Source organism: Streptomyces sp. NPDC086777 (genome assembly GCF_040702065.1).
In the GTDB taxonomy this organism is placed as follows: Bacteria; Actinomycetota; Actinomycetes; order Streptomycetales; family Streptomycetaceae; genus Streptomyces.
Genome location: NZ_JBFBJI010000050.1, coordinates 1 through 56,409, shown reverse-complemented (window position 1 = coordinate 56,409; position 56,409 = coordinate 1). Strand labels below are relative to the sequence as shown.

The following is a 56,409-nucleotide window of genomic DNA, read 5'->3' as shown; positions in this document are numbered from 1 at the left end:
TTGACCTGGCCGTTCACGATGCTCGGCTGGGCCAGGTTGTACACCAGGCGCATGGTCAGCTGCGGGATCGCCTTGAAGCCGTTCGGGCAGACACCGCTCGCGGGGTCGGCGAAGGCCACGTGCGTACGGTGGTTGGCGCTGTCGATGTTCACGCCGTCCCAGCAGCTCTGGAAGGCGAACGTCCGCACCACCTGGCTGCCCCGCGGGCAGATCGGGTACTGCTGGGTCAGCTGGACCTTGTTCTCGAAGCCGGTGCAGCTCCAGTGCGCGTTGGCGTTGGCCAGACCGTTGGTCGTGGTCTTGGCGTCACCGGTGATGATGCGCAGGAACTGGGGCATCGCGACGACCTTGCTGGCCGGGCTGCCGACGTACTTGATCTGCGCCTGGGCAGGCGTGATGATCTTGCCGACGTTGCCTTCCTTGCCACCGCCGAGCGCGTTCGCGTCGAACTCCTGCGAGCCGTCCTGCTCACGCACGACCGGCCAGTAGTACGCCGAGAGGTCACTCTGGTTCTGGCAGCTGGAGGGGGCGGCCAGCAGCGAGTCGTTCGTCGAGAGCGCGTTGACCTTCTGGTTGCCGACGTAGTCGTGCTCGTGGTGCGCGCCGTTGGTCACGCCGGGCGCCACGATGACGTTGTCGGTGTTGTGGTTCTTGTTCTGGTTGGTACCGCAGCGGGTGGTGAAGGAACCCGTCGAGGCCTGGCCGGTGTTCTGCGGCTTGGCCAGGACGTTCGGCGCGACCTTCGTGATGTCCACGAAGTCGGCCGCGGACGGGCCGTTGCCGGCCTGCCCGCCGGCGCCGACGTCGACCGGAGTGCTGGCGCTGGCACTCGGGGCGGCGCTGGCCTGGCCGTTGTTCCCGTTGTTGTTCTGGCCACCGTTGTTGTTCTGGCCGCCGTTGTTGTTCTGACCGCCGTTGTTGTTGCCCTGCCCGGCGGTGGTCTGGTTGGCGGCCTGCGTGGTGCAGGCGGCGAGCTGCGACAGCGCGCTGTTGAACTGACCGCCGACCCGCGTGATGTCGATCCGGATCCGGTCGATCGTGGCCGCCCGCTTCTCCTTCAGGGGGCCGATGATCGCGTTCTGCACGAAGTTGGCGTCGTTCGCCTGTGCCTGCCGGGTGGAGGCGAGCCGGGAGTAGGCCTCGGTGATCTGCTTGTCGAGGTTCGCCAGCTCCCTCGCCACCCCCATCTTCGCGTTCGCGGGCACGTTCGTCAGCTTCTGGCCGACGTCCGGGCAGGAGATGGTGGCCACCGTCGCGGAGGCGGCCTTGGTGTAGTTCTGCGCCGAGTTGTTCGACTCGTGAGCCGAAGCGTTCATCTGCGCATAGAGCAGCCCGCCCCCGCCGAGTGCGACAGCCGCCGATGCGGCTACGACCTTGACGGTCAGCGGCGAACGGCGTTTGCGTATGTTGCGTCCCATGGAACTCCTCAGACCTTCCTTGCGGGGCGGCATCGAGGCGCCCGACAGGAGTGAAGCGGCGTCCTTTCATACGCAGCCCGTCCCAGGCGTGTTCAGGCGTCTCACAAATTCATCAGAGATTTGTTACGCACTTGGGGCACAACTGCCGTTTGAGCAGGGCGGTTTCTGGAAAATCAGCGATCGCGGTCCAGGTACGCCAGCACCGCGAGGACGCGCCGATTGTCATCGTCCGACACCTCAAGTCCCAGTTTGGTGAAGATGTTGGAGGTGTGCTTCGCGATGGCCCGTTCCGTGACGACGAGCTGCCCGGCGATCGCCGCGTTCGACCTGCCCTGCGCCATCAGCTCCAGCACCTCCAGCTCCCGCGGTGTCAAGCCCCCCAGCGGCCGGTCGTCGGCCCGCCGGGACAGCAGCTGCTGGATCACCTGCGGGTCCATGGCCGTACCGCCCGCCGCGACCCGCCGTACGGCGTCCACGAACTGCTCCGCGTCGAAGACCCGGTCCTTCAGCAGGTACCCCACCGCGCCGCTGCCGTCGGCCAGCAGCTCGCGGGCGTACAACTGCTCCACGTGCTGGGAGAGCACCAGTACCGGCAGCCCCGGCCGGTCCCGCCGCGCCCGGAGCGCGCACTGCAGCCCCTCGTCGGTGTGGGTGGGCGGCAGCCGGACATCGACCACGGCCACGTCCGGCCTCAACTCGGCGAGCGCACGGTCCAGTTCGGGACCGGACTCGACGGCGGCCGCGATCTCGAAGCCGTAGGCCTCCAGCAGCCGGACCAGCCCGTCGCGGAGCAGGAACAGGTCCTCGGCTAGGACAACGCGCACGGAATCTCCATCGTGACCATGGTGGGACCGCCCGCGGGGCTGCTGACGGCCAGGACGCCGTCGAATGTACCCAGCCGCCGCTCCACCCCGGCCAGCCCCGACCCGGCCCCGACCACCGCGCCGCCCCGGCCGTGGTCCGTGACCGAGATCCGCAGCATGCCGCCGCCGTCCGGCACGTGGTGCACGTCGACCCAGATCCGGTCGGCCCCGGAGTGCTTGACCGCGTTGGTCAGCACCTCGCTCACCGCGAAGTACGCGGCCGACTCCACCGGCGCGTCCGCCCGGCCCGGCAGTTCCACCGCCACCTCGGTCGGCACCGGCAGCCGCAGCGCGAGCGCCCGTACGGCGTCCCCGAGCCCGCGCTCGGCCAGCACCGGCGGATGGATGCCCCGGACCAGGTCCCGCAGCTCGCCCAGCGCCTCCACGGACGCCTGCCGGGTCTGCGCGAGCAACTCCTTCGCCTTCGCCGGGTCCTTGTCCAGGAGCAGTTCGATCGTCCCGAGGTCCATGCCCATGGCGACCAGCCGGGCCTGCGCCCCGTCGTGCAGGTCCCGCTCGATCCGGCGCAGCTCGGCCGCCGAGGCGTCCACCGCGTCCTTCCGGGTCTCGGTCAGCACCCGTACCCGCTCGACGAGTTCGCCCTCCCCGGGGTCGAGGACGGCGCGGGTGAGGCGGAAGTGGGCGGTCAGCAGCCGCGGGCACAGGTACCAGGCGCCGACCAGCAGCACGGCGGCGGTGGCCGCGGCGCCGAACGCGGTGGCCTGGTCGGTGACCGGTACGAAGCCGTACCAGTAGGTGCCGTCGAGGGTGAGCACCCGCCACAGCCCGGCGGCCACCGCGAACCCCTCGAACGGATAGAGCAGCAGCACCGCCGGCAGCAGCGCGGTCACGAACCCGGCCGTCATGTCGACCAACAGCCACAGCACGTCCCGCCCGACCTGCGGGTCCCGCAGCATCCCGAAGGTCCTCGCCCACGGGTTGGCGTCCGCCGGGAGCGTCCGGTAGGCCGACCGGATCCGCACCCCGCACCACTCGTAGGCGAGCCGCCGCCGCACGTCGGCCACGTCCCGCACCCCGCCCAGGATCCACGGTGTCGTGACGATCCCGACCCCGATCGGGATCAGTGCGACCGAGACCGCGGTCAGCGCGAAGCAGAGCACCGAGACCGGCAGGATCACCAACGCCAGCACGAGTCCGCGCACGGCGGCGAGCAGCACCTCCCGAGCCCTCGCACGGAAGCCCCCGCTGTCTGTGTTCGTCGTCATGCGACCAGTCTCCCGAACCTCCCGCACCCGGGTCACTGGCCCGAAGCCCCATGTCAGGGGGTGGTGCTGGATACACCCCGCGAGCGCCGCGACACGTCGCGCCCCAACCGCGGCGCCGTCGTGGCCGCCCGCGCAGTTCCCCGCGCCCCTGGGGGGACACTGCCCGTAGCCCCGTGTCGGGGGGTGGTCTTCCGGGAGTGCTGTGACGTGTCGTTCGCCGTCTGTGGCGTCGTCGTGGCTGGTCGCGCAGTTCCTCGCGCCCCTGGGGGGGTGCTGCGCGTAGCCCCGTGTCGGGGGGGTGGTCTTCCGGGAGTGTCGTGACGTGTCGTTCGTCGTCTGTGGCGTTGTTGTGGCTGGTCGCGCAGTTCCTCGCGCCCCTGGGGAGGCGTCAACCGGTAGCGCCCCGTCAGGGGCGCGGGGAACTGCGCGGTCAACCCCCGCCGGTCCGCGGATCAGTCGCGACCGGTCGGCGGGGTCCCGAGTACCCGCGCCTCGACAGCGGGGTCGAGCCCGATGCCCGGCCGTACCGGCGCCGCACCGTCAAGGCCCCGCAGCCACCTCCACGTGTCGGCCACCGTCTGCGCCACCGGCCGGCACCGCAGCCCGGTCGCCACGGCCCGCGACACGTCCAGCCCGTGCACGGCGCCGTGCGACTCGCTGTCCGCCGGCACCCACACCGGCAGCTGCGTCCACGGTTCGATCCCGGCCGCCAGGACCGTCTCCGCGTCGGTCCACCGCAGCTCCGCCTCCGAGCCGGTGCTGCGGCGGCACGCCTCCAGCAGGTCGCCCATCGTGGCGTGCCCCGGCGGGCTCACCAGGTTGTACGGCCCGGACAGGCCCTGCTCCACCGCCCCGAGGGCCCACTCGGCGAGGTCGCGGGCGTCCACGAACTGCACGGGCAGATCGCGCGGGCCGGGTGCCAGCACCGGCCCGCCCCGGGCCATCCGGCTCAGCCACCAGGGCAGCCGGCCGACGTTCTCGTGCGGACCGAGGATCAGCCCGGCCCGCACCAACACCGAGCCGTCCGCGCCGAAGGACTCCACGGCGGCCAGCTCACCGCCCCGTTTGTCCCGCGCGTACCCGGTCGCCTCCGCGTCCGCCGCGGCCCCCGTCACCAGGGGCGTGTCCTCGGTGTACCCGGCCGGGGGCGGCCAGTCGTACACCGAGCAGCTCGACACGTACGTATACCGTCCGGCCCGGCCCCGCAGCAGCCGTGCCGTCGCGCGCACCGCCCGGGGCGCGGCCGACCAGGTGTCCACGACCGCGTCCCACTCGGTGCCGTCCGCGAGCGCGGCGAGGCCGTCGGGTGCGGTGCGGTCGCCGTGCAGCGACCGCACCCCGGCCGGGGGCCGGCGGCTGCCCCGGTGGAAGACGGTCACCTCCCAGCCGCGCCCGAGCGCCGCCTCGACGACCGCCCGCCCAACGAACTCCGTACCGCCCAGCACCAGAAGCCTCATGCCGTCGATCGTGCCCCGGTGGGGACGCCGGACGTAAGAGGGTTCAGCCGAGGGCGGAGCGGTCGACCGGCGCCCCGCTGCCGTCCGTCAGCGGCCCGTCGGCGGGGTGTACTTGTATCCCACCCGGCGGACCGTCTGGATCGCCCGGCGGTGCTCCGCGCCGAGCTTGCGGCGCAGCCGGGCGACATGGACGTCGACCGTGCGGCCGTCGCCGACGTGGCCGTAGCCCCAGACCGTGGTGACCAGCTGGTCGCGGGTGTGCACTCGGTTGGGGTGCGCCACCAGATGGGCGAGCAGCTCGAACTCCAGGTAGGTGAGGTCGAGTTCACGACCCTCGACCTGGGCGGTGCGCTCCACGGTGTCCACGGTGACGAGCGGCCGGGTACCGGCGGCGGGTTCCGCGGCGGGCTCCTGCGGGTCGGGTACGGCGACCGGCAGGAAGGGCGGCTGCTGGTCCGCCGGGACCAGCACCAGGTAGCCGATCATCGGCGGCTGGCCCGGCAGGGTGGGCAGGGCGTGCTGCGGGGCGGGCAGCCAGGTCGCGCCCGGCGGCAGCAGCTCGGCCATGTCCACGACCTCGTCGCGGTCGACGGCACGCAGCCGGTGGCGGCCGGGCGAGGAGGCGCCGAGGGCCGAGGCGGGGGAGAGGGAACGAGTGGTCGCCATGAGACGTCAGCTCTTTCGCGCGAGGAGTCAGTCGGTCGAGGGCGACGGCCGCGATTCGTGGTCGGGCGCGCCGCGGGGACGTACTGCGTTCCGCGCTGGCCGAAGGCCGGGGTGTACGGCTTTAGAGGGCCCGCGCGTTCGTCGCGCGGCAACACACCCGGTCGAAGTCGTGGTGCTGACGGGAAGGCCAGAACGGCTCGAGGTCCTGGCGACCCGTCGCGCTGCACTTCTGGAAGCTGGCCATGGGCCCATTGAAGCAGACACAGCCGGGAAACAGGACCCTCCTCTCACTGCTTGGACGCATCTTTGGCATGACGCCATGCGGAAGGGGCGCCCACCGTCACGGTGGGCGCCCCTTCGGCGGAGTCGTCCGCGGATCAGACCTGGCCGGCCTTGTCCAGGGCGGTGCAGCAGGTGTCGACGATCAGCCGGGTCACGACGTACGGGTCGACGTTGGCGTTCGGGCGGCGGTCCTCGATGTAGCCCTTGCCGTCCTTCTCGACCTGCCACGGGATACGCACCGAGGCGCCGCGGTCGGAGACGCCGTAGGAGTACTTGTCCCACGGGGCGGTCTCGTGCAGACCGGTCAGGCGGTCGTCGATGCCCGCGCCGTAGTTCTTGACGTGGTCGAGCGGCTTGGAGCCCTCGCCGAGCGACTCGCACGCGGTGATGATCGCGTCGTAGCCCTCGCGCATCGCCTTGGTCGAGAAGTTGGTGTGCGCGCCGGCGCCGTTCCAGTCGCCCTTGACGGGCTTGGGGTCGAGGGTGGCGGAGACGCCGAAGTCCTCGGCGGTGCGGTAGAGCAGCCAGCGGGCCACCCACAGGTGGTCGGAGACCTCCAGCGGGGAGACCGGGCCGACCTGGAACTCCCACTGGCCGGGCATGACCTCGGCGTTGATGCCGGAGATCGCGAGACCCGCCTTCAGGCAGTTGTCCAGGTGCGCCTCGACGATCTCGCGGCCGAAGATCTCGTCGGCGCCGACACCGCAGTAGTAGCCGCCCTGGGGGGCCGGGAAGCCGCCCTCGGGGAAGCCCAGCGGGCGGGAGCCGTCGAAGAAGGTGTACTCCTGCTCGATGCCGAAGATCGGCTCCTGCGCGGCGAACTTCTCGGCGACCTCGACCAGCGCGGCACGCGTGTTGGAGGAGTGCGGGGTGAAGTCGATGTCCAGGACCTCGCACAGGACGAGGACGTCGTCGCCGCCGCGGATGGGGTCCGGACAGGTGAAGACCGGCTTCAGCACACGGTCCGAGGAGTGCCCCTCGGCCTGGTTCGTGGAGGACCCGTCGAAGCCCCAGATCGGCAGCGCGTCGAGACCGGCGGGGGCGCCCGTGATGATCTTCGTCTTCGAACGCAGCTTGGCCGTCGGCTCGGTGCCGTCGATCCAGATGTACTCAGCCTTGAAGGTCACGGGCCACATCCTTCGGGGTGGGTCGGGCGCACTTGCGGGTGCAGTGGCGCTACGGCACTGGGGCGCCTCGGTGTTGCCCGGAAGCCTGTCAACAGGCGATTTCCCGATCATTGCTCGAATGTGAACCCGGTGTTACCTGGTGGTTCTGTGGTGCGACTCACGTTGTGCCGGCGGGGCGGGCGGGGTACGGAGCCCAATTCGGGCACCGTGCCCGCCCCTTCGCGGCGGCCGCCGGCCTTCCCTCCGTAAAGGCCGGCGGCCGGACCCCGGTTCGTGTTCCCGGTCAGCCGACCTTCTCGATCAGCGCGCGGCGGATCAGGAACTTGCCGGGCTCCCGGACCTGTTCGAAGGCCGCGTTGTTGAGCAGCACGCAGCTGCCGGAGACCGACGTGACCTTCACCGTGGTGGACTTGTTGTTGTCCAGGTTGGTGACCTTCAGCGTGGTCCCCGCCGGGAACTGGTTGCTGGAGGCGGCCGGCGCGCCGGCCTCGCCGGACAGGGTGACCGTGGAGCCCTTGCAGACCTGCTGCCCGGAGGCGGCGGCGCCCCCGGTGCTGCCGGTGTTGCCGGTGTTGCCGGTCCCGGTGTTGCCGGTGGCCGCGCTCTGCGACGGCGCCGCCGTGGCGGTCTGCCCGGTCTGGCCGGTCTGCGTCCCGTTCGCCGCCTGGGAGCCCTGAGCCGACTCCCCGACGACGCAACCGGACGCCTTCTGCTGGACCTTGATCTGGTCGATGACCGCCTCGCGGTTGGCGATCCGGGCCGACGACTGGGCGTCCGGGTTCGCCTTCTGGTCCGCGATGAACTTCTGGTTGTTGCCGAGGGCGGTGGCCAGCCCCGAGCAGACGGTCGAGTCGGCGGCCGACGACAGTGTCTTCGCGCCCTGCGCGGGCTGGGCGGCGTTCGAGGTGGACGCCAGGACGAAGGCCCCGCCGCCGGCCACGGCTGCGGCGCCGACCAGCAGTGCGATCGTCTTCTTGGCGCCGAGAGTTCTCCTACGCGACATGCGCGCCTCCTCAGAGGGGGTGGGGGAGCGTACGCCGGTAGGTACGAGATATCGAACGCCGTTACTCAGCGGTTACAGGAGTCGCTGAAGTAACCTGCGTCACATGGGAGTTGAGAGCTGTTCAGCTCTTGCCCCTCGCCAGCGCCTCCTGTACGGCCTCGTCGGTGCGGGCCACCACCGCCGTGCCGTCGTCGGCGGTGATGATCGGGCGCTGGATGAGCCTCGGGTGCGCGGCGAGGGCCGCGATCCACCGCTCGCGCGCACCCGCGTCCCGCGCCCACTCCTTCAGCCCCAGCTCCTCGGCGGCCGCCTCCCGGGTGCGGGTGATGTCCCACGGTTCGAGCCCGAGCCGTTCCAGGACGGCCCTGATCTCGTCCTCGGTCGGTACGTCCTCCAGGTAGCGGCGGACGGTGTACTCGGCCCCCTCGGCGTCCAGCAGGCCGATCGCGCTGCGGCACTTCGAGCAGGCGGGGTTGATCCAGATCTCCATGCCGGGAACGGTACGCGAGCCCTCGTCCCGGGCGGCTCTGTTCGAATTCTTGGAGGTGTCGTGGGGACCCCGCACGTCCATCGCGCCCCACCTGAAAAACCCGCATCCACCTGGGTGTTCGGCACCCTTGCGGGCTGTCTGGATGTCAGTGCCGGCCGGTACACTGGACCCAGTGTTCGAGAGGGTCGCCGGGAGGTCCGGAGGCGCTCCGACCGCGACAGGAGGATGCCCGTGCCCGCTGCCGCACTGAAGCCGAAGTCCCTGCCGACCCAGTCCACCGCGAAGCGCGCGGTGCTGCTCGACTCGCCGTACGCGCCGGCGGAGAAGTGTCCGCTGCCGGCCGGGCGGCCACGCGAGTGGTACGTCACCCACAACCGCCGCCTGAAGGCCATGCGCCTCGCCATCGCCCTGCTCGACTCCGGCGTCTACATGCCCAACCAGGCGCGCAACGAGACGATACGGAGCACGGCGGAGAGCATCGGGATCCACCCGCCGTCGGACACGACGTGCCACATGGTGCGGGCCCTGATGCGCTATTCGCGGTGAGCCGCTGAGCTCCGGGTGCCGTGTGTTCCGCACGGCGCCCGGAGCTTGTCCGACCGGGGGCTGCCGCCCCCGGGCCGCCGCCTTCCGGGGTGCGTCCGTCGTGGTCCGGCTGCGGGCCGGTCGGGGCTGGTCGCGCAGTTCCCCGCGCCCCTGGACCCGCGCCCCTGGAAAGCAGCGGCGCACTCACCCGCTCAGCTCCCGCTCCAGCGGTGTCCGGAACCGGGGGGTCACCTTTGCGGTGCCCACCCACCCGCGCAGCCGCTCCGCCTCCACCCCGATCGCCTGCTCGGCCTCTCGCCGGATGCCCGCATCGGGGATCCGCCAGACGATCCCGCCGTCCCGGCGCTGTGCCCAGCCGCCCACCACCAGCCCGTTCCACCACACCGTCGGCCCCACGTTGCCGCTTCTGTCGAAGAGCAGCGGCCGCAGCTCCGGCGGCAGGTACCAGTCCCGCCCCTGCCACGCCATGGCCGTCGGGTCGAGGGCGGGCAGGAGGGCCGCCCAGGGACGGGACGGCCCGGTGACCGCGGGCAGGTCGCCGGCGGTCACGTACCCCGTGCCGCCCTCGTCCAGGGTCACCGGCTCCGCCCCGATCGCGGTCAGCGCCCGGCGGACCTCGGTCACCCGCCACCCCGTCCACCACTTGAGGTCCGCTTCCGTGGCCGGGCCGCAGGCGTGCAGCCAGCGGTTCAGCAGGACCGCCTGGGCCTCGGCCGGATCCAGCTCCGGATGGTCCGGCGCCGCCGCCCAGCGGAACTGGCTCGACGTCCAGGAGCCCAGCGGGCGGCCCCGCACCACCTTGCCCTCCACGCCCAGGACCCTCAGCAGGCGCGTCGAGACGGTGTGGATGCCCTCGTAACTCTTCCCGGCGGCGTACGGGAACTGCTCGCGCAGGCGCGGTTCGGCGGCCGCCAGCTCCGTCGCCGTGGCCTGGCCGAGCCGGGCCAGCTCGGTCAGCGCCGAGGACTCGACCTCCGCGAGCCATGCCGCGTCCGGGGCACCGGCCCGCGCCATGTCCTTCAGCAGGGCGGCGCGTTCGCGGGCGGCCACCGTCAGGCCCGTGGAGGCGTGGACCACCGCCGTGAGGCCCGCGGGAAAGACGAACACCGTGTGCCGCATGCCGTGCATCCGCACCAGGGAGCGGTCCTCGTACAGGGCCCGCTCCGTCTCCGGTACGGTCTTCGCCGCATCGGCCAGCCGGGCCCCCACCGCCAGGTGCACCGTCGCCGGATCCGAGCCGTGCAGAGCCACCAGCGCCTCGGCGACCTCCTCCGGCGTCGCCGCCCGTGCCGGGCCCGCCAGCCGGTGGCGCAGCGCCAGCCGGGCCCGTCGCTCCGCCACCCCGATGTGCCGCCGCCCGCTCATGCCGACCTCCCCGTCAACTCCTGCTGCCCGCATCCTGCCCGACGCCACTGACAATCACCTGTTCGCCGTACTCGGCATGCGGCCGCCCCCGCTCCTCCCTTTCACTGCGATCAGCAGGTCAAGGAGGGAGCAGCGACCGAGGGGAGCGCCGTATGACCACACCCGCCGACCGTGCCGCCCGCGGCAAGGCCGCCCGCAAGCGCGTCCCCCGCTCGGCCCACGCCGGCTGGCTGCCCGCCGTCGACCGCCCCGACCCCATAGCCGTACTGGAACGGCAGGGCCGCGACCGGCTGCCCGAACTGCTGCCCATCCGGTACGGGAGGATGGCCGCCTCGCCCTTCGCCTTCCTGCGCGGCGCGGCCGCCGTGATGGCCGCCGACCTCGCCGCCCGGCCGCACACCGGGCTCACCGTGCAGCTCTGCGGCGACGCGCACCTGCTGAACTTCGGGCTCTACGCGTCCCCGGAGCGGTCCCTGGTCTTCGACCTGAACGACTTCGACGAGACGTTTCCCGGGCCCTTCGAATGGGACGTCGAACGGCTCGCCGTCTCCGTCGCCGTCGCCGCCCGCGAGAACGGGCACGGCGACCCGGAGGCCCGCGCCGCCACGAGGGCGGCCGTGGCGGCCTACCGGGCCACGATGCGGCGGCTGGCGGGGCTCGGGGAACTCGCCGTCTGGTACGAGCGGGTCGACGCCGACGGCCTGGCGGCCCTGGTCCGCTCCGCGCGCCGCCGGCGCCGGATCGAGGACACCCTCAGCCGGGCCCGGCGCCGCACCAGCCTGCACGCGCTCGGCCGGCTCACCGAGACGGCCGACGGGCAGCGCCGCATCATCAGGGACCCGCCGCTCCTCGAACCGGCCGGCGCCTCCGACATGGCCTCCCTGCGCAAGATCTTCAGCGACTACCGCTCCACCCTCGCCGGGGAGCGCCGGCTCCTCCTGGACCGCTACCGCTTCGTCGACGCGGCCCGCAAGGTCGTCGGCGTCGGCAGCGTCGGCACCCGCTGCTTCCTCGTGCTGCTGGCCGGCCGGGACGCCGACGACCCGCTGTTCCTGCAGATCAAGGAGGCCCGGACGTCCGTTCTGGAGCAGTATCTGCCGAGCGGTCCGTACACCCACCACGGCCACCGGGTGGTCGCCGGGCAGCGGCTGCTGCAGGCCGCCGGGGACATCTTCCTGGGGTGGCTGACCGGGCCCCAGGGGCGGGCCTTCTACCTGCGGCACCTGCGCGACACGAAGGGCTCCGCCGAGGTCGGGGCCATGGACCCGAAGGACCTGCGCGGCTACGCCACCCTGTGCGGTACGGCCCTGGCCCGCGCCCACGCCCGCTCCGGAGACCGCATCGCCGTCGCCGCCTACCTGGGCGGCACCGACACCTTCGACCACGCGGTCACCGACTTCGCCCTCGCCTACGCCGACCAGACCGCCGCCGACCACGCCGCCCTCGGCGCGGCCGTCACCGCGGGCGTCCTGACGGCGGCGCCGGGGATCTGAGCCGGCGCCCCTCAGCGGCTGCCGCGGCGCTCCAGCACACGGGTGACGAACTCCCGCCGGTCGTCCGGGTGGTCACGGAACCAGAGGCCCAGCCGGTGCTCCGCGTCCGGGAGTTCGTGGCGGGTGTACCGGGACCGGCTGCGCAAGGCGTCCTGGACGGCCTCGGTGACCTGCGGCGGGATCACTGCGTCCGTGCCGGGCACCGCCAGTACCGCACGGCCCGGGTAGGTGCGCAGCGCCTCCAGGGCGGATGCGGTGCGCCAGGAGTCCGGGGTGCGGATGAGTTCGGTGAAGCGGCCCGTGCCGTCGCCGAAGGGAACGTCCCAGGCCTCGGGGGTGTAGACCGCGGGGGAGCAGAGGCCGATCGCCGAGGCCCGGTCGCCGTAGTGCCGTACGAGATCCGCGACCGTCTGGCCGCTCATGCTGAAGCCCACCAGGACCAGCGGGCGGTCCGGCCCCACCTGGGCGTCGATCACCGCCGCCGCCTGCCCGAAGCGGCGGCGCAGGCTCAACTCCGCGAGCGTGCCCGAGCTTTCGCCGTGGCCCGAGAAGTCGAAGGCCAGGGCGGGGCAACCCTGCGCCGCGAACTCCGCGAGCAGCGGGCGCAGTCGCCGCTCGCTGCCGTTGCCCGCGCCGTGCAGGAGGACGGCGACCGGTGCGCCCGTGCCGTCCGGACCGTCCGTGCCGTGCGCGGCCGGGGCGCGGACCCCGCTGAGCCGTTCGCCGTCGTACTCCTCGGTGAAGCCGATGAATTGAGCCATGCCGCACATTCACCCACGGCCGCGCCCCACGGCCGCGCCCCACGTGTGCACGCACGAAAACGGGATGCACGGGGAGTGACCGGCTCCCTACGCTGGAGACGCGTTGCGGAGTGGTCGACCACCGCTTTCCGAAGGGCAGGCCGCGCCCCCGGGACTCGGGACTACACTGCCGCGCACCGATGGACGGCCGCCCGTCCCCCGCGTGCCGTCGGATCCGTCGACCGCTCATACGAAACCACGCCACGGAGGCCCGTCATGGGCACCATCGTCCTATCCGGAACCGTCGTTCTGGTCATCCTCGGATTCGGCAACCACAACTGGTGGCTCGCCGCCGTCGCCCTGCTCTTCCTGTACGTGCAGTACGGGCGGGGCTCGTCGTCGGCCTCCTCGTCGGGCGGATCGTCCGGCGGGGGAGGGGGCATGGCCGGCGACTACAAGACCTACCGCGACCGCCGCGACCAGCAGGCCAAGTGGGAGCGCCGCTACCGCCGCGAGCGCCCCCTGGAGTCCCGGCGCCAGCAGAACGAGAAGGGCAAGTAGGCGGGGCGCGGGTGCCCTTGGCCGGTCACAGGCCGGGGGCACCCCAGACCGGGAACCAGCGGCTGAGATCCTGCTCGATGCGCAGGTCGTTCCCGAGCGCCGCCTTCACCTGCAACTCCAGTGCGCTGTCGCGTCGCTGACCGGAACCGGGCAGCGGCGCGAAGGGGTAGAAAGTGCCCCGCTTGTAGAGGTAGACGAGCGCGAGCCGGCGCCCGCGCTCGTCCTCGAAGGCTGCCAGGGAACAGAGCAGCTGCGGCCCGAAGCCGTTGACCTCCATCGAGCTGTTCACCGCGTGCAGGTCGTTGACCAGCTGCGGAAGCTGCTCGGGGGAGCGCTGTGAGACCAGCCAGGAGTACCCGTAGTCGTCCTGGTGCAGCTCCACCGGAACCCCGGCGCGGTCCGTGTCCGCGTCGAGGAGCGCCTGGACCTCCCGGTGGGTCTGCTCGAAGGCCGCGCCCTCCACGGTGGCGAAGCACACCGCACCCCCGCCGGTGGGCCGGAACCCGGCCGCCGCCTCCAGCGTCACCGCCGCCGACGGCAGCGCGAACAACTGGTCGAGATCGGGCGCGACCGGCTTCGTACGGCCCAGCAGGATGTCCAGGAACCCCATGCTCACCCGGCCTTCCCGGGCGTCGCCGCCTCACCCAGCTCCGCCGAGATCCGCCCCAGCTGCTCCAGCCGCTGCTCCAGGGGCGGGTGGGTGGAGAAGATGCGCTCGATGCCGGGCTCCTTGCCGGTCGCCGGGGTGAAGTAGAACGCGTTGAAGGCCTGGGCCGTGCGCAGGTCCTTGGTCGGGATCCGGGCGATGTCACCGGAGACCTTGGTGAGCGCCGACGCCAGCGCGGAGGGCCGGCCGGTGAGCTGGGCCGCGGCCCGGTCGGCGGCCAGCTCCCGGTACCGGGACAGTGCCCTGATCAGCAGGAAACTGATCGCGTACACGGCCGCGGAGACCCCGATGATCGCGGCGAACACCGCGGCGGTGTTCTGGTCCCGCCGGCCGCCGCCGAAGAGCTGCGAGTAGAACGCGAACCGGACGATCAGCCCCGCGATGACCCCCAGGAAGGACGCGACCGTGATCACGGCGACGTCCTTGTGCGCCACGTGCGACAGCTCGTGCGCGAGGACGCCCTCCAGCTCCGCGGGCTCCAGCCGCCGCAGCAGGCCGGTGGTCACGCACACCACGGCGTGATCGGGGTTGCGCCCGGTCGCGAACGCGTTCGGCATGTCCATCTCGGAGACGGCGACGACCGGCTTCGGCATGTCCGCGATGGCACACAGCCGGTCCACCACGGCATGCAGCTCGGGATACTCCTCCCGCTCCACGACCCGCCCGCGCATGGCGAACATCGCGATCCGGTCGGAGAACCAGAACTGCGCCACGAACATCGCGCCCACCAGCACGACGACGAGCAGCCACGACTTCAGCAACACGATCAGCGCGGCAACGAAACCGACGTACAACAACCCGAGCAGGAACAGCGTGACCGTCATCCGTACGGTCAGCCGCCGGTCGCTCCGGAAGCGGCTCTGCATCTTGCACCACCCCGCAGTCAGGCACTCGTCCCGCTGTCCAGTGTGCACCTGCCGCGTCCCATGGGGAGGTTCCGAACGGCCCTAGTAGCGGCAAAGGCTCAGCCCGGTACGCCGGCCGCGCGCTTGCGCCTGGTCAGCACCCACTCGCTGAACAGGTGCCGGGCGCGGTCCAGCAGCGCCGCCACCTCCGCGGAGCCGAGCGGCACGTCCGGCGTCGGGTGCCACTGCTGGACGGACCGCTCGGCCCAGCTCCGCAGTTTCCCGTCCGGGTCGTCGAGCAGGGCGACCGCGGCCCGCAGCCGCACGAGTCCGCCCCGCGCGTCCAGCAGCCGGAAGGCGGCGACCCGGGCATGCCGCGCCCGGCCGGCCGCCGGCCGGTCCATGAGCCACCCGGCGTCCAGCGCCCCGGCGGACGGCAGCAGGTTCACGGTCGCCTCCCGGACGACGCCCGGAGCCGGGTCGTCGAGCAGCTCCCGGAACCGTGTGACATCCGTCACGTCGAGGATGCGCGCCCCGGCCACCGCGGCCGCCCGCACGCCGGGGGAGGGGTGGCCGAGCAGCGGCGCCGGCAGCCCGGCGTCCGCCCGCTCCCCGCACTCGGCCGGCCCCCTGACCGCGCTGGGCGGCAACGCCGGGTCGTCGGCGCGGGCGACCCGGTCCCGGTACCAGGGCAGCGGGTCGGTGCCGTACTGCCGGACCACGTACCGCGCGCAGGCGCGTACGGGGCCGGACCGGTCCGCGAGAAAGCCCGCCGCCCGCTCCGGCCGCCCGGCCCCCCGCAGCGCCGTCACCCCGATCGACCGCACTCGTGGCCCACGCGCGGCCAGCAGCGGCCCGAGTACGTCGTCGGCCGCCACGCCCTGGCGTACGAGGGCCACCGCCGCCTCGGCGCAGAGGGTCTGGACGGCGGGGTCCGGGTCCCGGGCGGCGGCCCGTGCCGGCTCGGCGGCGGACAGCCTCCCCCCGGCCACGGCCAGGCGGTGGGCGAAGCGCCGGACGGTACGGTCGCCGTCGGCGCACAGCCGCCCGAGCTGCTCGCCGGACGCTCCCCGCAGGACGTCGCCGACCACCTCGGCGCCGAAAGCGCCGCGCCCGCGCCGGCCGACGAGCAGGGTCAGGGGCGCGAGCGGGACGGCGGCCGCCGGGTCGAGGGTCTCGCGCAGCAGCCGCCGGGCCCGCTCCCGCACCGGCGCGACCCAGTCCGCACAGCGGATGACGACCAGCGGCAGCAGCGTGGGAAAACGCGCCACCGTCCCCAGCGCCGCCTCCCTGATCCGGCCGTTCCGGTGACAGAGGGCCGGCGCGGCCCGCGACTCGGTGAGCGCGGTGCGGTGCTCGCCGTCGGCCTCGGCACGGCCCGGCAGCGCGTCACGCGGCAGCCAGGACCGCGCACCGGCGTCCAGGGCGAGCCGGCCGGCCGGGATCGGCACCGTCGATCACGTCACCGGGCAGCGCCCCCTCGGCGAGCCGCACCGCCACGGCCTCGCCGTCCCCGAACTCCGCACGCGTCCCCGGGCTCCGTTCCGCCTGTCGTCCGGGCGATGGTGGGTGAACGGGGCGAACGGGCGGCCGGATTTTCAGTACGGAGACCGCGTCTGCAGGTACCCCAGCAGCAGGATCACCGCCGCCACACACCCCAGCACCACCGCCGTCGACACCCAGGAGGACCGCCGCGGCCCCACCGGTCCCGGATCCGGCCGGAACGGCACCGGGCCCGGCGGATTCTCCTTCCAGCGGGCGGCGAGCATCCGCGCCCGTGCGGACGGCTCCTTGTGCTCGGCCTGCCCGGCCCACCGCAGGTCGAACTCCCGCTCCTCGTCGTCCTGTTCGGCCATCCCGATTCCCCCGTCATTCCCCCGTCTCGAACATCAGTACCGACGCACGATACGACGGCGCCCCCGTCCCGAGAAACGGGAACGGGGGCGCCGAGGAGCCGAAGAGGCGTCCGTCACACGTCGAAGTACAGCTCGAACTCGTGCGGGTGCGGGCGCAGCTGGAGCGGGGCGATCTCGTTGGTGCGCTTGAAGTCGATCCACGTCTCGATCAGGTCGGGCGTGAAGACGTCACCGGCGAGCAGGAACTCGTGGTCGCGCTCCAGGGAGTCGAGGACGGCCGGGAGGGAGGTCGGGACCTGGGCGACGTTCGCGTGCTCCTCGGGAGCCAGCTCGTAGAGGTCCTTGTCGATCGGCTCGGCCGGCTCGATCTTGTTCTTGATGCCGTCGAGGCCCGCGAGGAGCAGCGCCGAGAAGGCCAGGTACGGGTTGCCGGAGGAGTCGGGCGCGCGGAACTCGACGCGCTTGGCCTTCGGGTTCGAACCCGTGATCGGGATACGCATCGCGGCGGAGCGGTTGCGCTGCGAGTACACCAGGTTGATCGGCGCCTCGAAGCCCGGGACCAGGCGGTGGTACGAGTTCACCGTCGGGTTGGTGAAGGCGAGCAGCGACGGGGCGTGCTTGAGGATGCCGCCGATGTAGTAGCGGGCGGTGTCCGACAGGCCCGCGTAGCCGGCCTCGTCGTAGAAGAGCGGGGAGCCGCCGGCCCACAGGGACTGGTGGACGTGCATGCCCGAGCCGTTGTCGCCGAAGATCGGCTTCGGCATGAAGGTCGCGGTCTTGCCGTTGCGCCAGGCCACGTTCTTCACGATGTACTTGAAGAGCTGCAGGTCGTCCGCGGCGGCGAGCAGCGTGTTGAACTTGTAGTTGATCTCCGCCTGGCCGGCCGTGCCCACCTCGTGGTGCTGGCGCTCGACCTGGAGGCCGGACTTGGCCAGCTCCAGGGAGATCTCGGCGCGCAGGTCGGCGAAGTGGTCGACCGGCGGGACCGGGAAGTAGCCGCCCTTGTAGCGGACCTTGTAACCACGGTTGTCCTCGAGGGCACCGGTGTTCCAGGCGCCGGCCTCGGAGTCGATGTGGTAGAAGCTCTCGTTCGCCGAGGTGGCGAAGCGGACGCTGTCGAAGACGTAGAACTCGGCCTCGGGACCGAAGTACGCGGTGTCCGCGATACCGGTCGACGCGAGGTACGCCTCGGCCTTCTTCGCCACGTTGCGCGGGTCACGGCTGTACTGCTCGCCGGTGATCGGGTCGTGGATGAAGAAGTTGATGTTGAGCGTCTTGTCCCGGCGGAACGAGTCCACCCGGGCGGTCGACAGGTCCGCGCGCAGCGCCATGTCGGACTCGTGGATCGCCTGGAAGCCACGGATCGACGAACCGTCGAACGCGAGCTCCTCGTCCGGGTCGAACGCCTCGACGGGCAGCGTGAAGTGCTGCATGACGCCCGGCAGGTCGCAGAAACGGACGTCGATGAACTTGACGTCCTCGTCCGCGATGAACTTCTTGGCCTCGTCGGCGTTCTGGAACATCCAGCTCCTCCTACTCCCGGCCGTTCCCGTGCCGGGGTGGTAGTTCGTTCGTGCGGCCAGTGCGGTGGCACACGTTGTCCTCGACCCTAGGGACGGGTGATTTCTCGGGCGTGACCCGTTTGTTTCGCTGAAGTTAACCGACCTGGGTTCCACCGTAGCCCGTGGCACCCCGCCGACCCAGGGGCCCGGCCGGGCCCAGTACCTTGGACGGGTGGACAACAGGCAAGCAATCGGATCGTGGCTCTCCGGCCCCCGCGCGGCCATGGAGGACGCGGGAGCCGAGTTCGGGTACCGGGGCGAGCAGCTCGGTCTGCCGGAGGAGGGGCCGGGCTCCGTCGCCCGCCCGGGACGGCGGCTCGGGGCGCTGGTCGTGGACTGGGCGCTGTGCGTCTTGATCGCATACGGCCTGATCACCGACGGCTACACCCCGGCGACCGGCAACTGGGCCCTCCTCGTCTTCCTCGTCCTGGGCGTCCTCACCGTGGGCACGCTCGGTTTCACGCCCGGTAAGCGGCTGTTCCGGCTGCGGGTGGTGGGCGTCGACACCGGGCGGGTGCAGCCGCTGCGCGCCGTGGCCCGCACGGTGCTGCTGTGCCTCGCGATCCCGGCGCTGGTCTGGGACCGGGACGGCAGGGGGCTGCACGACCGGCTGGCGAAGACCGTAGAGGTCCGTATGTAGGTGCCGGCCGGTGGGGGCTGGTCGCGCAGTTCCTCCCCAGCCTTCGGCCGGGGGAGGCACCCTGCGAGCGCCGGTGAGCGACCCCACCCCCCACCCCCGGCTCACCTCCTGCGCAGTACCCGCGCCAGTACCTCCCGCAGCTCTCCCTCCGGGTCGGGTACGGCGCCCTCCGAGCGCCAGGCCACGAAGCCGTCAGGCCTGACCAGGACCGCGCCGTCCTCCGTCGTACCGTGCGCCGCCGTCCAGCCGCCGTCGCCCTCCTCCGTGTCGTACACGAGATCGCCCGCCGTCCCGATCCGGTACGTGTCCAGCCGCAGCCGCTCCGTGTCCGCGATCCGCCGGGCGGCCGCGTGCCAGGCCGCGCCGCCCGCCGAGCCCGCGTCGCTCAGCAGCACCATGGACCGCTCGTACAGGTCGAGCGTGGACACGCGTTCCCCCTCCCGGCGCAGCCACAGGTGCGGGGCCCGGCTGCCCGGCTGGCCGGTGAGGTTCATCCCGTTGGGCACGAGCGGCTGGTCCGGGTCGGCGCCGAGGACCGCGCCCTTCGGGTAGCGGTAGCCGAGGACGATGTTGAGGATGCCGCCGCGCCGGTCGGCGCCGACGCCGGGGGCGGGCGCGAAGCCGGGGTGGCTGTGCTCCACGGAGCGGGCGGAGGCGCGGGCGCTGGTGGCGAGGGCGACCGGGCGGCGCTCGGCGTCGTAGGAGTCGAGCAGCCCGGGGCCGGCCCAGCCGTCCAGGACCGCCGCCAGCTTCCAGGCCAGGTTGTGGGCGTCCTGGATGCCGGTGTTGGAGCCGAAGGCCCCCGTCGGGGACATCTCGTGCGCGGAGTCGCCGGCCAGGAAGACCCGCCGGTCGGCGTAGCGTTCCGCGACCCGTTCGGCCGCCCGCCAGGAGGCCCGGCCGGTGACCTCGACGTCGAGGTCGGGGACGCCGACCGCCCGCCGGATGTGTCGGGTCAGACGCTCCTCGGTGAACTCGTCGAGGGTCTCGCCGCGTTCGGGGTGCCAGGGCGCGTGGAAGACCCAGCGCTCCTTGTTGTCGACGGGGAGCAGGGCGCCGTCCGCCTCCGGGTCGGTGAGGTAGCAGCAGATGAAGCGGCGGTCCCCGACCGTGTTCTGCAGCAGCTTGGAGCGGAAGGTGATGCTGACGTTCGCGAACAGGTCACCGGGACCCGTCTGGCCGATGCCGAGCCGGCCGCGGACCGGGGAGCGCGGGCCGTCGGCCGCGACCAGGTAGTCCGCGCGGACGGTGTACATCCGGTCGGAGTCACGGTCGCGGATGTACGCCGTCACTCCTTCGGGGTCCTGTTCGAATGACTCCATCTCGTGGAAGTAGCGCAGCTCGCCGCTGAGCGACTCGGCCGCCCGGCGAAGCACCGGTTCGAGGTCGTTCTGGCTGCACAGGCACCAACCCGTGGGGCTGAACCTGGCGAGTCCGCCACCCGGGTCGATCTCCTTGAACAGCCAGTCGCCGGCGTCGCCGACCAGCGTCGGGGTCTGCAGGATGCCGTGGTTGTCGGCGAGCAGGGAGGCCGCGGCCTTGATGTCCGGCTCGATGCCCGCTCTCCGGAACAGCTCCATCGTCCGCACGTTGTTGCCCCGGCCGCGTGGGTGGATCGAGGTCCCGGAGTGTCTCTCGACGAGCATGTGGCGGACGCCCAGTCGGCCCAGGAAGAGGGACATGGACAGGCCCACGAGGGAGCCGCCCACCACGAGGACGGGGACCTGGTGATCGGTTTTCTGGTGCATCGGGCACTCCAGGAGCGGGTGTTGGCGCGTCAGGTGCGATGCAACGTCCATGCCCCGTCCGGGCCCCCTCGGGAGGGGTTCCGCGGGCTCAATCACCCACCTGGTTCACGCGAGTCGCGCGCTTCGGAGGACCGGCACAGGATCAAGAAGCGCTGACGCCGCGTCATCGGCGAGGCGCAGGCCGCTGCCCCAGCGAAGGAGATGTGCGAAGCATGACGACGATCTCGGAAAAGGTTTCGGCAAAGCCGACCCGAACGACCCGCCCGGTCTCGACACGGGTCTCCCAGTCCGTCTTCGACGGCTCCCGGCTCCGGGTCGTCCTGCTGGTCGACGTCTACGACGGCGCGCAGCAGCAGTTCCTGGAGGCCTACGAGCAGCTGTGCAACCAGGTCGCCCAGGTGCCCGGCCACGTCAGCGACCAGCTCTGCCAGTCGATCGAGAACCCCTCCCAGTGGCTGGTCACCAGCGAGTGGGAGAGCGCCCCGCCGTTCCTCGCCTGGGTGAACAGCGAGGAACACGTGGAGATGGTGAAGCCGCTGCACAACTGCGTCCGCGACACCCGCTCGCTCCGCTTCCACGTCGTACGGGAGACCGGCGGCCCGGCGGCGGACGCCGTCCGTGTCCTGCAGGCCCAGCCGCGGATGGGCGACGGCGTGATCCGCCACGCGCTCACCTTCACGGTCACCCCGGGCAGCGAGGCCGAGGTCGCGAAGATCCTCGCGGACTACGCCTCGCCCGAGGCGAGGGTCGACGACTCCACCCGGCTCTGCCGCACCTCCCTGTTCATGCACGGCAACCGGGTCGTGCGGGCCATCGAGGTGCGCGGCGACCTGATGGCCGCCCTGCGCCACGTCGCCCGGCAGCCCGAGGTACGGGCCGTCGAGGAGGCCATCAACCCCTACCTGGAGCAGGAGCGCGACCTCAACGACCAGGAGTCCGCACGGGTGTTCTTCACCCGGGCCGCGCTGCCGGCCGTCCACCACGTCAGCGCCGAGGAGCTGGCCGAGGGCGAGCGGCACGCGCTCTACTACCCGGCCCGCCCGGGCTGCGGGATGCGGCTCGCGGAACTGCTCGCGCAGCAGGACGAGGCCGCGGCCGAGGACCCGGCGAGCCCGGTGCTGCACAGCACGGTCTTCCAGCGCGACGACGTGGTCGTCCGCCTGGTCGAGCAGCGGCCCGGCACACCCGTGGACGTCACCCCGGCGCACGCGCTGACCGCCCTGCTGGACGGCGACGCGGTGCGGATGCGGCTCCTCACCGACCGCCGCTCCCCGGACGCCTGACGCCTGACCCTTCCCTGTTGCATCACCCCCACGGAGGAACGCAGACATGCAGCCCATTCCCAAGATCGTGGATCTCGGCGAGATCGAGCCCAACACCCGGCGCGGCGGCGACCTGCGCGCCATGCTCACCCCGGCCACGGTGGGTTCCACCAGCGGTTTCATGGGTGTGGCCATCGTGCAGCCGGGCGACCGCATCGCCGAGCACTACCACCCGTACTCCGAGGAGTTCGTGTACGTCGTCTGCGGCGAGATGGAGGTCGACCTGGACGGCGAACCGCACCCGCTGCGGCCCGAGCAGGGGCTGATGATCCCCATCAACATGAAGCACCGCTTCCGCAACGTGGGCGACGTCGAGGCCCGGATCGTCTTCCACCTCGGCCCGCTGGCGCCGCGCCCGGCCCTGGGCCACGTCGACACGGAGGAGACGGAAGCCGTCGCCGTGGGGCAGGTCCGGTCGTGACCCGGCGCGTGGCGGTTACGGGCATAGGCATCGTCGCTCCGGGGGGTGTGGGCGTACCGGCGTTCTGGGATCTGCTCGCCTCGGGCCGGACCGCGACGCGCGGCATCACCTTCTTCGACCCCTCGGGCCTCAGATCGCGGATCGCCGCCGAGTGCGACTTCGACCCGGCGGCGCACGGCCTGGACGCCGAGGAGATCGAGCGGGCGGACCGGTACATACAGTTCGCCCTGGTCGCCGGCGACGAGGCGGTCCGGGACTCCGGTCTCGACCTCGGCCGGGAGAACCCCTGGCGGATCGGGGTCTCCCTGGGCACGGCGGTCGGTGGCACCACCCGCCTGGAGCACGACTACGTCCTGGTGAGCGGCGCGGGCCAGCGCTGGGACGTGGACCACCGGCAGGCGCAGCCCCAGCTGCACCGGGCGTTCTCCCCGAGCACGCTCGCCTCCGCGGTGGCGGAACGATTCGGCGCGCAGGGTCCGGTCCAGACCGTCTCCACCGGCTGCACCTCGGGCCTGGACGCCGTCGGCTACGCCTTCCACACCGTCCAGGAGGGCCGCGCCGACATCTGCATCGCCGGTGCCTCGGACTCCCCGATCTCACCCATCACCATGGCCTGCTTCGACGCGATCAAGGCCACCTCCCCGAACAACGACGACCCCGAGCACGCCTCCCGCCCGTTCGACAACCGCCGTGACGGGTTCGTCATGGGCGAGGGCGGAGCGGTGCTCGTCCTGGAGGAGCTGGAGCACGCCAAGGCCCGCGGCGCGCACATCTACTGCCAGCTCGACGGCTACGCCACCTTCGGCAACGCCTACCACATGACCGGTCTCACCAGCGAGGGCCTGGAGATGGCCCGCGCCATCGAGACCGCCCTGGACCACGCCCGCCTCGACCCCACCGCCATCGACTACGTCAACGCGCACGGCTCCGGCACCCGGCAGAACGACCGCCACGAGACCGCCGCCGTGAAGAAGGCGCTCGGGCACCACGCGTACAGCACGCCCATGAGCTCCATCAAGTCCATGGTGGGGCACTCGCTCGGCGCCATCGGCGCCATCGAGGTCGTCGCCTGCGTGCTCGCCCTGGCCCACCAGGTCGTTCCGCCCACCGCCAACTACGAGACCCCCGACCCCGAGTGCGACCTCGACTACGTACCGCGCGTCGCCCGCGAACGGCCCCTGAGCGGTGTCCTGTCCGTGGGCAGCGGGTTCGGCGGCTTCCAGTCCGCGGTGATCCTGACCCGGCAGAGAGGACGGACACGATGAGCGAACCCCGGTCTCGACGGGCCGCCGTCACCGGCATCGGTGTCGTCGCGCCCAACGGAACCAGCACCGAGACCTTCTGGAAATCCGTCCAGGAGGGACGCAACGTCCTCGACAAGGTGACCCGCGACGGCTGCGAGCACCTGCCCATGAAGGTGGCCGGAGAAGTCCGCGGCTTCGACCCGGCGGCCGCCGTCGAGGAACGCCTCATCGTCCAGACCGACCGCTTCACGCACTTCGCGATGGCCGCGGCCGACCTGGCACTCGAAGACGCCCGGCTCGGCCGCGCCGACACCGACGGCTCGCCGTTCGACGTCGGCGTGGTCACCGCGGCCGGCTCCGGCGGCGGCGAGTTCGGCCAGCGCGAGCTCCAGCAACTGTGGGGCAAGGGCAGCCGGTTCGTCGGCCCCTACCAGTCCATCGCCTGGTTCTACGCGGCCAGCACCGGTCAGATCTCCATCCGGCGCGGCTTCAAGGGCCCCTGCTCGGTGGTCGCCGCCGACGAGGCCGGCGGCCTGGACGCCCTCGCCCACGCGGCCCGCGCGGTCCGCCGCGGCACGGACGTCATCGTGGCCGGCTCCACCGAGGCGCCGATAGCTCCGTACTCGGTGGTCTGCCAGCTCGGCTACGAGGAGCTCAGCCGGGAGACCGACCCCGCCCGCGCCTACCGCCCGTTCACAGAGCAGGCCTGCGGGTTCGTGCCGGCCGAGGGCGGCGCCATGCTCGTCGTGGAGGACACCGGTTCGGCCCGCCGGCGCGGGCTGCCCGTCCGGGCCACCCTCGACGGCCACGCGTCGACCTTCACCGGCGCCTCCCGCTGGGCCGAGTCCCGGGCCGGGCTCGCCCAGGCGATCCGCGGGGCGCTCGCCGAGGCCGGCTGCGCCCCCGAGGAGGTCGACGTGGTCTTCGCCGACGCCCTCGGCGTCCCGGAGGCCGACCGGGCGGAGGCGCTGGCCATCACCGACGTCCTGGGCGCGCACGGCAGGCGGGTGCCGGTGACCGCGCCCAAGACCGGGATCGGCCGGGGCTACTGCGCGGCCCCGGTCCTGGACACCGCCGCCGCGGTGCTCGCCATGGAACACGGTCTGATCCCGCCGACCCCGGGTGTCCACGACATCTGCCACGACCTCGACCTCGTGACCGGCAGCGCGCGTGCCGCGCGGCCACGCACGGCACTGGTGCTCAGCCGGGGCCTCATGGGGTCGAACTCGGCGCTCGTGCTGCGCCACGGCGCGGCCGAGTGAGTCGAACACACCAGCTGCCCAGCAGCGAAGCAGAAGGAGTTGCTATGAGCATCACCGTGGACGAACTGTCCGAACTCATGAAGAAGGCCGCCGGCGTCACCGTCTCCCCGGCCGACCTCCAGGACCGGGCCGACAACGGCTTCGACGTCCTCGGCGTCGACTCGCTCGGCCTGCTCGGCATCGTCGGCGAGCTGGAGAACCGGCACGGCGTGCCCATGCCGGTGGACGCCGAGCGGTGCAGGACGCCGCGCCAGTTCCTCGACCTCGTCAACAGCGCCATGCCCGCGGGAGCCTGACATGACCGGACACACCCAGAACGAGATCACCATCGCCGCGCCCGTCGACCTGGTCTGGGACATGACCAACGACGTGGCGAACTGGCCCCAGCTGTTCAGCGAGTACGCCAGCGCCGAGATCCTCGAGGAGGACGGGAAGAAGGTCACCTTCCGGCTGACCATGCACCCCGACGAGAACGGCAAGGTGTGGAGCTGGGTCTCCGAGCGCGAGGCGGACCGCCGCAACCTCCGCGTCAAGGCCCGCCGGGTCGAGACCGGCCCGTTCGCGCACATGGACATCCTCTGGCGGTACGAGGAGGTGCCCGCCGGTACCCGGATGGTCTGGACCCAGGACTTCGCGATGAAGCCGGAGGCCCCCGTCGACGACGACTGGATGACCGACAACATCAACAAGAACTCCAAGATCCAGATGGCCCTGATCCGGGACAAGATCGAGAAGGCCGCCACCGGCCGGCGCCCCGACCCGGCGCTCGCCGACTGAGCCGGCCGCCGGGAAGACAGGAACGGAGAGACACGTGCACCAGGCCCTGATCGTCGCCCGTATGGCACCGGGCTCCGCGCCCGACATCGCGAAGGTGTTCGCGGAGTCCGACCGGGGAGAGCTGCCGCACCTCGTCGGGGTCACCCGGCGCAGCCTCTTCCAGTTCGGCGATGTGTACATGCACCTCGTCGAGTCCGAGCGCGAGCCGGGACCGGCCATCGCGAAGGTCACCTCGCACCCCGAGTTCAGGGACATCAGCGAGCGTCTCACGGCGTACGTCAGCGCGTACGACCCGGAGACCTGGCGTTCCCCGAAGGACGCGATGGCCCAGCGCTTCTACCTCTGGGAGCGCGACGGCGGCGTGTGACCCCGCGTACCGCCGTACGCCAACGGTGCCGGACCCGCACACGACGCGGGCCCGGCACCGGCGCGTACCGGGCCGCCCGACTCAGGCGGGCACGGTGCAGTCGAAGGCGTGCAGGTACGGGTTGACCGGCCGGATGTCGTTGACGCTCAGGCCCGCGTCGCCCAGCCGCCGCACCATCGAGTCGGTGGTGTGCTTGGCCCCGCCGACGTTCAGGAGCAGCAGCAGGTCCATCGCGGTGCTGAACCGCATCGACGGGGTGTCGTCGACCAGGTTCTCGATCACCACGACCCGGGCCCCGGGACCGCCCGCCGCGACCACGTTGGCGAGCAGCCGCGCGGTGGACTCGTCGTCCCACTCCAGGATGTTCTTGATGATGTAGACGTCCGCGTCGACCGGCACGGCCTCCCGGATGTCACCGGGCACCACCCGCGCCCGGTCCGCGAGGTCGCCGCCCTCGCGCAGCCGGGGCAGCGCCTTCTCGACCACCTTGGGCAGGTCCAGCAGGTAGCCCTTCATCGCCGGGTACTTGTCCAGCAGGCTGGCCACCACGTGCCCCTGCCCGCCGCCGAGGTCCGCGACCGACCGGCTGCCGGACAGGTCGAGCAGGGCCGCCACCTCGCGGGCCGACTGCTCGCTGGAGGTGGTCATCGCCCGGTTGAAGACGTCCGCCGACTCCGGGGCGTCCTCGTTCAGGTAGACGAAGAACTCCTTGCCGTAGAGGTCCTCGACGACGTTGCGGCCGGTACGCACGGCCTCGTCGAGCTTCGGCCAGGCGTCCCAGGTCCACGGCTCGGTGCACCACATGGCGATGTAGCGCAGGCTGTGCGGGTCGTCCTCGCGCAGCAGCCGGGAGGTCTCGGTGTGGGCGAACGTCCCGTCCGGCCGCTCGGCGAAGACGCCGTAGCAGGACAGGGCGCGCAGCAGCCGGCGCAGCGGCTTCGGGTCCGTCTTCACCGCGGAGGCCAGGCTCTCCACGGTCATGGGGGCGTCCCCGAGCGCGTCGGCGACGCGCAGCCGGGCGGCCGCGCGGACGGCGGCGGCACAGGCCGCCCCGAACACGAGCTCGCGCAGCCGCATCGACGGCGGCGGAGCGTCCTCCGCCGGCCCCTTGGCCGGCGTCGAGAGGTCGCGTGCTGGTGCGGTCATGTGCCGCCTTCCTTCCGTGTGGGGGTGTCGTACGGCCGTCAGGTCAGCACAGACCCGCGGGCTTGGACTTCTTGCAGGTGTTGTCCTTGAAGGCGTTGCCGTGCTTGGTGGCCTCCTGGTTGACCAGGTCGGCGGGGGAGTTGCCGGACAGCTTGTTGCGGGTGACCTGGTTCTTGTCGCTGGTGACACCCACGAAGCTCTTGAAGACCACGACACCGCCCGACAGCGGCGACTTGCCGGAGTTGCCGGTGACGGTGTTCCCGGTCACCAGGGTGTTCTCGGCGCCGGTCAGCACGATCCCGGAGCCCTGCAGGAAGGACAGCCGGGCGGTCTTCTTGCAGTACTTGTTGTTCTTCACGACCTGGTTGTCGGCGACGGTCAGGTGACCGGCCTTCGGCTTGTTCTCGTCGCCGACGACGAACACGCCCGCGCAGTTCCCGGTGACGGAGTTGTCCGAGACGGTGAGGTTGCGCAGCCGGCGGACGGTGACGCCGATCCGGTTGTTCTCCAGCAGGTTGTGCTCGACGACCGTGCCGAACGTGTCGGCGGCGCCCTTCTCCGCGGTGACGGAGTTGGCGAGGAAGATGCCCGCGTCGCCGTTGTTCCGGGCGATGTTGTTCTGGTACATGCTGTGGACCGCGCGCTCCTCGGCGAGGCCCCACTGCCCGTTCTTCACGGCGGCCACGCCGTGCACGTGCAGGTTGGCCGTGCCCACGGCCATGACGCCGGTCCGGGAGAACCCGGTCACGGTCATGTGGGCGACGGTGACGTCCTCGACGGGCTGGTTCTTGGCGCCGACCACGCAGATGCCGTTGCCCATCTCGGCACAGGACTTCACGGCGGTCTTCTTCTTGCCGCTCATGGCCTTGGTGGCCTTCATGGCCTTCTTGGACTTCTTGACCGGCTGGAGCACGGTGTCCGGGCCCATGCCGCGCAGGGTGAGGCCGGGCGTGGTGACCTTGACGCTCTCGTGGTAGGTGCCGGCCAGCACCAGGACCGTGTCACCGGGCTCGGCGGCGTCGACCGCCTTCTGGATGGACTCACCCGGGTGCACGGTCAGAACGCCGTGCGAGGAGCTCGCCGGAGCGGCACCGAGGAGGGAGCCGCACAAGGCGGCGCTGCACGCGAGGTATGCAATATGGCGTTTTGTCACATCTGGCAGGTTAGGAGCAGATGACCCGATAAACGGGCGGATGCTCCGTTCGGTGGCGAGTCGCCCCTTCAGAGGTGTCGACGGAGGAACCGCGCGAGAAACCACGAAGGCGCGGCAGTCGCACCCGCGACCACCGCGCCCCGAACTCGTGGGCGAGCCCTACCGCCCCCGAGGTCCGCCCTTCGGCATCCGCATGCCCTTCGGCATCGGCCCCTTCGGCAACGGCATGTTGGACATCAGGTCCCCCATCGCCCGCAGCCGGTCGTTGGTCGTCGTCACCTGGGGCCCCGTCAGCACGCGAGGGAACTTCAGCATCGTGGTCCGCAGCTTCTTCAGCGCGACCTGGCCCTCACCGGTGCCCACGATCACGTCGTGCACGGGCACGTCGGCCACGATCCGGGCCATCTTCTTCTTCTCGGCGGCCAGCAGGGTCTTCACCCGGTTCGGGTTGCCCTCGGCGACCAGGACGATGCCGGCCTTGCCGACCGCCCGGTGCACCACGTCCTGGCTGCGGTTCATCGCCACCGCCGGCGTCGTCGTCCAGCCCCGCCCGATGTTGTCCAGGACGGCGGCCGCCGCGCCCGGCTGGCCCTCCATCTGACCGAAGGCCGCCCGCTCGGCCCGCCGGCCGAAGACGATCGCCGCCGCGAGGAAGGCGAGCAGCAGGCCCAGGATGCCCAGATAGACCGGGTGTCCGATCAGGAAGCCGATCACGAGGAAGACGGCAAGGGTGCCGAGACCGACACCCGCGAGTACAAGACCGATCACCTTGTCGGCCTTGCGGGTCATCTTGTACGTCAGGACGATCTGCTTCAGCCGTCCCGCATTCGCAGCGTCCGCTGCGGGTTCCTTCCTCGCCATGCCCCGAAGTCTACGTGGCCCCGGGAGTGCCGACGACGGCAGTGTCCGGGAAGGCCGCGGAAGAGGGCGTCAGGAGCGGCCGGCGGCCTGCTCGAGGAAGCGCTGGGCCTCGACCCGGTCCTTGGCGCGACGGCGGTCCTCCAGTACGGAGGTCCAGGCGTTCTGGCGGGCGGTGCGCTGGCCGCCGCTCATGAGCAGCGACTCGACGGCGCGCAGCGCGTCGGTGAAGGACGGGATCGCGGTGGCGCGAACGGGCGCGGCCTGCATGGTGGAGGTCCCCCCTCGAGGTGGGTGTACGTGCTGTGATACCAGGGTCACTGTTCGGTGTTACCAGGGCGTGACCGACCGGTCAAACGCCAATGAAACCTTGATGCGCGGCCCCGGAACGCTGACGCGGTCCTGACGGACGTCCTCATCAGCGAGGACGGTCAGGACCGCGTCCATTCGGTCACTACTGGCCAGTAATAGTTTGTGCGTGAATTCACACGCTCGGCGGCGGGCCCGGTCCGGGCCGCCGTCAGACCGCCTGGGCGGCGACGAACGCGCCCCGCTTCTCGACGGCCATCTGGTACAGGCGGCCGGCGCGGTACGAGGACCGCACCAGTGGGCCGGACATGACACCGGAGAAGCCGATCTGCTCGGCCTCCTCCTTCAGCTCCACGAACTCCTGCGGCTTGACCCAGCGCTCCACGGGGTGGTGGCGGACGCTCGGGCGCAGGTACTGCGTGATGGTGACCAGCTCGCAGCCCGCCTCGTGCAGCTGGCGCAGCGCGTCGCTGACCTCCTCGCGGGTCTCGCCCATGCCGAGGATGAGGTTGGACTTGGTGACCAGGCCGAAGTCGCGGGCCTCGGTGATGACCTTCAGTGAGCGCTCGTAGCGGAAGCCGGGGCGGATCCGCTTGAAGATCCGGGGCACCGTCTCGACGTTGTGCGCGAAGACCTCGGGGCGGGACGAGAAGACCTCGGCCAGCTGCTCGGGGACCGCGTTGAAGTCGGGGGCGAGCAGCTCGACCTTGGTGCGGCCGGCCTCGCGCTCCGCCGTCTGCGCGTGGATCTGGCGGACCGTCTCCGCGTACAGCCAGGCGCCGCCGTCCGCCAGGTCGTCGCGGGCGACGCCGGTGATGGTCGCGTAGTTCAGGTCCATGGTGACCACGGACTCGCCGACGCGGCGCGGCTCGTCGCGGTCCAGCGCCTCGGGCTTGCCGGTGTCGATCTGGCAGAAGTCGCAGCGCCGGGTGCACTGGTCGCCGCCGATGAGGAAGGTCGCCTCGCGGTCCTCCCAGCACTCGTAGATGTTCGGGCAGCCGGCTTCCTGGCAGACCGTGTGCAGGCCCTCGCTCTTCACGAGGTTCTGCATCTTCGTGTACTCGGGGCCCATTTTCGCCCGGGTCTTGATCCACTCGGGCTTGCGCTCGATGGGGGTCTGGCTGTTGCGGACCTCCAGGCGCAGCATCTTGCGTCCGTCGGGTGAGACTGCGGACACGACCGGCTCCCTAGCGATTGATTCTTCGGCGACCTTCAGGGTACGCCCGTTGATTTGAATGCCCGGTGGTGGTGTCGGCCGCTCTGGGGCTGCCGCCGCCGGCCCCCGCTGTCGGCCTCCGGCCTCGTCCTCGGGCGCCGCACCGGCTGTTTGTGGTTGCCCTTCGTCCTCAAGTGCCGGACAGGCTGATTTATGCCGCCGGTGTCTTCTCGATCACCCTCGGCTTGAGATCGGCGTTCTCCAGGACGTCCGTCAGGTGCCGTTCCACCACCGGCAGCACCTCCTCGATCGTCACGTCCCGGCCGAGCTCGGCCGCGAGGGAGGCGACGCCGGCGTCGCGGATGCCGCACGGGATGATCCTGTCGAACCACTTGTTGTCCGGGTTCACGTTGAGGGCGAAGCCGTGCATGGTCACGCCCTTGGCGACGCGGATACCGATCGCGGCGATCTTGCGGTCCTCGCGGCGCTGGCCGGCGTTGGACGGGGCGTACTCCGGGCCGTTGAGGCGGGGGTCGAACTCGTCGTCCGTCAGCCGCGGGTCGAAGTCCAGGGAGAGGCCTCCGAGGGCCTGCGGGCGCTGCTCGACCGGGTCGCCGAGCACCCAGACGCCGCTGCGCCCCTCGACCCGGGTGGTCTCCAGGCCGAACTCGGCGCAGACGCGGATCAGGGCCTCCTCCAGGCGCCGGACGTGCGCGACCACGTCCACCGGGCGCGGGAGCTTCTGGATCGGGTAGCCCACCAGCTGGCCGGGGCCGTGCCAGGTGATCTTGCCGCCGCGGTCCACGTCGATGACGGGGGTGCCGTCGAGCGGCCGCTCGTTGTCCGCGGTGCGGCGGCCCGCGGTGTAGACCGGGGGGTGTTCGAGCAGCAGGACCGTGTCGGGGACCTCGTCGGTGAAGCGCGCCGCGTGCACCCGGCGCTGCTCGTCCCAGGCTTCCTGGTACTCGACGGCGTCCGCGCCGAACCCCATGCGGACGAACCGCAGCTCACTCACGGCAAGCGCCTCCCTCGGCGATAAGGCGATCAGTGCGTCAGGCGTGTAACGCGCCCAAGCAACTGTACGTCCGCCCGTCGCGCGTCAGCCCAGGGGCTAATTCTCACACGATCGGATGAATGAACGTCGAGATGTGCGATCGACTGCTCACTCTCCGCTACATTCGCGCCGTCCATGAGCGCCAAAAGGGCTGCTCACCGGCAATCCGGGCACAAGCGACCGAGCTGAGCCAGAAGGCAGGAGACCGCACCCCAGATGACGGACCGACCCGCGCAGCGCACCCCCAACCGTCAGCTCGCCGCGCTCATCGCAGAAGCGGGGTTCTCCAACGCGGGTCTGGCACGGCGCGTCGACCAGCTCGGACTCGAACACGGGCTGGATCTCAGATACGACAAGACATCGGTCACCCGGTGGCTGCGCGGCCAGCAGCCCCGGGGCACCACCCCCGCCCTGATCGCCGAGGTCTTCACGCGGCGCCTCGGCCGCCGGCTCACCGCCCAGGACCTGGGCCTCGACGCCTGTGCCCCGGTCTACGCCGGGCTGGAGTTCGCGGCCACCCCCGAAGAGGCCGTCGACATCGTCGGCGGGCTGTGGCGCAAGGACTCCGGCAGCCACGCCGAGCTCCGCAAGATCGCCTTCACCCCGGCCGGGCTGGTCGTCCCCAGCCGGGACTGGCTGATCGGCCGCGCCGACGACAAGGTGGCCCGCGGCGAGCCGGCCGCACCGGCGGGCACCGTCCGGGTGCCGGCGCAGGGCCGGCCGGTCCCGCCCAAGCCGGTGCCGCTCGCACCGGTGCGTCCGCGCGGGCAGGCCGAGCGCGGGCCCGGCCAGAAGGTGACCGGCGGCGACATCGCCGCGCTCCGCTCGGTCGGCGAGCTCTTCCGGTCCCTCGACGACCAGTACGGCGGCGGCCACGCGCGGCAGGCCCTCGTCCGGTACCTCGAGCACGAGTGCGAGCCGATGCTGCGCGGCACGTACGGCGAGCAGACCGGCCGCAGGCTGTTCGGCGCGGCGGCCGACCTGACCCGGCTCGCGGGCTGGACGTCGTACGACATCGCCGCGCACGGGCTCGCCCAGCGCTACTTCGTCCAGTCGCTGCGGCTCGCCCAGGCGGCGGGGGACCGGTCCTACGGCTCCTACGTCCTCGTCACCATGAGCCGCCAGGCGGTCTACCTGGGCCACGGCCGGGAGGCGGTGCAACTGGCCCGGGTGGCCCAGCAGGGGGTGGGCACGAGCGCCCCGCCGATCGTCCAGGCCCTGCTGCACGCGGCCGAGGCGCGCGCCCACGGGGTCCTCGGGGAGGTGCGCGCCTGCACGGGCGCCCTGGTCCGTGCCGAGCGCGCCCTGGAGGCGGCCCGGCCCGGCGACGAAGTCCCCTACTGGGCCCGCTTCTTCGACGAGGCGCAGCTGGCCGACGAGTTCGGCCACTGTCACCGGGACCTCCAGCAGTTCCGCGCGTCCGCGCAGCACGCCGAGCGCTCGCTGCAGCTGCGTGCGCCCTCCTACGCCCGCAGCCGCCTCTTCTGCCGCGTCGTCCTCGCCACGGCCCGCCTGGGCCTCGGCGAACTCGACCAGGCGTGCGCGCTGGGCGTCGAGGCGGCGGGGGCGGCGGCGGAGATGCGCTCGGTCCGTGCGATCGAGTACGTCAAGGACTTCGAACGCCGCCTGGAGCCCTACAAGGACGCGGCGCCGGTGAAGGGGTACCGGGACAAGGTCGCCGCAATGAACTGACGTCCCGCTCGACGGAGCCGCGACCTCACGCGTCTCTGCCGCCCACTTCCGCCGACTTTCTTCGCGCCGCCCACCTTCTTCCGCCGCCGACTTTCTTCGCGCCGCCCACCTTTTCCCGCCGCCTACCTTCTTTCCGCCGTGACGGTGATCAGCCGCGACGGCGGTGTCCGGCGGTGCCGGGCCGGCCGGTGCTGGTTGCCGTTGCCGGTTTCGGCCGTGGGTCCGGTGCCGCGCCGTCGTGGCTGGTCGCGCAGTTCCCCGCGCCCCTGGCGGGGCGCTGTGCGGCGGCCTCTTTTCCGCTGCCTACCGCGCCCCTGGCGGGGCGCCGCGGTGGTGTGGGGGGTGCGTCATGCGGCTCGGTGTTGTAGGGGTTCTGCGGTGTTCAGGGAGGGGGAGGTGCCGAGGTCGGTCAGGATGGCTGCTGATGCGCGGTGGGCTGAGTGGAGGGCTCCCTGGACCGTGCTGGTGTCGCGGTGGTCGCCGCAGACGTAGAGGCCGGCGAGGAGGCGGACGGGGCGGCGGAGGTCGTGCGGGGGGCGCATGGCGGGGATGGCCTCGGGGGTGTGGTGGACGGCGAGGGTCTCCCAGCGGCGCGTGGACGTGCCGTAGAGGCGGGTGAGGTGCATGCGGACCGCGGTGTCGATGTCGGAAGGGGGTGTGCCGAGGACGGTCGAGGAGATCAGGGCGCGGCCCTGGGGGGCCCGGGTCGGGTCGATGTTGCTGACGACGGAGGTGTGGGAGACGGGGCCGCCGCGGTCAGCGTCCAGGAGGAGGGATGTTCCGGTGGTGAGGGTCAACGGTTCGTCCGTGGTGTGGTGGACCACCGTCACCCGGTGGAAGTCGGGGACGCGCAGGCCCGGGAGGAGTTCGGCGGCGGCTCGGGCGTCGGTCGCCAGCAGGACCGCCCGGCAGCGGATCTCGCCGTGCTCGGCCGTCCTCACCGACGTCGTCGAGACCGAGGTGACCCGTACGCCGGTGTGGACGGTGCCGGGCGGGAGGGTGCGGGCCAGGAGGTCGGGGAGCACCTCGGCGCCGCCCTCCGGCAGGCACAGCCGCCCGCTCGCGAAGGAGCGCAGCGCGAGGTCCGCGCACCGGCTGGACGTCGTCAGCCCGGGGTCGCAGAGCAGGGCCGCGAGCAGCGGCCGCAGGAAGCCGTCGATCGTGCGGGTGGGCACCCCGCGCTCCGCGAGGGCGTGGGCCGCCGGGAGTTCGGGTCGGGCGAGGATGCGCTCGACGGGCGTACCGGCGATGCGGCCCAGCGCGGCGACCAGGCGGGCCTGGTCGACGGCGCCGCCCATCGGCGCGGTCGAGCGCGGCGGCGCCACCGGCGAGCCGCCCCTGGGGGCGCTTGCCAGGGCGCGCACGGCATACAGTGCGCCCCTCGCGCTCCCGCCACCCGCCGGAGCGCCGGCCCGGTGCGTGCGCCCGTCGCGATGCAGCAGCACGCCGGGTGCGTACCGGCGCAGAACCAGGGCGTCCAGTCCCGGGGCGAGGCGCAGCTCCGGATAGGACGTGGACAGGAGCTGCCCGATCCGGTCGAGCCGGAAGCCGTCCACCTTCTCGGTCGACATGCGTCCGCCGACGTAAGGGGCGGCCTCCAGGACCGCGGTCGTTACTCCTGCGCTGTTCAGCCGATGAGCCGCGGAGAGTCCGGCGATACCGGCCCCCACGATGACGACGTCCGCCTGGTACGCGGGCTCATGCACGAGGCCCCTCCTCGATTGCGCGTCCGGTGGAGACGTGATGCCCCCAACAAGCTCCGGGGATACCCGAGTTCGGGTCGAGGTTAGAGCTGTGATCGGTCAAGGACAGTCGCGCATGAACAGGGCACGGTCGCACGCCGGTCGCATACGGTCACAGGGGTCGTCAGGCCGCCCGGATCGCGTCCTCGATGCCCGGGAACGCGAAGGTGAACCCCGACTCCAGGAGCCGCTTCGGCACCACCCGTTGGCTGCCGAGCACGTCCCCGGCCATCTCGCCGAGCGCCGCGCGCAGCACCGGGGCGGGCACCGGGAAAAGGGCCGGGCGGCGCAGCACCCGGGCCATCGCCGCCGTGATCTCACCGTTCGTCAGGGGGTCGGGCGCGGTGAGGTTGAACGGCCCCGACAGACCCTCAGTCTCCATCAGGAACCGGATCGCGGCCACCTCGTCGTGCAGGGCGATGAACGACCAGTACTGCCTGCCGTCGCCGAGCCGGCCGCCGAGCCCCGCCCTGAAGAGCGGGAACAGCCGGCCCCAGGCCCCGCCGCCGCGGGCCACCACCAGTCCCGTGCGGGTGAACACCGTCCGCACGCCCGCCTCCCGTGCCGGGGCCGCCGCCTCCTCCCACTCCACGCACAGCGACGGCAGGAACCCGTCGCCGGGCGGCGCGTCCTCGTCCACGACCCGGTCGCCGGTGTCGCCGTAGAAGCCCATCGCGCTGCCGCTCACGAACACCCGCGGCGGGTCGGGCATCGCCGCCACGGCCTCCGCGAGCGCCGCCGTGCCGAGCACCCGGCTGTCCCGGATCTCGCGCTTGTAGGCGTCCGTCCAGCGCCGGTCGCCGATCCCGGCCCCGGCGAGGTTCACCACCGCGTCGCATCCGGCCAGGCCCGCGGTGTCCACGTACTGCCCTGCGGGGTCCCAGCAGACCTCCCCGGCGCCCCGGGCGGCGCGCCGCACCAGGCGGACCACCTCGTGCCCGTCCGCCCGAAGAGACCGCACCAGGGCGCTGCCGATGAGGCCGGACGCGCCGGCCACCGCGATACGAGAACGTTCCATGGGTCCCAGCATGCCGGGAACGACGCGGGAAAACCCGTGGGGCCCCGGTGTCGGCCGACTTAGGGTGACGGCATGCCGGAACCGTACATACGCGCCGCCCTGCCCGACGACGACGAGGAGCTCTCCGCCCTCGACCGCGCCACCTGGTCGTACCTGCACGCCGTGCTGCCCGAGCCGCAGCCGCCGTACGACCCCTTCTTCAACGAGCGCCACGCTCCCGAGGACACCCTGGTCGCCGAGCTCGACCGGCGCATCGTCGGCTACGTCCGCCTCGCCCTCGGCCACAAGATCGCCTCCAACGCGCACGTCCGGCAGATCCAGGGCCTCGCGGTCGCCGAGGAGGCCCGTGGCCTGGGCGTGGCGCGGGCGCTGCTGCGGGCGGCGATGGCGGAGGCCCGCCGCCGCGGCGCCCGCCGGATCCGGCTCGGCGTCCTCGGGCACAACGCCCCGGCCCGCCGGCTCTACGAGTCGGAGGGCTTCGTCGTCGAGGGCGTCCTGCCCGGCGAGTTCTACCTGGACGGCGAGTACGTCGACGACGTGATCATGGGCCGCGCGCTGTGACGGCCGGGAACGACGGCCGGGGCATGGACGGCCGTCATTCCCCGGCCACGGACGGTCAGGACGTGGTCAGGACGTGATCAGTTCGCCCGTGTCCACCGGCGAGGTGGCGTGCGCGCCGCGCGCGGCGTCCGTGGCCACCTCGTCGGCGGTCAGCACGTACCCCGTCTCGTCGTCGGACGTGGAGCGCGCGAACACCACGCCGTACACCTTGCCGCCGGTGGTCAGCAGCGGGCCGCCGGAGTTGCCGGGCCGGACCGTGGACCGGATCGAGTAGATCTCCCGGGTCACCGTCGCGTCGCTGTAGATGTTCTGGCCCGTGGCCTGCACCCTGTTCGCCACGGTGGCCGCCTGCAGGTTCAGGTTGCCGTCCTGCGGATAGCCGGCCACCACCGCGGAGTTCCCGCGCGCCGCGCTCGTGTCGAACCTCAGCACCGGAGCCCGCAGCTGTGGCACGTACAGCACCGCCACGTCCCGGTCCGGGTCGAAGAGCACGACCTCCGCGTCGTACGCCGGACCGACCCCGCCGATCCGCACGCTCGGGTTGTCGATGCCGGCCACCACGTGCGCGTTGGTCATCACGTGCTCCGGCGCGAACACGAACCCGCTGCCCTCGCGGCCCTGGGTGCCGGAGGAACCCTCGATCTTGACCGTGCTGCGCTTGGCCGCGTTCGTCGCCGCCGCCGTGACGTTGTCCCCGGAGGGCTTGGCGACCTGGGCCGTCGACTCGTTCTCGAACGGGTTGAAGACCTGCGGGAAACCCGCCTCGGTCAGCGCCGAGGTGGCCCGCGAGAACCAGGCGGGCGTGGTGTCCGGCATGGTGTCCTGCACGGCGCCGAGCAGCTTCGAGTCCCGTATCGCCGTCGTCACCGCGGGCGACGAGGACGCCCCGAGGACACTCGCCGCCACCCAGGCCACGATCAGCACCGCCACCGAGTTGGCGACCGCGCCGCCTGCCCCGTCGGCCACCCGGAGCGGCCCCTGGTCCAGCTCGCGGCGCAGCCGCAGCGCCAGCCGCCCGGCCAGCTCGTGCCCCACCACCGCGGGCACCAGCACCGTCAGCACCGCGACGACCGTCGCCGTCGCCGTCCCGCGTGTGACCAGCTCCATCACCCACGGCAGCACCCATACGCCGATCACCGCGCCGCCCACGAACCCGGCCAGTGACACGCAGCCGGCCACCAGCCCGCGCCGGTAACCGGACGCCGCGTAGACGAGGACCACCAGTACGAGCACCAGGTCGAGCAGGTCCACGGAGCCGCCTTTCTCTCGGTGCCCTTAATACGGTCGGGACGGGTCCAGTGATCAGTTCACGCGCCCGGGGCCGCCGGAACCGGCCACGCGCACGTGTACCCCCTGAAACGCCCCGGACCGGGACGATGGTTCCACCAGGTGGCACAGCACACATCGCGGGCGCAGTCGATCACCCCGAGAGTGATTGCCATGCGTGTCTTCCCAAGAGCGGGGCGGCGCACCCGGATCACCGCCCTGACACTGCTCGGCTGCCTGCCCGGCCTCGCCGCCGCCCTCGTCGTGGAGCTGTGCGCCCAGGGCGCCGACCGGCCCGTCGCGATCCACCTGGCGGCGCCCGCGCCCGCCAGCCCCGCCTCCGGCCACCGGGCTCCCCGGCCGAACATCGTGCCGCGCTCGGCCTGGCTGGACGCCTCCGTCCGCCGCACCCAGCCGCCGCCACGCTACGACGACCAGGTCGTCGCCGTCTTCGTGCACCACACCGACTCGCCCAACGGCTACTCCTGCGCGCAGACCCCCGAGATCATCCGCCGCCTGTACACCGGCCAGACCGGCGACCGGGCCTGGGACGACATCGGCTACAACTTCCTCGTCGACCGGTGCGGGACCATCTACGAGGGCCGCGCGGGCGGCGCCGACCGGGCCGTCACCGGTGCGCACACCCAGGGCTTCAACCACCGCACCGCCGGCATCGCCGCCCTCGGCACCTTCACCGCCGGGGTACCCGTGCCGCGTGCCATGACCGAGGCGATCGCCGCCGTCGCCGCCTGGAAACTCGGGCTGGCCGACGTCGACCCGCGCGGCACCGCCCGACTGGTCTCCAGCAACGGCCTCAGCCGGTACCGGGAGGGCACCGCCGTCGCCCTGCCCGCCGTCGCCGGCCACCAGGACGGCTACCGGACCAACTGCCCCGGAGCCGCCCTCGCCGACCGCCTGCCGGAGATCAGGGAGACGGCGGCCCGGCTGCAGGGCAGGGGGGCCCGCGCGGGAACCCCGCTGCGCACACTCATGGAAGCGCCCCCGACGACCGCCCTCGGACCACCCGCGAAAGGGTCCACAGGAACGCCATAGGCGGCACGCAGGCCGTTCAGATCCCCGCGCCCTAACGTCAGGGACATCAGCAGCCGACCGGAGGCGGGGACCATGAACAGCAGTCGCACCGAAGCCCGTGCCGCAACCCGCGCCGAAGTTCCCACGCGGGCCGCGGAGAAGGCCGGCCGGGCCTGGTCGTCCAGGGGGCCCTGGGCCGTGGTCTGCGCGGTCGCGACGGTCGTCCTCGGCCCGGCCGCGGTCACCGCGTCCGCCCTCGACCAGGCCAACGCGGCCCCGATGCACCATGCGGTCAGGGCCGAGCAGGGCCAGGCCTACATCCCGTCCGACGCGACCCGCCGCCGTACCGCGGCCTGAGCCCTACCCCTTGAAGCGGTCCCACAGCCTGGGGAACCGCTCGGCGAGCACCAGGCCGTTCTCGAAGTCGACCGGGGTGCCCTCGGGTTCGGAGGGCGCCGGGGCGATGCCGAGTTCCGGCGCCACCGTCCCGGTGAGCTGCTCGTACGCCTCGTCCGCCGCGTATCCCAGTTCCTCGCCGTCGCCGTCGATCTCCTCGTCGAAGTCGGTGAGCAGCTCCGCCAGGGAGTCCGGGTCGTGCACGGCGCCCTCGAAGACCTCCCGGCCCTGGCCGATGAGCCAGCACCGGAAGAAGTCGAACGCGTCGTCGCTGGCCCCGTCGAGGAGCACCCAGGCGGCGCCCCACAGGTCCCAGCGGTAGGCGCGGTTGTAGCGGGCCTCGAAGTGCCGGGCGAAGTCCAGGACCAGATCGGGCTCCAGCTGGAGCAGCCGCTCCACGAGCAGGTCTGCCTGCTCCTCGGGGTCGCCCTCGGCGGCCTCGCGGGTGCTGTCGACCAGCTCCCAGAACTCCGTCTCGTCCATCACGGGTCCAGCATCGTGCCTGGGCGCCGGGGGCGCACGCGGAGTGAGGCGGATTGTTATCCACCGTCACTCCGGCGTGCGTCACTCCGTCAACGGCTCTCAGAGCCCGTAGCGCTCCCGTGCTTCCTTCACCGCGGTCGCCTTGACCTCGCTGCGCCCGGCCAGCTGGGCCAGGGCCGCCACGACGACCGACTCGGCGTCGACACCGAAGTGGCGGCGGGCCGCGTCCCGGGTGTCGGAGAGCCCGAAGCCGTCGGCGCCGAGGGAGGACCAGTCCTGCTCGACCCACTGCGCGATCTGGTCCGGGACCTGGCGCATGTAGTCGGACACGGCCAGCACCGGGCCCTCCGCGCCGTGCAGCGCCTGGCGGACGTAGGGCACCCGCTCCTCGCCGCGCAGCAGGGCGGCGTCCGCCTCCATGGCGTCCCGGCGCAGCTCCGTCCAGGAGGTGGCGGACCAGACGTCGGCGGCCACGCCCCACTCCTCGGCGAGCAGCCGCTGCGCCTTGAGCGCCCAGTGGATCGCCGTGCCGGAGCCGAGCAGCTGGATGCGCGGGGCGTTCGCCGGCGTGGACAGCCCGGCCGACTCCGCCGTGTTGAAGCGGTACAGGCCCTTGACGATGCCCTCGTCGATGCCGAGCCCGGCCGGCTTGGCGGGCTGCGGGAGCGGCTCGTTGTAGACCGTCAGGTAGTAGAAGACGTTCGGGTCCTCGCCCTGGGCCGTCTCGCCGTACATCCGGCGCAGACCGTCCTTGACGATCGCGGCGATCTCGTAGGCGAACGCCGGGTCGTACGACAGGGCGGCCGGGTTGGTCGCGGCGATCACCGGGGAGTGACCGTCGGCGTGCTGCAGGCCCTCGCCGGTCAGCGTGGTACGGCCGGCGGTCGCGCCGACCAGGAAGCCGCGGCCGAGCTGGTCGCCGAGCTGCCACATCTGGTCGGCGGTGCGCTGCCAGCCGAACATCGAGTAGAAGATGTAGAACGGGATCATCGCCTCGCCGTGCGTCGCGTACGCGGTGGACGCGGCGATGAAGTCGGCCATCGAACCGGCCTCGGTGATCCCCTCGTTGAGGATCTGGCCGTTCTTGGCCTCCTTGTAGTACATCAGCTGGTCACGGTCGACCGGCTCGTACGTCTGTCCCTTGGGCGAGTAGATGCCCAGCGACGGGAACAGGCTCTCCATGCCGAAGGTGCGCGCCTCGTCGGGGACGATCGGCACCCAGCGCCTGCCGGTCTCCTTGTCCCGGACCAGGTCCTTGACGAGCCGGACGAAGGCCATGGTGGTGGCCACGTTCTGCGAGCCGGAGCCCTTGTCGAAGGAGGCGAAGGCCTTGTCGGCCGGGGCCGGGAGGGGCGCCAGGGCGTGGGTGCGCCGGGCCGGGGCGAGACCGCCGAGGGCGGCGCGGCGCTCCTGGAGGTAGCGGACCTCGGGGGAGTCGGCGCCGGGGTGGCCGTAGGGCACCTGGCCGTCGGCGAAGGCGCTGTCCGGGATGGGCAGTTCGAGCAGGTCGCGCATCGTCTTGAACTCGTCCACCGTCAGCTTCTTCATCTGGTGGTTGGCGTTCTTCGACGCGAAGCCGGTACCGAGGGTGAAGCCCTTGACCGTCTGGGCCAGGATCACGGTCGGTGCGCCCTTGAACTCGACGGCGGCCTTGTACGCGGCGTACACCTTGCGCGCCTCGTGGCCACCGCGGGAGAGGTGGAAGCACTCGATGATCTTGTCGTCGCTCAGCAGCTTCGCCATCTCGGCGAGCGCGGGGTCCTTGCCGAAGAAGTCGGCGCGGATGTAGGCGGCGTCGCGGGTCTGGTACGTCTGCACCTGCGCGTCCGGTACCTCGCGCAGCCGCCGTACCAGCGCGCCGGTGGTGTCGAGCGCGAACAGCTCGTCCCAGGCGCTGCCCCACAGGGACTTGACCACGTTCCAGCCGGCGCCGCGGAACTGGGCCTCCAGCTCCTGCACGATCTTGAAGTTGGCGCGCACCGGGCCGTCGAGGCGCTGCAGGTTGCAGTTGATGACGAAGGTGAGGTTGTCGAGACCCTCGCGGGAGGCGAGTGCGAGAGCGGCCGTGGACTCCGGCTCGTCCATCTCGCCGTCACCGAGGAAGGCCCAGACGTGCGAGGACGAGACGTCCTTGATGCCGCGGGCGGTCAGGTAGCGGTTGAAGCGGGCCTGGTAGATGGCCGAGAGCGGGCCGAGGCCCATGCTCACCGTCGGGAACTCCCACAGCCAGGGCAGGCGGCGGGGGTGCGGGTACGACGGGAGGCCGTTGCCGCCGGCCTCCTGGCGGAAGTTGTCGAGCTGCGCCTCGGTGAGGCGGCCGTCGAGGAAGGCGCGGGCGTAGATGCCCGGGGAGGCGTGGCCCTGGATGTAGAGCTGGTCGCCGCTCCCGTCGCCCTCCTTGCCCTTGAAGAAGTGGTTGAAGCCGGTCTCGTAGAGCCAGGCGGCGGAGGCGAAGGTGGCGATGTGGCCGCCGACGCCGTGCTTGCTGCCCCGGGTGACCATCGCGGCCGCGTTCCAGCGGTTCCACGCGGTGATCTTCCGCTCCATCTCCTCGTCGCCGGGGACGGGTGTCTCGGCGGCGGTGGGGATGGTGTTGAGGTAGTCGGTCTCCAGCAGCTTCGGCAGCGCGACGCCGTCCGCTTCGGCACGCTCCAGCGTGCGGCGCATCAGGTAAGCGGCGCGGTGCGGCCCGGCCTCCCTGGCCACGGCGTCCAGGGAGGCCTGCCATTCGGCGGTCTCCTCCGGGTCCCGGTCGTGGAGCTGGTCGAGCGCGCTCGGCTGGATGGCCTGGGGGTCGGTCATGTTCGCCGCCTTCCTCAGTCGAAGGGGGTTCCCTCATCGGTAAGGGGTTCTTCGGGGGTGCCCTTGGTCTTTGGCAGGACAGGGCGAAGGGCTCGGGTGAGAGCCCGTCGGTGACTTTAACTCCCTGATCGATGATCGATCAAAGGGTTCAGGGCAAAACCTCTCGATTCCGAGAAAGTCGGCACCGGGTGCCTTCGGCGATGGCACCGGGTGACGTGATCAGGTCGACGTTTGCGCAGGTGGGGCGGTGGTTGAGCGGGGCAGTGCTCTTGTGTGGGCGGCGGGTGTGTCAATCTCCAGCCCGCCGCGACGCCCCTGTCCACCGGTGCCGGGCCGGGCGTGGCCGCCTGCCGTTGCGGGTGGTGGTTGTCGGCTCGGTGCTGCGCCGTTGTGGCTGGTCGCGCAGTTCCCCGCGCCCCTTGGGGGCGCTGTTGGCTGGGCGCTCTTGTGCGGCGCGGCGCCTTCGGGGGGTCTGCCGGGCTTGGCCTTCTTCTTTTCCGCCGCGACGGCGATGAGCCGGGACGGCGCTTTTCGGCGGTGCCGGGCTCACGGTCTCGGGGCGCAGCCCAGGACGTGGGACTTGACGATGTCGGCGATGCGGGGGTCGCGGCGCTGGAAGGCGGCCACCAGTTCCTCGTGTTCCTCGGCGTACGACTGCTGGACCGTGCCCAGCCAGCGGATCGACAGGGCGGTGAAGACCTCGATGCCCAGGCCCTCCCAGGTGTGCAGCAGCACCGAGTTGCCGGCCGCCCTGACCAGCTCGCGGTGGAAGCCGACCGTGTGCCGGACCTGGGCCGTGCCGTCGGCGTTGCGGTCGGCGTCGTACAGGGCCGCCACGTGCGGTTCGAGCGCCGAGCAGTCCTCGGCCAGCCTCTCCGCCGCCAGCTCCGCCGCGATCGCTTCCAGACCGGCCCGCACCGGGTAGCTCTCCTCCAGGTCGGCCGCCGTCAGGTTCCGCACCCGCACGCCCTTGTTCGGCGCCGACTCGATCAGCCGGAGCGACTCCAGTTCGCGCAGTGCCTCCCGGACCGGCGTCTGGCTGACCTCCAGCTCCGTCGCGATCCGCCGCTCCACGATCCGCTCGCCCGGCTTCCAGCGCCCGCTGACGATCCCCTCCACGATGTGCTCGCGGATCTGTTCGCGCAGCGAGTGGACGACGGGCGCGGTCATGGGAGCTCCTTAAGGGCGTTTGACGTTTAGACAATAAGGCCGGACCGTCTTTCGGGAGAGGCGCACGGGGGCGCTTTCACGCAGGTGAGACGAGACTTACATGCTGCCTGGTGAGACGACGGTGCCCCGCCCGGAAGAAATCCGGACGGGGCACCGTGCAACCCGCTGGGGTCAGAGACCGAGCTCGACCTCGAACTCGCCCGCCTCCAGGATCGCCTTGACGGCCGTCAGGTAACGGGCCGCGTCGGCGCCGTCCACCAGGCGGTGGTCGTAGGACAGGGTCAGGTACGTCATGTCGCGGACGCCGATGACCGTGCCCTCCTCCGTCTCGATGACGGCCGGACGCTTGACCGTGGCACCGATGCCGAGGATCGCGACCTGGTTCGGCGGCACGATGATCGTGTCGAACAGCGCGCCGCGCGAGCCGGTGTTGGAGATGGTGAAGGTCGCGCCGGACAGCTCGTCCGGGGTGATCTTGTTGGCGCGGACCTTGCCGGCCAGGTCGGCCGTGGCCTTGGCGATACCGGCGATGTTGAGGTCGCCGGCGCCCTTGATGACCGGGGTCATCAGGCCCTTCTCGGAGTCCACCGCGATACCGATGTTCTCGGTGTCGAAGTAGGTGATGGTGCCGTCGGCCTCGTTGATCCGGGAGTTGATGACCGGGTGGGCCTTCAGCGCCTGGGCCGCGGCCTTGACGAAGAACGGCATCGGGGAGAGCTTGACGCCCTCGCGGGCCGCGAACGAGTCCTTGGCCTGGGTGCGCAGGCGCATCAGGCGGGTCACGTCGACCTCGACGACCGAGGAGAGCTGGGCCTGCTCGTGCAGCGCCTTGACCATGTTGTCGCCGATGACCTTGCGGATGCGGGTCATCTTGACGGTCTGGCCGCGGAGGGGGGAGACCTCCAGGGCAGGAGCCTTCCTGGCAGCGGTGGCGGCAGGGCCTCCGGCAGTCACAGCGGCCACCGGGGCCGGAGCGGCGGCGGCCTTCGCGGCCTCGGCGGCGGCGAGCACGTCCTGCTTGCGGATCCGGCCGCCGACGCCGGTGCCCTTGACGGCGCCCAGGTCGACACCGTTCTCGGCGGCGAGCTTGCGCACCAGCGGGGTGACGTAGGCACCCTCGTCGACCGGAGCGGCCGGGGCCGGCGCCGGGGTGACGGGGGCGGGGGCGGCAGCCACCGGCGCGGGGGCCGGGGCGGCCGGAGCCGGAGCGGCGGCGACCGGCGCGGGGGCCGGAGCAGCCGGGGCGGGCGCGGGGGCCGGAGCGGCGGGGGCCGGGGCCGGAGCCGCGGGCGCCGGGGCAGCGGCGGCGGGCGCCGGAGCCGGGGCGGCCGGGGCGGGGGCGGCCGCCGGAGCGGCACCCGGGGCGCCGATGACGGCGAGCTTGGCGCCGACCTCGGCGGTCTCGTCCTCGCCGACCGTGATCTCCAGCAGCACACCCGAGGTGGGCGCCGGGATCTCGGTGTCGACCTTGTCGGTCGAGACCTCGAGCAGCGGCTCGTCGGCCTCGACGGAGTCGCCGACCGACTTCAGCCAGCGGGTGACGGTGCCCTCGGTGACGGACTCACCGAGCGCGGGCAGGACCACGTCGGTACCGGACGCGCCACCGGCCGGCGCGGCGGCGGGAGCCTCGGCCGCGGGGGCCGGGGCGGGGGCTGCGGGGGCCTCGGCGACCGGCGCGGGGGCCGGGGCGGCCGGAGCCGGGGCGGCCACGGGCTCGGCGGCCGGGGCCGGAGCGGCAGCGGGGGCGCCGGTGCCGTCGTCGATGATCGCCAGCTCGGCGCCCACCTCGACCGTCTCGTCCTCGGCGACCTTGATCGAGGCCAGCACACCGGAGGCGGGGGCCGGGATCTCGGTGTCGACCTTGTCGGTCGAGACTTCGAGCAGCGGCTCGTCGGCCTCGACGCGCTCGCCCTCGGCCTTCAGCCAGCGGGTGACAGTCCCCTCGGTGACGCTCTCGCCGAGCGCCGGAAGGGTTACGGAAACCGCCATGGTTTCGGTTGCTCCTTACGAATTGCGGAAGTCTGTGTTCAAGCGGAGTCGCTTGTGTCGACCGAGGGTCAGTCGTGCGAGTGCAGGGGCTTGCCGGCCAGGGCCAGGTGGGCCTCGCCGAGCGCCTCGTTCTGCGTCGGGTGGGCGTGGATGAGCTGGGCGACCTCGGCGGGCAGGGCCTCCCAGTTGTAGATCAGCTGGGCCTCGCCGACCTGCTCGCCCATGCGGTCGCCGACCATGTGGACGCCGACCACGGCACCGTCCTTCACCTGGACGAGCTTGATCTCGCCCGAGGTGTTCAGGATCTTGCTCTTGCCGTTGCCCGCCAGGTTGTACTTCAGAGCGACGACCTTGTCCGCACCGTAGATCTCCTTGGCCTTGGCCTCGGTGATGCCCACGGAGGCGACCTCGGGGTGGCAGTACGTGACCCGGGGGACACCGTCGTAGTCGATCGGGACGGTCTTCAGACCGGCCAGGCGCTCCGCCACCAGGATGCCCTCGGCGAAGCCGACGTGCGCGAGCTGGAGCGTCGGGACCAGGTCACCGACGGCGGAGATGGTCGGCACGTTCGTCCGCATGTACTCGTCGACCAGGACGTAGCCGCGGTCCATGGCGACACCCTGCTCCTCGTAGCCGAGACCGGCGGAGACGGGGCCGCGGCCGACGGCGACGAGCAGGACCTCGGCCTCGAACTCCTTGCCGTCGGCGAGGGTGACCTTGACACCGTCGGCGGTGTACTCGGCCTTCGAGAAGAAGGTGCCCAGGTTGAACTTGATGCCGCGCTTGCGGAAGGCGCGCTCAAGAAGCTTGGAGGAGTTCTCGTCCTCGACCGGGACGAGGTGCTTGAGGCCCTCGACGACGGTGACGTCGGCACCGAAGGACTTCCAGGCGGAGGCGAACTCGACGCCGATGACACCGCCGCCCAGGATGATCGCGGACTTCGGCACGCGGTCCAGGACGAGGGCGTGGTCGGAGGAGATGATCCGGTTGCCGTCGATCTCCAGGCCCGGCAGCGACTTCGGCACGGAGCCGGTCGCGAGGAGCACGTGGCGGCCCTGGATCCGCTGGCCGTTGACGTCCACGGAGGTGGGGGAGGACAGCCGCCCGGTGCCCTCGATGTACGTCACCTTGCGCGAGGCGATCAGACCCTGCAGCCCCTTGTACAGACCGGCGATGACGCCGTCCTTGTACTTGTGCACGGCCGGCACGTCGATGCCCTCGAAGGTGGCCTTGACACCGAACTGCTCGCTCTCGCGGGCCTGGTCGGCGATCTCGCCCGCGTGCAGCAGGGCCTTGGTGGGGATGCAACCCCGGTGCAGGCAGGTACCGCCGACCTTGTCCTTCTCGATCAGGGCGACGTCCAGGCCCAGCTGCGCCCCGCGCAGGGCCGCGGCGTAACCGCCACTACCACCGCCGAGGATCACTAGGTCGAAAACGGTGCTGGCGTCGTTCGCCACGTCACGTCCTCCATGCATGTGCGCCGTACGCCGGTCAACGGTGACCGCGCGGCGGCTGGTGTCCGGCCGCTCTTCTTCGGCCCTGTGGGTGGGGCCCTGTCCTGCCGAGCCCCATCTTCGCACTTGTCGGAGGTGAACGAGACGCGGGGCTGGGGTGTGAGACACCACACGCAGCGCCCCCTGAGGGGCGCGGCGAACCGCGCGACCAGCCACGAACCACCTGTGGCCGCCGCACGGCAGGTGCGCCCGAGTCGACGGGCGACGGGACCCCGCCCTACCCGCGTGCGGGGTCCCGTCCGGCAAAGACCGACGTCAGCCCAGGTCACCCTCGGCCGTCAGCTCGGCCAGCCGCACCAGCGTCCGCACCGCGGACCCCGTGCCCCCCTTCGGGGTGTAGCCGAAGGCACCGCCCTCGTTGAAGGCCGGCCCGGCGATGTCCAGGTGCGCCCAGGTGATCCCCTCGCCCACGAACTCGCGCAGGAAGAGCCCCGCGACCAGCCCGCCGCCCATCCGCTCACCCATGTTCGCGATGTCCGCGGTCGGCGACTCCATCCCCTTGCGCAGGTGCTCCGGCAGCGGCATCGGCCACGCCGGCTCGCCCACCTCCTCCGCGGCCTCGTGCAGCGCGGAACGGAACGCGTCGTCGTTGGACATGATCCCGAAGGTCCGGCTGCCCAGCGCCAGCATCATCGCGCCGGTCAGCGTCGCGACGTCCACGATCGCGTCCGGCTGCTCCGCCGACGCCGCCCACAGCGCGTCGGCGAGCACCAGCCGGCCCTCCGCGTCCGTGTTGAGCACCTCGACGGTCTTGCCGCTGTACATGCGCAGCACGTCACCGGGGCGCACGGCGGTGCCCGACGGCATGTTCTCGGCCAGCGCCAGCCACCCGGTCACGTTGACCGGCAGGCCGAGCCGCGCCGCCACCACGACGGCCGCGAACACCGCCGCCGCGCCGCTCATGTCGCACTTCATCGTCTCGTTGTGGCCGGCCGGCTTGAGCGAGATGCCGCCCGAGTCGTAGGTGATGCCCTTGCCGACGAACGCGAGGTGCTTGTCCGCGTCGGCGTGCGTGTACGACAGCTTCACCAGCCGCGGGGTGGCCGCAGAGCCGCCGCCGACGCCGAGGATGCCGCCGTACCCGCCCTTGGCGAGCGCCTTGTCGTCGAGTACCTGGATCTTGAGGCCGTGCTCCTTGGCCGCGTCCTGCGCGATCGCCGCGAACGCGGCCGGCGTGAGGTCGTTCGGCGGGGTGTTGACCAGGTCGCGGGCCCGGTTGAGCTCCTCGGAGACGGCCGTGGCGCGGGCCAGGGCCGCCTTGTGGGCGGCGTCCCGCGGCTTGCCGCCGAGCAGCACGCCGTCGGCGAGCGGCGCCCGGTCGTTCTTCGCCTTCAGGCTCTTGCCGGTGCCGGCACCGTTGTCCTTGTACGTGTCGAAGGAGTAGGCGCCGAGCAGCACGCCCTCGCCGATCGCGGCCACGGCGGCCGCGTCCTCGACGGGCAGTGCGAAGGCCGCCTTCTTGGCCCCGGCCAGCGCGCGGGCGGCGACACCGGCCGCCCGGCGCAGCGCCTCGGCGTCGTACCCCGCGTCCGGGCCGGGCTCGGCGCCCAGGCCCACCGCGATGACCAGCGGGGCCTTGAAGCCGGCCGGGGCGGGCAGCTTCGTCAGTTCGCCCTCGGCACCCGAGGCTCCGAGGGTCTCCAGGACGGCCGCCAGCCTGCCGTCGTAGGCCGAGTCCACGGCTTCGGCGCCGGGGGCGACGACCGGGCCCTTGGCGCCCTTGGCGACACCGATCACGATCGCGTCGGCCCGGAGGCCGGGCGCCGCTGAGGTGCTGAGAGTGAGAGCAGTCACGGTGGTGAAATCTCGCTTCCGATGTTGAGTTGCAGTGGCCGAGCGGGTGGGTCGACCGGGCCCGGGAAGCGACCCTGGGGAGTTCCCGCGGGCCGCGTTGCGACCGGGGCCTTCACCCCGCGTCGGCGAACACCCGGGACGAGCCTACGCGTGTGCATGCGTTCGCTCATTCCTGCGGGTGTTCACCTGGGGGTGGCGTCGTAGCCACCTTCCCTCTCGCCGGCCGCGCCCGGGCCCCGGACACGGGCCGTGCCGGGCGCCGGAGACCGGGGCCGGCCGGCAGCCGGCGGGGCAGCCGAGCGGCCGGGACGGCACCACCGGCGGGGCACGCCCGGCCCCACCCGCGGACGCGATCCGGTCCGTCAGCTCCCGAACGAGAACACCACGAGCGCCGTGGTCGCCGCGGTCTCGGCAAGCGCCCCGAACACATCCCCGGTCACCCCGCCGAACCGGCGCCGGCAGTGCCGCAGCAGCCCGTCCGTCGCGGCCTCGGCCACCACCACCGCGAGCAGCGCCCGCAGGCTGTCGCCCGGTCCGACCAGCGCCCCGGCGCCCGCCGCCAGCAGCATCACCGCGAACGTCACCACGGTCGCCGCCACCTTGGGCACCACCCCGGCCACCGCCGCCCCCAGCCCCTCGGGACGGGCGGCCGGCACCCCCTCCACCGCGGCCAGCGTCAGCGCCAGCCGGGCCACCGTCGCCGCGACGACCGCCGCCAGGGCACCCCGCTGCCACCCGTCGCCGTACGCCTGGGCCAGCGCGGCCACCTGCCCGAGCACGACGAGGACCAGGGTGACGACCCCGAACGGCCCGATGTCCGACTGCTTCATGATCCGCAGGGCGTCCTCGGCGGCCTTGCCGCTGCCCAGGCCGTCGGCGGTGTCGGCGAGGCCGTCCAGGTGCAGCCCCCGGGTGAGCACGGCCGGTACGGCGACGGCGGCGACCGCGGCCACCAGCGCGCTCGCCCCGGCCACCAGCAGCAGGGCGCCGACCGCCCCCGCGCAGGCGCCGACCGCGAGCCCGGCCAGCGGGGCGGACAGCATGCCGCCGCGGGCCGCCCCGCGGTCCCAGCGGGTGACCTTCACGGGAAAGACGGTGAGCGTGCCGAAGGCGAAGCGGACGCCGTCCAGCCAGGGAGTCGCAGAGGTCACAGCCACCGGCGCAGGTTACCTGGTGGTCAGGAAGCCGCGGCCCCGCCGGACTCCGGGCTCGGCTCCCGGTGGCGCCCGCCGCCAGGGATAAAGTGCGCACATGGGACATTGGCTGGAGCGGAACATCGTCGAGCCGGGCAAACTCCCGCTGCTGCTCGCCCTGACCGCCTTCGTCCTGACCTTCGTGATCACCCGGGTCATCACCCGGCTGATCCGCGCCGGCAAGGGCCCGTTCGGCAACGTGCGGGCGGGCGGGCTGCACATCCACCACGTGGTCCCCGGGGTCGTCCTCGTCGTCGTCGGCGGCTTCGGGGCGGTCGCCAGTTCCCGCAACGGCCTCGGCGCCGCCCTCGCCGCGATCGTCTTCGGGATGGGCGCGGGGCTCGTCCTCGACGAGTTCGCGCTCATCCTGCACCTCGGCGACGTCTACTGGACGGAGGAGGGCCGCAAGAGCGTCGAGGCCGTCGTCGTCACGGCCGCGCTGGTGGGGCTGCTGCTCGCCGGTTTCTCGCCGTTCGGCGTCAACGACCTCTCGCCGGACGAACTCCAGGACCGGGGGACCGTCATCGCCAACGTCGTCGCCAACTTCGCCTTCTCCCTCGTCGCCCTGAGCAAGGGCAAGACGCGCACCGCGATCTTCGGGGTGATCGTCCCGCTGGTCGCGATCGTCGGCGCGGTCCGGCTCGCCCGCCCCGGCTCGGCCTGGGCCCGCCGCTTCTACGGCAACCGGCCGCGCGCCCGCGCCAGGGCCCGGCTGCGCACCTACCACCACGACCGCCGCTGGTCCCGGCTCACCCTGACCCTTCAGGACTGGATCGGCGGCAAGCCCGACCGCCCCGAACCGGTGCGACTGCCCGGCCACGGTCCCGGACCCGGGCCCGACCCCGGCCCCCGGTGACGCCACCGGTGCCACAGCCGCCGTCCCGCCGGCGCCGCCGCGCACAGTGCCGCCGTGCCCGCGATGGCCGCCAGGTGCTCCTTCCCGGCCAGGTTGTCCTTCAGCGTCACCTCGACCGCCATCGCGGCCGCCACCGCGCCGGCGGTGACGTAGGCGCCGTACCGCCACCCCAGGTAGACGGCGAGCCCTACGACGGCGGCCGACGGGCCGGTGTCCACCACCCCGGCGTCCGAGGCCGACAGCCCCAGCGGACCGTGCGGCCCCAGCGCGATGCCCAGCCGCGCGTACAGCGTGCCGGCGAGGGTCGCCACGTACGCGACGGCCAGCGTCCGCCACCAGCCCAGGCACACCTCGGCGATGCCGAAGACCACCAGGACCTGGGCCAGCGCGCCCCACACCGGCAGGTCCAGGGCCGGCACGCACAGGGACAGCGGAGTGCGCAGCAGGGAGGCCCAGAGCGGGTCGGCGGCGCGCACCGCCCCGGCGCCCTGCACGAAGCTGTATCCCCACGACTGGTTCTGCGTGAACTGGAGCAGCGCGGTCAGGCACACCGCCCCCACCGTCAGGGGCACCGCCCGCAGCCGGCGCTTCGCCAGCGGGCCGCGCACGGTGGCGTACAGCAGCCCCCACTCGGCGCGGGCCCAGCGGGCGACCGGCGTCATGCGGTGGTCCTCATCCCTGCGTGTCCCGCTGCGTGTCCAGATGCCTGCGGTGCACCCACTTCGGCAGCCCCGGCGCCTCCAGGAACCCTTCGGCGCGCGCCGAGGCCAGGCCGATCCGCGGAAGGTCCGCGCTCTTCTCGAAGAGCAGGAACCGGGGCTCCCAGATGGGCCGGTACTTGGCGTTCGCCCGGTACAGGGACTCGATCTGCCACCACCGGGAGAAGAAGCTCAGCAGGGACCTCCACAGCCGCAGCACCGGCCCGGCGCCGAGCCGCGCGCCACGTTCGAAGACCGAACGGAACATCGCGAAGTTGAGCGAGACCTGCGTGATCCCGATCTCCCCGGCCCGCCGGAGCAGTTCGATGACCATGAACTCCATCAGCCCGTTGTCGGAGTCCCGGTCCCGCCGCATGAGATCGAGGGACAGCCCGCCCGGCCCCCAGGGCACGAAGGAGAGCAGCGCCCGCAACTCGCCGTCCGCGTCGGTGCACTCCAGCATCACGCACCGCCCGTCCCGGGAGTCGCCGAGCCGCCCCAGCGCCATGCTGAACCCGCGCTCGGTGGCCCCGTCCCGCCAGTCGTCCGCGCGCCGGACCAGGTACGACATCTCGCTCGCCGGGACGTCCTCGTGGCGGCGGATCCGCACCTGGTACCCCGCCCGCCCGACCCGGTTGTACGCCTGGCGGACGGTCCGCATCGCCCGGCCCTCCAGCGTGAACTCGGCGACCTCGACGATCGCCTCGTCACCGAGCTCCAGCGCGTCCAGCCCGTACCGCGCGTACACGGTCCCCGCCTCTTCACCCGCCCCCATCACCGCGGGGATCCACCCGTGCGCCCGCGCCTCGCCGAGCCACGGCACGATGGCCCCCGGCCATGCCTCCGGATCCCCGATCGGATCCCCGGAGGCGAGCGACACCCCGCCCACCACCCGGTACGCGATCGCCGCCTTCCCGGTCGGCGACCACACCACGCTCTTCTCCCGCCGCAGCGCGAAGTAGCCGAGCGAGTCCCGCTCGCCGTGCCGCTCCAGCAGCGCCCGCAACAGCTTCTCGTCGTCGTCGGTGATCGGGTCGACGGCGCGGCGGGAGCGGAAGGCGGCGTAGAGGACGGCGAGCAGGAGGAGGGTGCTGAGCACGTTGACGACGACGTTCACCCAGTTCGGCGGCGCGATGTACGGGAACCGGGAGGGGTCGGCGGCGACCGACACCAGGCGCAGGGCGCCGTAGTGCCAGCGCTCCAGGAACGTCGAACGCTCGGCGTGCGGGGCCTGGTCGGTGACGGTCACGAGGAGGGCGGCGAGCAGCGAGGCGACGAGACCGCCGCCGACCGCGACGGTGGCGGCGAGGCGCGGGTTGGACCGGTCGCCCTTCGCGTAGAACTCCCGCCGCCCGACGAGCAGGGCCACGACGAAGGCGGCGGTCAGCACGATCGAGATCCAGTTCTGCGCGTACCGCCGGATCTCCGGGAACGCCATGGCGAACGCGAACAGCGCGAGGAAGAGCCCGCTCAGCACCAGGTTCAGGATCCACGCGGCCCGCTTCCGCCGCCGCATCGTGATCGCGAGGAAGGCGGTGAACACGCCGGAGGCGAAGCCGGCCGTCAGCAGGTACGGCGTGAAGAGGTTCTCCTGGTTGTGCCGCCGCACGTCCTGACCCAGCGACAGCCACACGGCACTGAGGAAATTGACGAAGGCGACGGCCCGCAAGTACCAGACGGCGAACGCGGCGGCCCGCTGGGAAACCCCGGCACCCCGCCGCCCCGGCCCACGTCCCTCACACCGCTCCACGGCAATTCGGACATCTCCCATGGAGAGCGATCATATGGGCGCCCCCACCCCAAACCCCGCCGCACGCCCCCTTTTCCCACCGGACGTCCACGGAGGCCACGACACCGCCCGCCACCCGTGCAGTTCCCCGCGCCCCTGACTCCCCGTTCGCGTGCGCGGTTCGCGGACCCCGCCGTCGCCCCTGCCCGCCCCCGCCGAGTACCACGCCGCGACGGTCGCGTGCGCGCTTCCCCGCGCCCCTGAAGGGGCACCACGGGGCCTCCGCGGTCTCCTCTTTCCGCCGCGACGGCGACGGGCCGAGACGGCGCATGTCGGCGGTGCCGTCCCGGCCTTGGCGCATGCGTCCGCTGCTCCTCCGGCTCGCGTGCCCACCGGCCCGTCGCCTCCGTGGGCCCCTTCTCGGCCACTACCCCATCGCCGTCGGCTTTCCGCTTCCGGCGGTCTCCTTCTCTCCGCCGCAACGGCGGTCGGTCGGGCTAGGCTTCCGGCTTTTCCTCGGTTTCCGGGAGTTCCGCCGCCAAGGCCGCCGCGGCCTGGACCAGGGGCAGGGCCAGTAGGGCGCCCGCGCCCTCGCCGACCCGCACGCCCTGTTCGAGGAGAGGCTCCAGGGCCATCCGGTCCAGGGCCTTCGCCTGCCCGGGCTCCCCGCTGTCGTGGCCGGCCAGCCACCAGTCCGGTGCCCGGAACGCGATCCGCTGCGCGACCAGCGCACACGCGGCCACGACCACCCCGTCCAGCACCACCGGCAGCTTCCGCACCGCCGACTGCAGCAGGAACCCGGTCATCGCCGCGAGGTCGGCCCCGCCGACCGTCGCCAGCAACTGCAACTGGTCCCCGAGGACCGGCCGCGCCCGCCGCAGCGCGTCCCGGATCGCCGCGCACTTCCGCATCCACGCGAGGTCGTCGACGGCGAGCCCGCCCCGCCCGGTCACCACCGACGCGTCCGTCCCGCACAGCGCCGCGACCAGGGTGGAGGCCGCCGTCGTGCCGCCGACGCTGATGTCGCCGAGGACCACCAGATCGGTCCCGGCGTCGGCCTCCTCGTCGGCCAGCGCGACGCCCGCCCGGAAGGCCGTCTCGGCCTCCTCCAGGGTCAGCGCGTCCTCGATGTCGATACGGCCGCTGCCCCGTCGCACCCGGTGCCGTACGACCTCCTCGGGCAGCGTGTCCGGGTCGCAGTCCAGTGCCATGTCCACGATCCGCACCGGTACCCCGAGCCGCCGGGCCAGGACCGCCACGGGGCTGCCGCCCTCCAGGACCGCCCGCACCAGCAGCTCCGCGCTGCCCGCGGGCCGGGCGGAGACGCCGAGTTCGGCGACGCCGTGGTCGCCGGCGAAGAGCAGCACCCGCGGCCGTTCCACCGGCCGCACCGGCACCGAACCCTGCGCGGCGGCCAGCCACTCACCCAGGTCGTCGAGGCGGCCCAGCGACCCGGGCGGCACGGCCAGCCGCTCCCGGCGCGCCTCGGCGTCACGGCGCACACCGCCGTCGGGGCGCTCGATCAGATCGGTGAAGTCGTCGAGATTAAGCGAGCTCATTCGCCGAACAGTACCGGCACCGAACCAACAGTCAGGTGGCAGATCGCCAGCACACCCGCACGGCGCCTTGGCAGGCAAGATCGGTATCCCATACGTTCCGCTTTGCAGTGAATTGCGTTCAGGGAGTACTGGGAGCACAGGGAGCCGCCCATGCCGCCGCGCACGCCCGAACTCACCGCGGGCCCCGACCGGTTCCACGAGCCGCGCCGTGAGGACTGCCCCTGGTGCGGCTCCAGGCGCCTGCGCACCCGCCTGCGCACGCCCGACCTCCTCCACCACCGGCCGGGCGTCTTCACCGTCGACGTGTGCCGGGACTGCGCCCACACCTTCCAGAACCCCCGGCTCTCGCCGGCCGGCCTCGCCCTCTACCACCGGGACTTCTACGACGGCCGCCTGGAGGACTACACCGACCGCCTCCACACCACCCGCGCCGGCCGCCGCCGGCACCGCGCCGCCGCCCGCGCGATGCTGGCGCTGCCGGAGCCGGAGAGCTGGCTGGACGTCGGCACGGGGCACGCCCACTTCCCGCGCACGGCGCAGGAGTTCTTCGCCTACACGTCGTTCGACGGCCTCGACCCGACCCTGCGGGTGGGGCGCGCCCAGGTCGAGGGCCACATCGAGGAGGCCCACTGCGGCTACCTGGCCATGCCGGAGGTGCTGGCCCGCCTGCGCGGCCGCTACGACGTCGTCAGCATGCTCCACCACCTGCAGCACACCCCGGACCCGCGCGCCGAACTCCGCGCCGCCCTCACCGCGCTGCGCCCCGGCGGCCACGTCCTCATCGACGTCCCGAACCCGCGCAGCGCGTTCGGCCGCCTCCTCGGCAGATGGTGGATCCCCTACGGCCAGCCCCGCCACCTGCACCTCATGCCGCCGGCCAACCTCCGTGCGGAGCTGGAGTCCCAGGGCTGCGAGGTCCTCCGAACCGACCGGAAGTCGCCCCACCTGCCGTACGACATCTCGGCCGCGTTCGGCCTGGTGCTCGGCCGGCTCCTGCCGAGGAGGTGGCTGCGCGCGGCTGCGCCGCTGGTCGCCCTGGCGGGGCTCGCCGACCACGCCCTGGCTCCGCTGCTGCGCCGCACGCCGTTCTCGAACGCGTACCTGATCGTCGCGAGAAAGGGGCGGTGACGGCCGGTCGTGCAACTGCGGGCCCGTGGGGGCTTGTCGCGCAGTTCCTCCCCCGGCCTTCGGCTGGGCCGCCGCGGTCGGGGTGGAGCTGGTGCATGTGGCGAGCCTGCTGCACGACGACGTCCTCGACGACGACCGGCTGCGCCGCGGCAAGCCGTCGGGG

The 56,409-nt window shown here is 72.4% G+C and carries 53 protein-coding genes (1 of these 53 only partly in view); 18 read left to right on the top strand and 35 right to left on the bottom strand.

Features of this window, described 5'->3' with window-relative positions:
- The 8 genes from AB0472_RS40910 to AB0472_RS40875 form a co-directional block, all read right to left on the bottom strand.
- A protein-coding gene (locus AB0472_RS40910; protein ID WP_366364441.1) for a DUF1996 domain-containing protein crosses the window boundary here: on the bottom strand, positions 1-1,418 show its 5' portion. It extends 139 nt beyond the left edge of the window; 1,418 of the gene's 1,557 nt are visible here — the first part of the coding sequence; its start codon is at positions 1,416-1,418; the stop codon falls past the left edge of the window.
- Between the two features lie 173 nt (positions 1,419-1,591).
- Positions 1,592-2,242, bottom strand: coding sequence for a response regulator transcription factor (locus AB0472_RS40905; RefSeq protein WP_351954589.1), 651 nt, complete (start codon positions 2,240-2,242; stop codon positions 1,592-1,594).
- The gene (locus AB0472_RS40900; RefSeq protein WP_366364440.1) at positions 2,227-3,507 is read right to left on the bottom strand and encodes a sensor domain-containing protein; all 1,281 of its coding nucleotides are present in this window, start codon (positions 3,505-3,507) and stop codon (positions 2,227-2,229) included. The genes AB0472_RS40905 and AB0472_RS40900 overlap by 16 nt, the downstream gene beginning before the upstream one ends.
- A 452-nt stretch (positions 3,508-3,959) precedes the next feature.
- Positions 3,960-4,964, bottom strand: a complete 1,005-nt coding sequence (locus AB0472_RS40895) for an SDR family oxidoreductase (protein WP_366364439.1) — start codon at positions 4,962-4,964, stop codon at positions 3,960-3,962.
- Between the two features lie 87 nt (positions 4,965-5,051).
- Entirely contained in the window at positions 5,052-5,630 is a 579-nt protein-coding gene (locus tag AB0472_RS40890) for a winged helix-turn-helix domain-containing protein (protein WP_366364438.1), read from the bottom strand.
- A gap of 377 nt (positions 5,631-6,007) precedes the next feature.
- Complete coding sequence (gene glnII, locus AB0472_RS40885) at positions 6,008-7,039, bottom strand: glutamine synthetase (protein ID WP_366364437.1); 1,032 nt, start codon at positions 7,037-7,039, stop codon at positions 6,008-6,010.
- Positions 7,040-7,322: 283 nt separating this feature from the next.
- Complete coding sequence (locus AB0472_RS40880) at positions 7,323-8,042, bottom strand: hypothetical protein (protein ID WP_366364436.1); 720 nt, start codon at positions 8,040-8,042, stop codon at positions 7,323-7,325.
- Positions 8,043-8,163: 121 nt separating this feature from the next.
- The gene (locus AB0472_RS40875) at positions 8,164-8,532 is read right to left on the bottom strand and encodes an arsenate reductase family protein (protein ID WP_366364435.1); all 369 of its coding nucleotides are present in this window, start codon (positions 8,530-8,532) and stop codon (positions 8,164-8,166) included.
- A 231-nt stretch (positions 8,533-8,763) separates the two neighbouring features.
- On the opposite strand from AB0472_RS40875, the gene AB0472_RS40870 reads away from it, so the two are divergent.
- A complete protein-coding gene (locus AB0472_RS40870; protein WP_366364434.1) occupies positions 8,764-9,078 on the top strand; it encodes a hypothetical protein in 315 nt (104 codons plus the stop codon).
- A 183-nt stretch (positions 9,079-9,261) separates the two neighbouring features.
- Here AB0472_RS40870 and AB0472_RS40865 read toward each other — a convergent pair whose 3' ends face one another.
- Positions 9,262-10,443: a winged helix DNA-binding domain-containing protein gene (locus AB0472_RS40865; protein ID WP_366364433.1), complete on the bottom strand. Its 1,182-nt coding sequence runs from the start codon at positions 10,441-10,443 to the stop codon at positions 9,262-9,264.
- 152 nt (positions 10,444-10,595) lie between these two features.
- Between AB0472_RS40865 and AB0472_RS40860 the strand changes: the two genes are divergently transcribed.
- Entirely contained in the window at positions 10,596-11,936 is a 1,341-nt protein-coding gene (locus AB0472_RS40860; protein WP_366364432.1) for a DUF2252 domain-containing protein, read from the top strand.
- Between the two features lie 11 nt (positions 11,937-11,947).
- On the opposite strand, the gene AB0472_RS40855 is transcribed toward AB0472_RS40860, so the two are convergent.
- A complete protein-coding gene (locus AB0472_RS40855; protein WP_366364431.1) occupies positions 11,948-12,697 on the bottom strand; it encodes an alpha/beta fold hydrolase in 750 nt (249 codons plus the stop codon).
- A 255-nt stretch (positions 12,698-12,952) separates the two neighbouring features.
- Here AB0472_RS40855 and AB0472_RS40850 point away from each other — a divergent pair, with 255 nt between their 5' ends.
- Positions 12,953-13,237 (top strand): hypothetical protein, encoded by a 285-nt coding sequence (locus AB0472_RS40850; RefSeq protein ID WP_123977762.1) that lies wholly within the window; start codon positions 12,953-12,955, stop codon positions 13,235-13,237.
- Positions 13,238-13,262: 25 nt separating this feature from the next.
- Here AB0472_RS40850 and AB0472_RS40845 read toward each other — a convergent pair whose 3' ends face one another.
- From AB0472_RS40845 to glnA, 5 genes are all read right to left on the bottom strand, one after another.
- A complete protein-coding gene (locus AB0472_RS40845) occupies positions 13,263-13,847 on the bottom strand; it encodes a hypothetical protein (protein WP_366364450.1) in 585 nt (194 codons plus the stop codon).
- Between the two features lie 2 nt (positions 13,848-13,849).
- Positions 13,850-14,770, bottom strand: a complete 921-nt coding sequence (gene htpX, locus AB0472_RS40840) for a zinc metalloprotease HtpX (protein WP_366364430.1) — start codon at positions 14,768-14,770, stop codon at positions 13,850-13,852.
- Positions 14,771-14,868: 98 nt separating this feature from the next.
- Entirely contained in the window at positions 14,869-16,200 is a 1,332-nt protein-coding gene (locus AB0472_RS40835) for a hypothetical protein (RefSeq protein ID WP_366364429.1), read from the bottom strand.
- 147 nt (positions 16,201-16,347) lie between these two features.
- A complete protein-coding gene (locus AB0472_RS40830; protein WP_366364428.1) occupies positions 16,348-16,605 on the bottom strand; it encodes a hypothetical protein in 258 nt (85 codons plus the stop codon).
- Positions 16,606-16,718: 113 nt separating this feature from the next.
- Positions 16,719-18,128, bottom strand: coding sequence for a type I glutamate--ammonia ligase (glnA, locus tag AB0472_RS40825; protein WP_123977765.1), 1,410 nt, complete (start codon positions 18,126-18,128; stop codon positions 16,719-16,721).
- A gap of 211 nt (positions 18,129-18,339) precedes the next feature.
- Between glnA and AB0472_RS40820 the strand changes: the two genes are divergently transcribed.
- On the top strand, positions 18,340-18,807 hold the full coding sequence (locus AB0472_RS40820; protein ID WP_366364427.1) for an RDD family protein: 468 nt from the start codon (positions 18,340-18,342) through the stop codon (positions 18,805-18,807).
- A 101-nt stretch (positions 18,808-18,908) separates the two neighbouring features.
- Here AB0472_RS40820 and AB0472_RS40815 read toward each other — a convergent pair whose 3' ends face one another.
- Positions 18,909-20,555 (bottom strand): FAD-dependent monooxygenase, encoded by a 1,647-nt coding sequence (locus tag AB0472_RS40815; RefSeq protein ID WP_366364426.1) that lies wholly within the window; start codon positions 20,553-20,555, stop codon positions 18,909-18,911.
- A 212-nt stretch (positions 20,556-20,767) separates the two neighbouring features.
- On the opposite strand from AB0472_RS40815, the gene AB0472_RS40810 reads away from it, so the two are divergent.
- Genes AB0472_RS40810 through AB0472_RS40780 form a run of 7 tightly spaced genes read left to right on the top strand, consistent with a single transcriptional unit; the run spans position 20,768 to position 25,948 of the window.
- Positions 20,768-21,838, top strand: coding sequence for a SchA/CurD-like domain-containing protein (locus AB0472_RS40810; protein WP_366364425.1), 1,071 nt, complete (start codon positions 20,768-20,770; stop codon positions 21,836-21,838).
- A gap of 46 nt (positions 21,839-21,884) precedes the next feature.
- Positions 21,885-22,298, top strand: a complete 414-nt coding sequence (locus AB0472_RS40805) for a cupin domain-containing protein (RefSeq protein ID WP_351954572.1) — start codon at positions 21,885-21,887, stop codon at positions 22,296-22,298.
- Positions 22,295-23,563, top strand: a complete 1,269-nt coding sequence (locus AB0472_RS40800; protein WP_366364424.1) for a beta-ketoacyl-[acyl-carrier-protein] synthase family protein — start codon at positions 22,295-22,297, stop codon at positions 23,561-23,563. The genes AB0472_RS40805 and AB0472_RS40800 overlap by 4 nt, the downstream gene beginning before the upstream one ends.
- Positions 23,560-24,804, top strand: coding sequence for a ketosynthase chain-length factor (locus tag AB0472_RS40795; RefSeq protein WP_366364423.1), 1,245 nt, complete (start codon positions 23,560-23,562; stop codon positions 24,802-24,804). Before AB0472_RS40800 ends, AB0472_RS40795 begins: the two co-directional genes overlap by 4 nt.
- 44 nt (positions 24,805-24,848) lie before the next feature.
- Positions 24,849-25,100, top strand: a complete 252-nt coding sequence (locus AB0472_RS40790; RefSeq protein ID WP_366364422.1) for an acyl carrier protein — start codon at positions 24,849-24,851, stop codon at positions 25,098-25,100.
- 1 nt (position 25,101) lies between these two features.
- On the top strand, positions 25,102-25,581 hold the full coding sequence (locus tag AB0472_RS40785; protein WP_366364421.1) for an SRPBCC family protein: 480 nt from the start codon (positions 25,102-25,104) through the stop codon (positions 25,579-25,581).
- Between the two features lie 34 nt (positions 25,582-25,615).
- Positions 25,616-25,948, top strand: coding sequence for a TcmI family type II polyketide cyclase (locus tag AB0472_RS40780; protein WP_366364420.1), 333 nt, complete (start codon positions 25,616-25,618; stop codon positions 25,946-25,948).
- A gap of 81 nt (positions 25,949-26,029) precedes the next feature.
- On the opposite strand, the gene AB0472_RS40775 is transcribed toward AB0472_RS40780, so the two are convergent.
- From AB0472_RS40775 to lipB, 6 genes are all read right to left on the bottom strand, one after another.
- Entirely contained in the window at positions 26,030-27,025 is a 996-nt protein-coding gene (locus AB0472_RS40775; protein ID WP_366364449.1) for a methyltransferase, read from the bottom strand.
- 112 nt (positions 27,026-27,137) lie between these two features.
- On the bottom strand, positions 27,138-28,247 hold the full coding sequence (locus tag AB0472_RS40770) for a right-handed parallel beta-helix repeat-containing protein (RefSeq protein ID WP_366364419.1): 1,110 nt from the start codon (positions 28,245-28,247) through the stop codon (positions 27,138-27,140).
- A 159-nt stretch (positions 28,248-28,406) separates the two neighbouring features.
- Positions 28,407-29,108: a DUF4191 domain-containing protein gene (locus tag AB0472_RS40765; protein WP_366364418.1), complete on the bottom strand. Its 702-nt coding sequence runs from the start codon at positions 29,106-29,108 to the stop codon at positions 28,407-28,409.
- A 69-nt stretch (positions 29,109-29,177) separates the two neighbouring features.
- The gene (locus AB0472_RS40760; protein ID WP_181806529.1) at positions 29,178-29,375 is read right to left on the bottom strand and encodes a hypothetical protein; all 198 of its coding nucleotides are present in this window, start codon (positions 29,373-29,375) and stop codon (positions 29,178-29,180) included.
- A 250-nt stretch (positions 29,376-29,625) separates the two neighbouring features.
- Entirely contained in the window at positions 29,626-30,591 is a 966-nt protein-coding gene (gene lipA / locus AB0472_RS40755; protein WP_366364417.1) for a lipoyl synthase, read from the bottom strand.
- 190 nt (positions 30,592-30,781) lie between these two features.
- Complete coding sequence (gene lipB / locus AB0472_RS40750) at positions 30,782-31,585, bottom strand: lipoyl(octanoyl) transferase LipB (RefSeq protein WP_366364416.1); 804 nt, start codon at positions 31,583-31,585, stop codon at positions 30,782-30,784.
- A 255-nt stretch (positions 31,586-31,840) separates the two neighbouring features.
- Here lipB and AB0472_RS40745 point away from each other — a divergent pair, with 255 nt between their 5' ends.
- Entirely contained in the window at positions 31,841-33,316 is a 1,476-nt protein-coding gene (locus AB0472_RS40745) for a regulator (RefSeq protein WP_366364415.1), read from the top strand.
- A 347-nt stretch (positions 33,317-33,663) separates the two neighbouring features.
- Here AB0472_RS40745 and AB0472_RS40740 read toward each other — a convergent pair whose 3' ends face one another.
- Together AB0472_RS40740 and AB0472_RS40735 are read right to left on the bottom strand one after the other, a co-directional pair.
- Entirely contained in the window at positions 33,664-35,022 is a 1,359-nt protein-coding gene (locus AB0472_RS40740; protein ID WP_366364414.1) for an NAD(P)/FAD-dependent oxidoreductase, read from the bottom strand.
- Positions 35,023-35,182: 160 nt separating this feature from the next.
- Positions 35,183-36,076, bottom strand: coding sequence for a TIGR01777 family oxidoreductase (locus AB0472_RS40735; RefSeq protein ID WP_366364413.1), 894 nt, complete (start codon positions 36,074-36,076; stop codon positions 35,183-35,185).
- A gap of 72 nt (positions 36,077-36,148) precedes the next feature.
- Between AB0472_RS40735 and AB0472_RS40730 the strand changes: the two genes are divergently transcribed.
- Positions 36,149-36,637: a GNAT family N-acetyltransferase gene (locus AB0472_RS40730; RefSeq protein ID WP_366364412.1), complete on the top strand. Its 489-nt coding sequence runs from the start codon at positions 36,149-36,151 to the stop codon at positions 36,635-36,637.
- A 66-nt stretch (positions 36,638-36,703) separates the two neighbouring features.
- Here AB0472_RS40730 and AB0472_RS40725 read toward each other — a convergent pair whose 3' ends face one another.
- A complete protein-coding gene (locus AB0472_RS40725) occupies positions 36,704-37,888 on the bottom strand; it encodes a MarP family serine protease (RefSeq protein WP_366364411.1) in 1,185 nt (394 codons plus the stop codon).
- Positions 37,889-38,077: 189 nt separating this feature from the next.
- On the opposite strand from AB0472_RS40725, the gene AB0472_RS40720 reads away from it, so the two are divergent.
- A complete protein-coding gene (locus tag AB0472_RS40720; protein WP_366364410.1) occupies positions 38,078-38,956 on the top strand; it encodes a peptidoglycan recognition protein in 879 nt (292 codons plus the stop codon).
- Between the two features lie 72 nt (positions 38,957-39,028).
- Entirely contained in the window at positions 39,029-39,292 is a 264-nt protein-coding gene (locus AB0472_RS40715) for a hypothetical protein (protein WP_366364409.1), read from the top strand.
- Positions 39,293-39,295: 3 nt separating this feature from the next.
- Here the strand turns inward: AB0472_RS40715 and AB0472_RS40710 are convergent, their stop codons facing one another.
- The 7 genes from AB0472_RS40710 to AB0472_RS40680 all read right to left on the bottom strand — a co-directional run bounded on the left by AB0472_RS40710 (position 39,296) and on the right by AB0472_RS40680 (position 50,240).
- Positions 39,296-39,814, bottom strand: a complete 519-nt coding sequence (locus AB0472_RS40710; protein ID WP_366364448.1) for a DUF4240 domain-containing protein — start codon at positions 39,812-39,814, stop codon at positions 39,296-39,298.
- Between the two features lie 99 nt (positions 39,815-39,913).
- Positions 39,914-42,616 carry a pyruvate dehydrogenase (acetyl-transferring), homodimeric type gene (gene aceE / locus AB0472_RS40705; protein WP_366364408.1) on the bottom strand — a complete coding sequence of 901 codons (2,703 nt, stop codon included), beginning with the start codon at positions 42,614-42,616 and terminating at the stop codon, positions 39,914-39,916.
- 546 nt (positions 42,617-43,162) lie between these two features.
- Positions 43,163-43,786, bottom strand: a complete 624-nt coding sequence (locus AB0472_RS40700; protein ID WP_351954555.1) for a GntR family transcriptional regulator — start codon at positions 43,784-43,786, stop codon at positions 43,163-43,165.
- Positions 43,787-43,957: 171 nt separating this feature from the next.
- A complete protein-coding gene (gene sucB / locus AB0472_RS40695) occupies positions 43,958-45,775 on the bottom strand; it encodes a 2-oxoglutarate dehydrogenase, E2 component, dihydrolipoamide succinyltransferase (protein ID WP_366364407.1) in 1,818 nt (605 codons plus the stop codon).
- Between the two features lie 68 nt (positions 45,776-45,843).
- The gene (lpdA, locus tag AB0472_RS40690) at positions 45,844-47,232 is read right to left on the bottom strand and encodes a dihydrolipoyl dehydrogenase (protein ID WP_093503917.1); all 1,389 of its coding nucleotides are present in this window, start codon (positions 47,230-47,232) and stop codon (positions 45,844-45,846) included.
- Positions 47,233-47,544: 312 nt separating this feature from the next.
- A complete protein-coding gene (locus tag AB0472_RS40685) occupies positions 47,545-49,083 on the bottom strand; it encodes a leucyl aminopeptidase (RefSeq protein ID WP_366364406.1) in 1,539 nt (512 codons plus the stop codon).
- 362 nt (positions 49,084-49,445) lie between these two features.
- Positions 49,446-50,240, bottom strand: coding sequence for an adenosylcobinamide-GDP ribazoletransferase (locus AB0472_RS40680; protein ID WP_366364405.1), 795 nt, complete (start codon positions 50,238-50,240; stop codon positions 49,446-49,448).
- Between the two features lie 94 nt (positions 50,241-50,334).
- On the opposite strand from AB0472_RS40680, the gene AB0472_RS40675 reads away from it, so the two are divergent.
- The gene (locus tag AB0472_RS40675; protein ID WP_366364404.1) at positions 50,335-51,132 is read left to right on the top strand and encodes a hypothetical protein; all 798 of its coding nucleotides are present in this window, start codon (positions 50,335-50,337) and stop codon (positions 51,130-51,132) included.
- Here the strand turns inward: AB0472_RS40675 and AB0472_RS40670 are convergent.
- The 3 genes from AB0472_RS40670 to cobT form a co-directional block, all read right to left on the bottom strand.
- Positions 51,039-51,794: a hypothetical protein gene (locus tag AB0472_RS40670; protein WP_366364403.1), complete on the bottom strand. Its 756-nt coding sequence runs from the start codon at positions 51,792-51,794 to the stop codon at positions 51,039-51,041. The two genes, AB0472_RS40675 and AB0472_RS40670, sit on opposite strands and share 94 nt — an antisense overlap.
- Positions 51,795-51,804: 10 nt before the next feature.
- Positions 51,805-53,601, bottom strand: a complete 1,797-nt coding sequence (locus AB0472_RS40665; protein WP_366364402.1) for a phosphatidylglycerol lysyltransferase domain-containing protein — start codon at positions 53,599-53,601, stop codon at positions 51,805-51,807.
- A gap of 455 nt (positions 53,602-54,056) precedes the next feature.
- Positions 54,057-55,118: a nicotinate-nucleotide--dimethylbenzimidazole phosphoribosyltransferase gene (gene cobT / locus AB0472_RS40660; protein ID WP_366364401.1), complete on the bottom strand. Its 1,062-nt coding sequence runs from the start codon at positions 55,116-55,118 to the stop codon at positions 54,057-54,059.
- Between the two features lie 150 nt (positions 55,119-55,268).
- Here cobT and AB0472_RS40655 point away from each other — a divergent pair, with 150 nt between their 5' ends.
- A complete protein-coding gene (locus AB0472_RS40655) occupies positions 55,269-56,246 on the top strand; it encodes a class I SAM-dependent methyltransferase (protein ID WP_366364400.1) in 978 nt (325 codons plus the stop codon).
- A gap of 25 nt (positions 56,247-56,271) precedes the next feature.
- A partial coding sequence (locus AB0472_RS40650) for a polyprenyl synthetase family protein (protein WP_366364447.1) occupies positions 56,272-56,409 on the top strand: 138 nt, incomplete at its 3' end.

Excerpts from the sequence above, each read along its gene's own strand:
- AB0472_RS40900 (WP_366364440.1), bottom strand. The coding sequence starts at position 3,507 with ATGACGACGAACACAGACAGCGGGGGCTTCCGTGCGAGGGCTCGGGAG.
- AB0472_RS40895 (WP_366364439.1), bottom strand. The coding sequence starts at position 4,964 with ATGAGGCTTCTGGTGCTGGGCGGTACGGAGTTCGTTGGGCGGGCGGTC.
- AB0472_RS40890 (WP_366364438.1), bottom strand. The coding sequence starts at position 5,630 with ATGGCGACCACTCGTTCCCTCTCCCCCGCCTCGGCCCTCGGCGCCTCC.
- AB0472_RS40880 (WP_366364436.1), bottom strand. The coding sequence starts at position 8,042 with ATGTCGCGTAGGAGAACTCTCGGCGCCAAGAAGACGATCGCACTGCTG.
- AB0472_RS40875 (WP_366364435.1), bottom strand. The coding sequence starts at position 8,532 with ATGGAGATCTGGATCAACCCCGCCTGCTCGAAGTGCCGCAGCGCGATC.
- AB0472_RS40865 (WP_366364433.1), bottom strand. The coding sequence starts at position 10,443 with ATGAGCGGGCGGCGGCACATCGGGGTGGCGGAGCGACGGGCCCGGCTG.
- AB0472_RS40860 (WP_366364432.1), top strand. The coding sequence starts at position 10,596 with ATGACCACACCCGCCGACCGTGCCGCCCGCGGCAAGGCCGCCCGCAAG.
- AB0472_RS40855 (WP_366364431.1), bottom strand. The coding sequence starts at position 12,697 with ATGGCTCAATTCATCGGCTTCACCGAGGAGTACGACGGCGAACGGCTC.
- AB0472_RS40850 (WP_123977762.1), top strand. The coding sequence starts at position 12,953 with ATGGGCACCATCGTCCTATCCGGAACCGTCGTTCTGGTCATCCTCGGA.
- AB0472_RS40845 (WP_366364450.1), bottom strand. The coding sequence starts at position 13,847 with ATGGGGTTCCTGGACATCCTGCTGGGCCGTACGAAGCCGGTCGCGCCC.
- htpX (WP_366364430.1), bottom strand. The coding sequence starts at position 14,770 with ATGCAGAGCCGCTTCCGGAGCGACCGGCGGCTGACCGTACGGATGACG.
- AB0472_RS40830 (WP_366364428.1), bottom strand. The coding sequence starts at position 16,605 with ATGGCCGAACAGGACGACGAGGAGCGGGAGTTCGACCTGCGGTGGGCC.
- glnA (WP_123977765.1), bottom strand. The coding sequence starts at position 18,128 with ATGTTCCAGAACGCCGACGAGGCCAAGAAGTTCATCGCGGACGAGGAC.
- AB0472_RS40815 (WP_366364426.1), bottom strand. The coding sequence starts at position 20,555 with ATGCACCAGAAAACCGATCACCAGGTCCCCGTCCTCGTGGTGGGCGGC.
- AB0472_RS40810 (WP_366364425.1), top strand. The coding sequence starts at position 20,768 with ATGACGACGATCTCGGAAAAGGTTTCGGCAAAGCCGACCCGAACGACC.
- AB0472_RS40805 (WP_351954572.1), top strand. The coding sequence starts at position 21,885 with ATGCAGCCCATTCCCAAGATCGTGGATCTCGGCGAGATCGAGCCCAAC.
- AB0472_RS40795 (WP_366364423.1), top strand. The coding sequence starts at position 23,560 with ATGAGCGAACCCCGGTCTCGACGGGCCGCCGTCACCGGCATCGGTGTC.
- AB0472_RS40790 (WP_366364422.1), top strand. The coding sequence starts at position 24,849 with ATGAGCATCACCGTGGACGAACTGTCCGAACTCATGAAGAAGGCCGCC.
- AB0472_RS40785 (WP_366364421.1), top strand. The coding sequence starts at position 25,102 with ATGACCGGACACACCCAGAACGAGATCACCATCGCCGCGCCCGTCGAC.
- AB0472_RS40775 (WP_366364449.1), bottom strand. The coding sequence starts at position 27,025 with ATGCGGCTGCGCGAGCTCGTGTTCGGGGCGGCCTGTGCCGCCGCCGTC.
- AB0472_RS40765 (WP_366364418.1), bottom strand. The coding sequence starts at position 29,108 with ATGGCGAGGAAGGAACCCGCAGCGGACGCTGCGAATGCGGGACGGCTG.
- AB0472_RS40760 (WP_181806529.1), bottom strand. The coding sequence starts at position 29,375 with ATGCAGGCCGCGCCCGTTCGCGCCACCGCGATCCCGTCCTTCACCGAC.
- AB0472_RS40745 (WP_366364415.1), top strand. The coding sequence starts at position 31,841 with ATGACGGACCGACCCGCGCAGCGCACCCCCAACCGTCAGCTCGCCGCG.
- AB0472_RS40735 (WP_366364413.1), bottom strand. The coding sequence starts at position 36,076 with ATGGAACGTTCTCGTATCGCGGTGGCCGGCGCGTCCGGCCTCATCGGC.
- AB0472_RS40730 (WP_366364412.1), top strand. The coding sequence starts at position 36,149 with ATGCCGGAACCGTACATACGCGCCGCCCTGCCCGACGACGACGAGGAG.
- AB0472_RS40720 (WP_366364410.1), top strand. The coding sequence starts at position 38,078 with ATGCGTGTCTTCCCAAGAGCGGGGCGGCGCACCCGGATCACCGCCCTG.
- AB0472_RS40715 (WP_366364409.1), top strand. The coding sequence starts at position 39,029 with ATGAACAGCAGTCGCACCGAAGCCCGTGCCGCAACCCGCGCCGAAGTT.
- AB0472_RS40710 (WP_366364448.1), bottom strand. The coding sequence starts at position 39,814 with ATGGACGAGACGGAGTTCTGGGAGCTGGTCGACAGCACCCGCGAGGCC.
- aceE (WP_366364408.1), bottom strand. The coding sequence starts at position 42,616 with ATGACCGACCCCCAGGCCATCCAGCCGAGCGCGCTCGACCAGCTCCAC.
- AB0472_RS40700 (WP_351954555.1), bottom strand. The coding sequence starts at position 43,786 with ATGACCGCGCCCGTCGTCCACTCGCTGCGCGAACAGATCCGCGAGCAC.
- sucB (WP_366364407.1), bottom strand. The coding sequence starts at position 45,775 with ATGGCGGTTTCCGTAACCCTTCCGGCGCTCGGCGAGAGCGTCACCGAG.
- AB0472_RS40675 (WP_366364404.1), top strand. The coding sequence starts at position 50,335 with ATGGGACATTGGCTGGAGCGGAACATCGTCGAGCCGGGCAAACTCCCG.
- AB0472_RS40670 (WP_366364403.1), bottom strand. The coding sequence starts at position 51,794 with ATGACGCCGGTCGCCCGCTGGGCCCGCGCCGAGTGGGGGCTGCTGTAC.
- AB0472_RS40665 (WP_366364402.1), bottom strand. The coding sequence starts at position 53,601 with ATGGGAGATGTCCGAATTGCCGTGGAGCGGTGTGAGGGACGTGGGCCG.
- cobT (WP_366364401.1), bottom strand. The coding sequence starts at position 55,118 with ATGAGCTCGCTTAATCTCGACGACTTCACCGATCTGATCGAGCGCCCC.
- AB0472_RS40655 (WP_366364400.1), top strand. The coding sequence starts at position 55,269 with ATGCCGCCGCGCACGCCCGAACTCACCGCGGGCCCCGACCGGTTCCAC.